We start from the raw sequence: 57,671 nt of genomic DNA on the forward strand, positions 1-57,671 counted from the left end.
ACGCGCACCTGCACTACCGGATGATCGACGTGTCCTCGATCAAGGAGCTGTGCCGGCGCTGGTACCCGCGGGTGTACTTCGGGCAGCCGCAGAAGGGCCTGGCCCACCGGGCCCTCGCGGACATCCGGGAGAGCATCCGCGAGCTGGAGTACTACCGGCGGACCGTGTTCGTGCCGCTGCCGGGGCCGGACGTCGAGGCCGCGAAGGCGATCGCCGCCCAGCTCTGAGGGCCCCGCCCAACCCGGTGGACGGGGTCGGCGGGAGTGTGGCTATGATTAGTCCGCGCACCGCCCCGGGCGACCGGAGCGGCGGGCATGGTGGCTGTAGCTCAGTTGGCAGAGCACCGGGTTGTGGTCCCGGTTGTCGTGGGTTCAATTCCCATCAGTCACCCCAACGACGAAGCCCCCTCCTCCGGGAGGGGGCTTCGTCGTGTGCGTGGGTCAGGGGGTGGGCTCGACGCTGGGCGTACCGGCGTCCGGCGTGGTGTCGGCCGACGGCGGCTCGTACGGCAGGGCGCTGCCCTTGACGTACTCGTCCCAGCTCATGTTCCAGTCGGTCCAGCCGTTGCCGTTCTGGAGCTTGCGCTCGGTGCCCTTCACGGTGATCGGGTCACCGATGCGGGTGTTGGCGAACAGCCAGTTGCCTTCCTTCATCGAGACGTTGACGCAGCCGTGCGACACGTTCGTGCGGCCCTGCACGCCCTCGGACCACGGCGCGGCGTGGATGAACTCGCCGCCCCAGGTGAGCCGCTGGGCGTAGTCGATCTCGGTGCGGTAGCCCTCCTCCGGGCCCAGCTCCTCCAGGGTGTCGAAGACCGTGTGCCGGAGCTTCTCGATCACCACCATGGTGCCGCTGGAGGAGGGGGTGCTCTTCTTGCCCAGGCTGACCGGGATGGTCTTGACCACCTTGCCGTCGCGGGTGACGGTCATCCGCTTGGTGCGGTTGTCGACAGTCATCACGAACGACGGACCGATCTTGACGTCGACGCTGAGGTCGGCCCGGCCGTACCAGCCGCCGCCCAGCGGCAGCCCGCCCGCCTGCACCTTGTAGCTGACGGTGCTGTTGGCCTTCCAGAACGTCTTCGGCCGGTAGCGCACCTCGGTCGGGCTCACCCAGTGCCAGATGCCCTCCTGGGCCGGCTTCGAGGTGACTGTCATCCGGCGCTGGATGTCGTCGCGGTAGTCCTCCGGGATGGCCCGGCCGAACTTCACGATCAGCGGCATGCCGACACCCACGACCTGGTTGTCGCCGAGGAAGCTGGTGACCCGGATCTGCTTGGCCGGCTTCGCCATCGTGGTGAACGTGCTGGTGGCGGTGGCGGGCTTGCCGTCGTCGCCGGTGGCGGTGACGGTCGCCGTGTACGTCTGCCCGTACTCCAGGGCCGCTGACGGCAGCCAGCTGGTGCCGTCCGCCGCGAGCGTGCCGTCGACGACCTTGCCGGCGGCGTCCTTCAGCTCGACTGTGGTCTCCTGCGCCTCCTTCGTGGTGAAGGTGACGGCGGTGGACGCCGGTACGTCCTTGGCGTCGGCGGCGGGCTCGCTGATGGTGGCCGCCGCCTTCGGGGCCTTCTCGCCGCCGTCGCCGCCGCCCTGCCAGCTCGACGGCTTGTCGCCGCCGCCGCTGGTGCAGGCGGTCAGGGCCATCGCGGCGGCGAGCAGCCCGGCTGCCAGCGCACGGCGGCGGCCGACGCGTCGGGCGCTCGCGCCCCGGATCGGTTCGTCCTGGCCAGCTCGCATGACTCCCTCACAAGGTGATGCCGTTCCCCGTCGTCTCAGGTCAGACGCGCCGGAGCGGGTACGCGTTGCCGGACGTGAAACGGAACACCCCGCGCGGGTGTAACGATTCCACTGGCGTCCGGCGCTTCGTCGGAGGTGGCGTGTCCGACCACGTTACGCCGGTCAGAACGGCGCCGGCTGCCCGCCCTGCGGAACCGGCAGCGCGCTGCCGGCGACGAACTGCGACCAGCTCATGCTCCACGCCGTCCAGCCGTTGCCGGGGGCCAGGCGGCGCTCGGTGCCCTTCACCGTGATCGGGTCGCCCACCATCGTCTTGCCGAACAGCCACCGGCCGTTGGCCATCGACACGTTGACGCAGCCGTGCGAGACGTTGCGGCGCCCCTGCACGCCCTCGGACCAGGGCGCGGCGTGGATGTACTCGCCGCCCCAGGTGATCCGCTGGGCGAAGTCGATCTCGGTGACGTAGCGGTTGGCCGGGTCCGGCTCGCTGCGGGTGTCGAAGACGGTGGACTCCTTCTTCTCCATCACCACCATCGTGCCGCTGGAGGAGGGGGTGCTCTTCTTGCCCAGGCTCACCGGCAGGGTACGGATCACCGTGCCGTTCTCGGAGACCGTCATCTGCTTGGTGGCGTTGTCCACTGTCATCTCGAACGCGCGGCCGATCTTGGCGGTGGCGCTGCGGTCGATGTTGCCGTAGCGGCCGTTGCTCAGCGGGATCCCGGCCAGCGCCAGCCGGACCGTGATCGTGGTGCCGGTCTTCCAGTACTCCGGGGCCCGGTAGTACGCCTGCGTACCGTTGTCGACCCAGTGCCAGGCGCCGGGCTGCGGCGGGTCGGTCTGCACGAACATCCGCTTCTGCACCGCGGCGCGGTCCTTCTTCGGGATGCCCGGGGAGAACTCGGCGACCACCGGCATGGCCACGCCGTACGTCTTGCCGCTGAACATGTAGAGGCCGGAGCCGATCATCGACTTGGGCTTGGCCATCGTGGTGAACGTGCTGGTGCCCTGGTAGGTCCGACCGTCCTTGCCGGCGCCGGTGACCGTGGCGGTGTACTTGGTGCCGTACTTCAGCGCTGCCGACGGCACCCAGCTGGAGCCGTCGCGCCGCATCCGCCCGGCGACGTTCGTCCCGTCGGCGGTGGCGAGCATCACCTTCGACACGGTGCCGCCACCGGGGATGCGGGCGCTGATCTCGGTGCTGACCGGCCGGGCGTTCGCGCCGTCGGCGGGGCTCACCGTCAGCGGCGGGGCGGCGGCGTTGTCGCTGGGTGCGACGCTCGGGTCGGGCGCGGAGGACGAGACGCCGCCCACCTGCTGCTGGCCGGGCACGAACTCCGGCTTCTTCCCCTCGTCATCGCCGCCGCCGCACCCGGTCAGCGCCAGCGACGCCGTCAGGACCAGGACGCCCACCGTCGCCCCGGCCCGCGCGAACCTGCCCATGCCCACCCCTGTCATCGCGTGCCTGGCGGACATCGTGCCGTATCGACGCTCACACACCCGCCCCCGCGCCGGATCGGATGACCGTTTTGACCGCTTTCGCCGGTTAAGCTCGTCCGAAGGGTGGACCCCGGTATCGGATTGGAACCCGCCTCGGCGGGCGTGCTAATCTTCTTCCCGTTGTCAGCGAGCGCCGCTAGCTCAACTGGCAGAGCAGCGGACTCTTAATCCGCGGGTTCGGGGTTCGAGTCCCTGGCGGCGCACCAACGATCAAGGCCTTGACCGGGCGCTCCACGCCGGTCGGGGCCTTCTTCGCGTACGGCGCCGGGAGCGACCGTCCGTGGGTGGAACGCCACGGGTGTCAAACCGGCCGGAAGGCACCCATGACGTTCCACCGAGGCGCGGTTCGTGTGGTCGCCCTGAGCTGATCATGGTCGCGGCTGCCACGATGGACGCTGTGCTCGGCCCGGGTGCGCCCGCTGACCCCAGGGGAGGGATCGTGTCCGCTGAGTCCACCGGCAGCCCGGACACGATCCTCGTCTGCATCCGGGGCAACTCCGGCTCGGGCAAGAGCAGCATCGCCCGCGAGCTGCGACGCCGGCACGGCCGGGGGTGCGCCCTCGTCGAACAGGACTACCTGCGCCGCATCGTCCTGCGCGAACGGGACAAGCCCGGCGGCGTCGCCCCCGCGTTGATCGAGCAGACCGTCCGGTTCGCCCTCGACCACGGCTACCACGTGATCCTGGAAGGCATCCTGTACACCGGCCGCTACCGCGACGTGCTGACCTCGCTGCGCGACGGCCACCGGGGGCGGTCGCTGTTCTGCTACCTCGACGTGTCGCTGGCCGAGACGCTGCGCCGGCACCTGACGCGCCCGCAGGCCGGTGACTTCACCGCCGAGCAGATGAGCGGCTGGTACGCCGCGCACGACGTCCTGGGCTGGCCCGGCGAACTCGTCCTCCCGGAGACCACCGGCCTGGACGAGGCGGTCGAGGCGATCGCGGCCGTCTCCGGGCTGCCCCAGGACGGGCGCGACGACGACAGACGCTAGCCGGCGTCACTTGCCCTTCCGGTTACCGCAAGGGGCAGTCTGGGGTCATGTTGTCGATCAGCGAGTTCAGCCAGATGTGTCACCTGTCGCCGCAGGCGCTGCGCTTCTACCACGCCGAAGGGCTGCTCGTGCCCGCCGAGGTCGACGACCGGACCGGCCACCGCTCGTACGCCTTCGAGCAGGTGGAACGGGCCATGCTGATCACCCTGCTGCGGGACGCCGGGATGAGCGTCAAGCTGGTCCGGCGTGCCCTCGACGAGCCGGACCAGGCGATCGCCCTGCTCGACCGGCACAGCGACGAGGTCAGCCGGCAACGGCAGACTCAGGCAGACGCCATCGCGGCGGCCCGCGCCGTCTTCGAGGCGCAGCCCGAACCGCGGTTGCGGCACGTACCGGCCACGACGGTGGTGGCGCGGCTCGTACCCGGCACACCGCTGGGCCGGGACGCGCAGGAGTGGGACCGGGCCGAGGAGATCATCACTGCGGCGGCGGCCGACCTGGTCACCACCGTGCGGCAGGCCGGCGTCACCTGCCTCGGTGAGCCGTGGCGGACGCCGGCGCTGGAGACACCGGAACAGGACCGGCGGGTACTCGACGGCGCCGGGCCGTTCTGGACGGTCAAGGTCGCGGTGGACGGCATCCCGGAGACGCTGCCGTCCCTGCCCGCCGACCTGATCGTGCAGACGCCCGACGCCCACGACGAGCTGTCCGTCTTCATGCCGGGCCGCAACACGATGGCCAAGTACTGCACAGTGGTCCTGCGCCTGCTCGACGCCGTCCCGCCCGACGGCGACCGGTTCGTCGACCTCGCGCGTCTGCGTCAGGAGGTGCGGCCCGACGGCGTACTGAGCAGCGCGCCCGTCGAACGCCGACCGGAGTGACCCACGGAGGACTTGAGCGCTGAACCGGCCCGCAGCCCGGATATCCGAAGGTCGGCCAGACCCCGACGATCGGCGCCGCAGTGCTTTCGACAGGCAATCGTCTTCGCCGATTACCTCGCGCGCGTTGCGCATGATGATCACCAACGCGTCACTCCGCGGACGAGGGCGATCCCGACGCCCGAATGCGGCGAATATCGCTCGATGTTCTGACGATTCGAATCGTCTTTCCGCGGTCACTGTTCGGCGCTCCGCGCTGGACCGATGACCTGCCCGAGCGGTTGGCGGGACGCCCTCCGCCGCCATTTCGGTGTGTCCATGAGTCTGATTGGTCCGGCACTGCCTCCCGATGGGCGAGTACCGCATCGGCTGATTGCTCGATCAATGACGACTACGCCGTGTCATATTCGAAGATGGCGATGCGTGAAAATAGTTCGCAATGGTGAAGCGGTCCGCTCGGGGTCAGTTGACCGCGGCAACCATCTACTGATCTGCGGTTTTGAAGATCGACCCGACCGCCCAATGCCGCCACTCGTGGATGCGGCAGTCGTCACAAGCTCCAATGTGGAAGGCGAGTTTGGTTACCGAGAGTGCTGACCTGTTGATCGGATGTCCAGTTCGGCGTGATCCGTCCTGACGGAACGTGTCCGGCCTTGTGCGCTGAGGCAGGGCGCCCTTAGAGTCCCGCTCGCACAACTGGAAAGCACACGGGGGAGGGTTTGTGGCACGTCGAGTGACGGCCACTGTCCGTTCGTGCCTGGCTGCGGGTGTCGCCGTACTGACGGCGGCCGCGTTGGCGGGTGTACCGGGAGAGCCGGCGGAGTATCTCGCCGCTGGCCCGGACGGCGTGACAGGCGGCGTGGAGAGCCGGACCGATGAGGCGGTGTCCCTTCGGGCCGCCCGCGAGTCCGGCAAGCCGGTGCAGGTCAAGAGCCTCACGTCGGAGACGACAGAGGTCTTCGCACTGCCGGACGGTCAGTTCCGGGCCGAGCTGTCGATCGGCGCGAGCCGGATCCGGCGCGGTGACCAGTGGGTTCCGGTCGATCTGACCCTGCGCAAGGGCGCGGACGGGCGGATCGCCGCCGTCGCCCACCCCTTCGATCTCGTCGTCTCCGGCGCGCAGCCGAGCGGTACGCCGGAGCTGGCCGTCCTCGGCCACGGAGCGGATCGGCTCGCGGTCGGCTGGGCCGGCCGGCTGCCCGAGCCGAAGCTGGACGGCGGACGAGCCACCTACGTCGACACGCTGCCCGGGGTGGACCTGGTCGTCGAGGCGACCCGCGCCGGCATGGAGGCGTTCTTCGTCGTCAAGGACCGCAGCGCCGTGAAGCATGTCGCCCGCCTCACACTGCCGATCACCGGGGCGAACGCCGCCCGGGCGGTCCGCGACGCCAGCGGCAACACCGCCATCGAGGACGCCGCCGGCCGGGTGGTCGCGCACACCCCCGCGCTGCGGATGTGGGACGCGCGGGTCGACACGCTCGGCAACCCCATCGCCGAGACGGCTGTCGCATCCACGATCGCCCCCGCCGCCGAGGCCCGTGGAACCGGCGGGCTCGACCTGACGCTGACCCCGGACCTGCGCTGGCTGAACGACTCCAAGCGGGAGTACCCGATCGTCATCGACCCGACGATCAACCCGCTGTACACCACCTTCGACACGTACATCCAGGCCGGCGACGCGGTCAACCGGGGCGGCACCGACGACCTCCGGCTCGGCCGGCTCGGTCCGACCGGACCCGTCACCCGGTCCTTGCTGCGCTGGGACACCGAGGCCCTCGTCGGCAAGCAGATCACCTCCGCCACCGTCTCGTTCTGGAACTGGTGGTCGCCCCTGTGTGAGGGCCGGTCGTGGGAGCTCTGGACCGTGGGTGCGGTGGCCGACGACATGATCTGGGACACCCAGCCGACGTGGAACAACCAGGAGGCGACCACCCTCGCCACCGCCGGCTACGACGCCAGCTGCAACGACGCCTGGATCGGGATCAGCGGGACCGCGTTCTTCCAGCGCGCGGCGAACGCCGGTGACACCCGCGCCGACATGGGTCTTCGGGCCACCGACGAAACCGATTCGAAGTCCTTCAAGCAGTTCCGCTCCCGCAACGCCGCAGCCAGTACCGAGGTGCCCAAGGCCAGCGTCACCTACAACTCGCGGCCGACCGTGACGGCCCGGTCGACAGTCCCTGCCACCACCTGCGTGACCGGCTCGGGCCGTCCCCTCGTCAACACGCTGACGCCGCAGCTCAAGGCCACCGTCGCCGACGGCGACGGCACCGCGATGACAGTCACCTTCGAGTGGTGGGCGATGAACGCGGAGAAGGCGATCGGTTCCGCGTCGTCCAGCAACGTCGCCTCCGGCGCCACGGTGGCGGCGACCGTTCCCGCCGGTGCCTTCGTCGACGGCGGTATCTACCGCTGGCGGGTGAAGGCCGCCGACGGCGTCTCCGGCAGCGACGTCTGGTCGTCGTTCTGCGAGATGCAGGTGTATACCACTGCCACTCCGGTCACCGGCTGCACCGGCGGAACGGACAGCGACTTCAACGGCGACGGTGTCGCCGACATCGCGATCGCCGACCCGGAGGCCACTGTCAACGGCCAGATCCGGGCCGGCCGGATCAACGTCACGTACGGCGGCAGCACCACCGTGCACACCCTGCACGAGGGTGGCGCGAACATGCCCGGTGCAGCCGAGGCGGGTGACCGCTTCGGCACGTCGATCGCCGCGTACGACGCCAACAACGACGGGTGCACCGACCTGGCGGTCGGCGTGCCGAACCAGGCCGTCAGCGGCCAGGCCCAGGCCGGTGTCGTGTACGTGCTGTTCGGCTCACCCGCCGGCCTTGCGCAGGGCCCGCCCGCCGTCACGTACCACCAGGACAGCGCCAACGTCCCCGACGCGGCCGAGGCGTACGACTGGTTCGGCTTCGCCGTCGCCGGCAGCCGGACGGCCGGCGGTGAGCCGTACCTCGTCATCGGCGCGCCCGGTGAAGGGCTGACCGGCGGTGCGCTGGCGGGCATCGTCCACTACCTCCGAGGCAACGTCAACGTGGCGATGTCCCAGGGCAGCGGCATCCCGGGCGCGGCCGAGATCGACGACCGGACGGGCTATGCGGTGGCCGCCTCCACGTACCACTGGGCGGTCGGTTCCCCGGGCGAGGCGATCGGCACCGAGGCCTTCGCCGGATCGGTGAACGTCTTCAGTCACACGCTGAGCAACGGGCTGCCGACCCTCGCCGCCGGCCTGGAGCAGAACGTCGCCAACGTCTCGAACGACGCCGAGGCCAACGACAACTTCGGCAAGTCGATCTCGATCGCGCCGTACCGGCCCGTCGGTGCTCCCGCCGGCCAGGCCGACTCGCTGGTCGTCGTCGGCGTGCCGGGTGAGGACCTGGTCGTCGCGGCCACAAACACCCCGGCGCCGGACGCCGGGCTGGTGCACCGGTTCCACGTCACTGCCGCGAACACCTTCACCGAACTGCCCGCGATCACGTACGCCTCGGAGGACGGTGACTACCTCGGCGAGAAGGTCGTGGTGGTGAACACCGCGCCGGGCAGTGAGGGCACCAACGCGACGATGTTCGTCGCGATCGGCGTGCCGGGTGAGGACGCGGGCACGTCGGTGGCCGACTCCGGACGGGTACGTATCTTCCCGGCGCTGGCGAATCCGATCGGCACCCCGACCACGCTGCACCGGGAATCGGGCGGCATGCCGGGGACGGCCGGCGCCCAGGAACTGGTCGGTGCCTCGCTCTCGGCCACCTCGCAGCGGCTCTACGTCGGCACTCCCTACGGCACCGACGCCGTCTACGGGTTCACCTGGTCCGATCTGAAGGCGGGCAACACGGTCCCGAGCCTCACCTGGCAGCCGGGACAGGGCGGTCTCCCCACCGGGCACAGCGCGTTCGGGGCGGCGATCAGCTGATGAAGACCATCGACATGAGCAGTTATCCAGCGGGGGAGGACCAGAGGGTGGCCCGTCGTACGAGAAAACGGGGCCGGGCGTTCACGCTCGGGCTCACGCTCGGCCTCGCCGGCCTGATGTCCACAGCGGTGTTCGTCCAGCCCCCGGAGCCGGCGCCGCGTACCGCCGCGGCCTCCGAGGACCTCGTCCGGGACACCGAGGCCGAGGCGCTGGTGGCCGCCAGGGCGCTCAACCAGCCGGTCGAGGTGCTGGCGCACCGCACGGAGTACCGCGACGTCTTCGCGCAGCCGGATGGCACGCTCATCGCCAACGGCCACACCCAGCCGGTGCGGGTCACCCAGGGAGACGCCTGGGTGCCCGCCGACTCCACCCTGGTGGTTCAGCCCGACGGCTCCTACGGCCCGGCCGCCGCCCTGCTCGGCATGCAGCTCTCCCAGGGCGGCACCGCGCCGCTGATAGTGGTCACCCGGGACCAGAAGAGCATGACTCTGACCTGGCCGCACGGGCCGCTTCCCGCTCCCGTGGTCGAGGAGAGCAAGGCGACCTACCCGAACGTGTTCCAGGATGTCGACCTGGTCGCGAACGTCACCGTCGAGGGCTTCTCGCACGTACTGGTGGTCAAGACGCCGGAGGCGGCCGATCTGCCGGAACTTCAGAACCTCCGGCTCGGCGTCGCCGCGGTGGGCCTGACCATCGAGGAGACGGCCGAGGGTGGTGTGGTCGCCCTGGACCCGGTCACCGGCAACCCGGTCCTGGAGGCGGATGCGCCGACCATGTGGGACAGCGGAAGCCAGGAGGGGGGCGATGCGGCCGCGGCGCGGTCGCTGGACACCTCGTCCACCGACCCGGGCGCGGCCTCGGCCGAGGGGCCGGGCGACACGTCGGAGGTGGCTCCGGTCGGCCTCGACTACTCGGACAACACCCTCACCCTCACCCCGGACCGGTCCATGCTCACCGATCCGGAGGCCTCGTTCCCGCTGTACATCGACCCGGTCTGGCAGAGCAGCACCAACAGCGCCTGGGCGATGGTGGACAGCGGCTACCCCAACGAGGAGTACTGGAAGTTCGACGGCAAGCGGCACGAACGCATCGGCCTCTGCCCCAGCTCCTGCAACAACTCGAAGGTCAAGCGCCTGTTCTACCGGCTCGCCACGCCGTACTCGGGCAAGACGATCCTGGAGGCCACCTTCCGGGTCACCCTGCAACACGTCTACAACTCGACCGCCCGGGCGGCGGCGCTCTACCTGATGCCGGCCGGGATCACCTCCTCCACCAACTGGAGCAACCAGCCCGGCGGCTCGGGCTGGTCCGGAGCGACGCACCTCGCCACCAGCTCACCGACCAAGACGCAGGCCACCTGTACCTCCACCAACCAGAACACGGAGTGGAACGCGAAGGCCGCGGTGCAGCAGGCGGTGACCAAGGGCTGGAGCAACGTGACCCTCGGCCTGCGGTCGGTCAGCGAGAGCGACTCGACGCACACCAAGCGGTTCTGCGACAACGGCGTCCTCTCGGTCCGCTACAACCGTGCGCCGGTGATCGCCAACCTCAACGAACTCACCATGTCTCCCGGCGGGCAGTGTGTGTACGGTTCCGGCGCCCCCTACGTGGACGTGCCGCCGCGGCTGAACGCGGTGCTGCGGGACCCGGACCACTCCTCGGCCCACACCGAGCAGATCAAGGCCGAGTTCAAGGTGACCTGGACGCCGGCCGGCGGGGCGTTGCAGACGCGCTCGTACACCACTCCGCTGAAGGCCAGCGGATCGGTCTTCTCGTACACGGTCCCGAGTGACATCGCGCAGAACGTCCCCATCTCCTGGGAGGTACGGGCCAGCGACAACACCAGCTGGGGTCCGTGGAGCAGTGAGGGCTCGCGCAACGTCTGTCAGTTCCTCTACGACAAGACCAGCCCCAGCGCGCCCGACGTCGACTCCGCGGTGTACCTGCCGCAGGACGCGGCCGACAACGGGACGGCGAGCGCGTCGAACTGCATCGAGAGCGACGAGTGGCTGGGTTCGATCGGTGTGCCAGGCAACTTCGTCTTCGACTCCGCCGCCACGGACGTGGTGGAGTACCGGTACGGCTTCAACACCAACCCGGCGCCGGGCGTGAACGTGCTTCGGCCCACGACCGACGGCGGACCGGTCACCCTGCCGAACTGGTACCCGGACAAGGAGGGCCCGCGGACGATCAACGTCCAGGCCGTCGACCGGGCCGGTCGGTCGAGCAGCATCGCCTCGTGCACGTTCCGGGTGGGCAAGCGACCGCCGACCGCCCAGTGGTCGCTCGGCGAGGTCGCGGGCGAGGACGGCGCCGGCGACGGGCTCGGTGACAACGACGCGACGGCGGGAAGTGGCGTCACGTTCGGGGTCGAGGGTCCGGGCGGGACGTCCGACACGGCGGCCCGGTTCGACGGGACGGCCGACGCCCACCTCACGACCAGCAAGCCGGTCCTGACCGACACGTCGGCGAGCTTCGCCGTCACCGGCTGGTTCAAGGTCGACGATGCCGGCCGGCGGCAGGTCGCGGTCAGCCAGGACGGTACCGGTGAGCCCGGGTTCGCGCTGGGCGTCGAGGGCGGATCCTGGTTCTTCCGGATGCCGGTCAACGACGTCAACTCACTGGGCCGCTGGCAGGTCGACGGTGCGGCGGCCACGACGGGTTGGACGTACGTGACGGCCATCTTCGACGGGCCGAAGAAGGAGATGTCGCTCCAGGTCGGGAACAACGCCCCGCGCATCGCCCAGCGCAGATCGCTGACCAAGGCGCGCGGTCCGCTCCAGATCGGCCGTGTGCTGACCAAGAGCGGTTACGCCGACAACTGGGAAGGGGCGATGGCGGACGTCTCCGTCTTCGACCGGCTGATCATCGCCGACGAGGTCACCGGCCTGCAGAAGACGGCGCCGAGCCGCAAGGCGTACTGGCGGTTGAACGCGGAGACCAACAAGGTCAGTCCCGAGGAGCGCGGTGGCGCGGGACTCACTCTGGGCAGCGGTGCGACGGTCTTCAAGCACCCGGTCCTGTCCCTGCTCGGCGGTGGTCACCTCGCGCTGACCGGCAACGCGGACAGCTACGCCAGCACGTCGACCAACGCGGACATGGCGGGCAGTTTCTCGATCAGCGCCCGGGTCAAGCTGACCAGCAACTGTGCCGGTACCCCGATGACCGTCTTCTCGCAGAAGGGCACCAACGGCAGTTCGGTCGTGGTGCGCTGCAACAACGCCGGGCAGTGGGAACTGGCGATGGCGAGCACCGACACGGTGGCGCCGGAGTGGACCACGAAGGCCACGGATGAGGCGCCGAAGCTCGTCGGCAAGGGTGACCACCTGACCCTCGTCTACAACGGCTACGCCCGCGAAATGGCCCTGTACGTCAACGGGTCCTTCACCGAGGCGATCCAGCTGGTGTCGCCGTTCGTCGCCACCGGTGGGGTGCAGCTGGGCCGCGCCTGGCTCGACGGCGCCTTCAAGGAGCACCTGTCCGGCGCCGTCGACGACGTCCGGGTCTACGACGGCGTGGCCGACAAGGTCCTGATCGAGAAGCTCAACGTCCAGGTCCGCGAACAACTCTCGCCCTGACGTGACAGGCGGTGGGTCCGCCCGCTCCCGGGCGGGCCCACCGGCACGCGAGACCTTTCCCCGTTATTCTCCCCCAACCCCTGGAGGGGTGATGTTCTCCCGACTCCTGGTCCGGTCCGGCGGGTTCGTCCGCCACACCGTACGACCGGTTTCCTGGGCGATGGCCGGTGTCATGGCCGCCGGCTTCATCCAGATCGCGACCCCACCCGCCTCGGCCGAGGCGAAGCCGAACCGTCCGTCGACCTCGGACGCGTCGAAGGTCCTGCCCAAGCGCGACCCGCTGCCGGCCAAACCGAAGGCGGCCAACCCGGCGGTGGCTGCCGCCTCCACCGCCCCGGCGAAGGTCACCTGGCCCGCCGCCGGCGCCGCGGACATCACCGTGCCGGCGCCCGCGTCGGCCCGGTCCACCGCCGGGAAGGCCCCGGCGGCCAGCGCCAAGATCGGCGGCCTGCCGGTCGCGGTGTCGGCCGCGCCCGCCGCCGCGGCCGCCGCGGCGGACTCGGCCGGTCCGGCCTCCGCTCCCGGCAAGGTACGCATCGAGGTGCTCGACCGGAAGGCCTCGGAGAAGGCCAAGGTCGACGGCCCGATCGTCCGGCTCAACCGGGCCGACGGTCAGGCCGCTGCCGGGAACGTCCGTCTCGACCTCGGCTACGGCGGGGTCGCCGGTGCGTTCGGTGGCGACTTCGGCGCCCGGCTGCGGCTGGTCCGCCTGCCCGAGTGCGCGCTGACCACGCCGGAGAAGGCCCAGTGTGCCCCGGTTCCGCTGCCGACGACGAACGACAGCGCCGCCGAGACGCTCTCCGCCGAGGCGGGCACCGGGGCGCTCTTCGCCATGACCGCCACCGACTCCTCCTCGCAGGGCGACTACGGCGCGACGAAGCTGTCGCCGTCGTCGAAGTGGTCGGTGGCCCCCTCCACGGGTGGCTTCTCCTGGAGCTACCCGCTGCGGAGCCCGCCGGTGCCGGGCGGCGGCGCGCCGCCGATCGCGCTTGCCTACTCGTCGCAGTCGGTCGACGGCCGGACCGCGACGACAAACAACCAGGGTTCGTGGATCGGTGAGGGCTTCAACTACGAGCCCGGGCACATCGAGCGCCGGTACAAGCCCTGCTCGGACGACGGGCACGACCAGTACGCCGACCAGTGCTGGGCGTACGACAACGCGACCATCCTGCTCAACGGCAAGTCGACGGAACTGGTCAAGACCGGTGACACCTGGCGGTTCGGGACCGACGACGGCTCGAAGGTCGAGCGGCTCACCGGCGCGGTGAACGGTGACAACGACGGCGAGTACTGGCGGGTCACCACCACCGACGGCACCCAGTACCACTTCGGCCTGAACCGGCTTCCCGGCTGGACCTCCGGCAAGGAGGAGACCGGCTCGGCCTGGACCGTGCCGATCTACGGCGACGACTCGGGCGAGCCCTGCTACAACGCGACGTTCACGTCGGCGTACTGCGACCAGGCGTGGCGTTGGAGCCTCGACTACGTCAAGGACCGCTACGGCAACGTCACCTCGTACTTCTACGAGAAGGAGATCAACTACTACGCCCGGGGCAAGAAGACCGACGTCAACGGTGTTCCGTACGTCCGGGGCGGCTGGCTCAAGCGGGTCGACTACGGCCAGCGGCACGAGGCCGTCTACACGACCAACGCCCCCGCCCGGGTGCGCTTCGAGACCAAGGAACGGTGCCTGCCGTCCGGCAACGTCGACTGCGACCCGCAGGATCTGAACAACACCACCGCGCCCTACTGGCCGGATGTGCCGTTCGACCGGAACTGCGCCAAGGACACCAAGTGCAAGCTCGACCAGATCACCCCGACGTTCTGGACCCGGGCCCGGCTGACCGGCATCACCACCGAGATCCGCGAGGGCACCGGCTGGACGCCGGTGGACAACTGGAAGCTCGACCACCTGCTCACCGACAACGGTGACGGCTCGCGGACCCTCTGGCTCCACAAGATCACCCACACCGGCCTCTACGGGCCGGGTGCCGACATCGCCATGCCGTCGGTCGAACTGGGCGGTCTGCAACTGCCCAACCGGATCGACCGCGACGGCGACAACATCGCCCCGCTGGTCCGTTTCCGGCTGGCGACCGTGTGGACCGACGCCGGTGGTCAGATCGACGTCAACTACGCCAGCCCGGACTGCACCAAGAGCACGCTGCCCACACCGGGCAACAGCACCAGGCGCTGCTATCCGGTGAAGTGGAACCCGCTCGGCAGCGGCGACCCGATCACCGACTGGTTCCACAAGTACGTGGTCGAGCAGGTCGTCGAGACCGACCGCACCGGCGGGGCGCCGGACATGGTGACCCGCTACCAGTACCTGGACGGCGCGGCCTGGCGGCACGCCGACCCGGACGGCATCTCCGACCCGAAGGACCTGACCTGGAGCGACTGGCGCGGTTACGGCCGCGTGATCGTCACGGCCGGCGACGGCCAGGTCCAGACGACCAAGACGGAGTACCGCTACCTGCGAGGGATGCACGGCGACAAGGATCCGGACGGCGGCACTCGTACCGTCAGCGTCGCCGACTCCACCGGCGGGAGCCACACCGACCACAACGAGTTCTCCGGCCACCAGCTGGAGAGCGTGGTCTACGACGGCGCCGACGCGGTCAGCAAGAGCATCGCCGTCCCGTGGCGGCACAACACCGCGACGGAGACCCACAGCTGGGGCAGCAAGAAGGCCTGGTTCATCAACACCACCACCGCCCGGAGCCTGGTCGCCCTGGCCGCCGGAGGGTGGCGGGAGACGAAGCAGACCTCGTCCTTCGAGACCAGCTTCGGACGGGTGACCGAGACCGAGAACGAGGGTGACGTGGCGGTCACCGGCGACGAGGCCTGCAGCCGGACCACGTACGCCGACAACGCGGCCGCCCACCTGTACAGCCTGGTGTCGCGGGTCGAGTCGGTGTCGGTGGCGTGCTCGGCCACCCCCGATCGCAGCAAGCAGGTCATCTCCGACACCCGGACGCTCTACGACGGCAAGGCGTTCGGCGTCGCGCCGACGCTGGGCAACCCGACCCGGACCGAGCGGCTGAAGAGCCACAACGGCACGACGGCCACCTACATCCGCGCGTCGGAGGGCACGTTCGACGCGTACGGCCGGCCCTTGACCGCCGTCGACGCGCTGGGCCGGGTCACGAAGACCGTGTACACGGACACCAACGGCCTGACCACCAAGGTCAAGGAGACCAACCCGCTGCAGTTCGTCACCACCACCGACTACGCCCCGGCGTGGGGTGTGCCGATCGGCCAGGTGGACCAGAACGGCCTCAAGAGCGTCCTGGAGTACGACGCCCTGGGCCGGTTGGCGAAGGTCTGGATGCCGGACCGGACGGGCGCCAGCGGGCTGGAGCCGAGCATCCGCTACAGCTACCTGGTCCGCACCGACAAGCCGGTCGCCATCAAGACCGAGCGGCGGCAGAACGACGGCTCCTACAGCGTCGAGTACAAGCTGCACGACGGTCTGCTGCGGCCCCGCCAGGTGCAGTCGGAGGGCCCGGACGGCACCCGTACGGTCGCCGACACCTTCTACACCGGCACCGGCCAGATGGCGAAGACGTACGCGACGTACACGGTCGCGGGCACGCCCACCGACGTGATCTACCCGGCCGTCAACGGTGACGTCAACGGCCAGACGCTGTACGTCTACGACGGCGCGGACCGGGTCACGGCGGAGATCTTCGCGGTCGCGGGCAACGAGAAGTGGCGCACCACGACCACCTACGGCGGCGACCGGGTTTCGGTCGATCCGCCGGCCGGCGGCACCCCGACGACCTCGATCACGAACGCCCTCGGGAAGACCACCGAACTGCGGCAGTACAAGGGCAGCGGGCCGACGGGCGACTTCGACAAGACCGAGTACACCTACACGCACGCCGGCCAGTTGAAGACGGTCAAGGACCCGGCGGGCAACGTCTGGACCCACGAGTACGACCAGCTGGGCCGCAAGACGAAGTCGACCGACCCGGACTCCGGCGCGTCGACGTTCGGCTACGACGACCTGGACCGGCTCACCAGCACCACGAACGTTCTCCAGCAGACGATCAGCACCAAGTACGACGAGATCGGCCGCAAGATCGCCGTCTACAAGGGGGCCGCCGACACCGGCGAGCTGCTGAGCAGCTGGACGTACGACCTGGAGATGCTGGGCGAACTCTCCTCGACGAGCCGCTGGATCGACGGGCACGAGTACGCCACGTACTTCTCGATCTACGACGAGTTCTACCGGCCGCACGCCACCTACTACTCCGTGCCCGAGCACGCCGGTGCCGAACTGGCCGGCTTCTACACCTTCGGCACGGAGTACAACCGGGACGGCAGCGTCCAGTCGGTGAGCATGTCGGACGGCGGTGGGCTGCCGTTCGAGACTGTCGCCTACACCTACGACGATCTTGAGCGACTGACCGCGGCGACCGGTGACGCCCCTTACCTGACCGACGTCGAGTACGCCGGCACCGGCGAGGTCCTGCAGACCGAGGCCCGGGTGGGCACCCGGAAGGTCTGGTCGACCTACGAGTACGAGCAGGGCTCCAAGCGGCTCACCCGGCAACGGCTGGACCGCGAGTCGGCCCCGGTCGTGGACATCGACGCCCGCTACACCTACGACCAGTCCGGCAACATCCTGCGGATCGCCAACAACCCGTCCGGGACGCAGGACACGCAGTGCTTCACGTACGACTACCTGCGCCGGATGGAGCGGGCCTGGACGTCGGCGAGCACCGCGACCGACCCGTGCGCCGGCGGGCCCTCGGTCACCGGGGTGGGCGGCGTGGCCCCCTACCACCACGCCTACACCTTCGACGTCACGGGCAACCGCAAGACCGAGGTCCAGTACGGGACCAACGGCACTCCGCTCATCGAGCGCAGCTACACCTATCCCGCCGCGGGCCAGGCGCAGCCGCACACGCTGAGCCAGATGACGGAGAAGACTCCGCAGGGCGACCGGCTGTACTCGTACGAGTACGACGCGGCCGGCAACACGAAGAAGCGGACGAGGACCGGCGAGGACCAGACCCTGGTCTGGGACGCCGAGGGCAACCTCGAGTCGGTCACCGAAGCCGGCAAGAAGACCAGCTTCCTCTATGACGTCGACGGCTCCCGGATGCTCCGCAAGGAGCCGGCCTCGACCACGCTCTACCTGCCGGGCATGGAGATCCGGCTGAACCACCAGACCCGGTCCACCGACGCCACCCGGTACTACTCGCTTCCGGGCGGGGCGAGCCTGGTCCGCAAGGTGGACGGCCTCCGGTACGTCGCGAACGACCACCACGGCACCGGCCAGGCAGTGGTGGACCAGAGTGGCGCTGTCACGCACCGGCGGATGACCCCGTACGGCGAGAACCGGGGTGCCTCGCCCGGTCAGTGGCCGACGGAGAAGGGCTTCGTCAACGGGAACATCGATTCCACGACAGGCCTGGTCAACATCGGCGCGCGGGAGTACGACACGATCACCGGCCGGTTCATCTCGGTCGACCCGATCATCGACGTCAACGACCCGCAGCAGATGAACGGGTACGCGTACGCCAACAACAACCCGATCTCGTTCTCCGACCCGGACGGCCTCAAGGCCTGTTCCGACGACGCCTGCGGTCCGGGCGCCGACTACGAGGACATGTACGGCAACTACCACAAGGTCAAGGGCCACAACGACGGGTGCGGTGGTTGCTCGGGGGCGTACGACCCGGACGAGCCCACGATCAACGTCCACAACAACCCGCGGGCATCAGCGGAGGAGCGGGCCGCGGCCGCGCGGGCGGCGGCGGAGAAGGAAAGGCAGCGGCGGATCGCCGCGGCCAAGGCGAAGATGCTCAACGCCGCCAAGGCCCTGGCGAAGATCCTGATGGACGAGTTGGGCATCACCGATGCCCTGGACTGCTTCCTCAAGGGCGACATGGGCGGCTGCCTGGCCACGGCAGTCAACGTCGCGGGCGCGGCGATCGGCGGTGCCCTGGGCAAGCTGGCCGTCAGATACGGCGCTCCATGGAAGTGGAAGAAACTCGCCAACCTGACCAGCCGGGTCAAGGGCCTGCTCATCGACCTGGTCGACAACGCCAAGGCATTCATCAACTGCAAGAACAGCTTCGTGCCCGGCACGTTGGTGGTGATGGCCGACGGGTCGCGCAAGCCGATCGAGGACGTCAAGACCGGCGACATGGTGTTGGTGACCGATCCGGTGACCGGCAAGACGACGATCAAGCCGGTGGTGGCGACCATCATCGGTCAGGGCAGCAAGAACCTGGTCGAGGTCACCATCGATCCCGACGGTGACAGCGGCGATGCCACGGCGCGCGTGGTTGCCACCGACAACCACCCATTCTGGGTACCCGGCTTGGACGAGTGGGTCGACGCCGCCGATCTGCGGGCCGGTCAGTGGCTACATACCTCGGCCGGTACCCATGTGCAGATCAGCGCGACCCGGCAGTGGACGGAACCGGCGCAGGTCCACAACCTCACGATCGACGACATCCACACGTATTACGTGGTAGCCGGCGTCACGCCGGTCCTTGTTCACAACGTTAACAATGCCGCGTGTGCGGTCGCTGGTGGTCCATATCGGGGCGGACCGCATGGGGACCTGAATGCGCCGCGAGGGTCTGGCATCGAACGTAATCACATGCCTGCAAATAGCATCAGCCCGCTATCCACGGCCAGAGGTCCCGCGATTCAGATGGACACTGCGGACCACTATCGGACTGCAAGCTGGGGATCGGGTACTGCAGCGAAGCATTACCGGGCACGACAGAAAGCGTTGGTTGACGCTGGGGATTGGGCCGGGGCGATAAAGATGGACGTCGACGATATTCAGAGCAAGTTTGGCTCCAAGTATGATGACGCCATACATGAGATGATTAGCAACTTGCCGATATGTCTCAGTCCGTGTTAATGCCTTCAGTGTGGTGTGGTCGCGGGTAATATGCTGATCGCAGCGCAGGAGAACGAAGGGGGGTTCGACCATGCCGGAGGGTTCAAGAGTGTTGGAAGTCCTGCCTGGGATCGGCCTTGATCGTGCCCGGTTCGGGGAGAGTCGTTCCAGTCACCGCGAGCGGCTCGGAAGCTACAAGGCTTTCGAGCGAGTGCCGGGCTCGGGGGTGACCGACATCTATGAAGATGGAATGGTCATGCTGTCCTACGACGAGTCGGACCGCCTCGTCTTCATAGAGATTGGAGGCGAAACGGCGGTGTTGCTTGGTGGAATCCAATTAACCGGAAGGCCCCTCGGGGCTGTGCTTGATGAGCTGGCTCAGGGTGATATCCCGGTTGAGTTCGACGGCGACTCGTCGTACGCAATCTCGTCTACCGGAGTTGAACTATTTACCAGCTCTCCGGATGACATCAATGAGCCAGTTGGAGGGGTTTCGGTAATCCTGGCCGGGCGGCAGTGATGTTGCGACTCAGCGCGTAGTCGGACAGTTTTCGGGGCGTGCCGGCTCCGTACTTCGTGCAGAAGTGCGGAGTCGCGCGCCCCGGTTGCTGTCGGACGCTCAGCGGCGTGCAGATGAATACGGTGCTCCCCGAATGGGCAGTCGGCCCGGCGGTGGCGCAGCAGCACGGTCAGACGCGGGCACACTACTAGTGCCCCGTCATGCAGCCTTGAACGGGTAATCCGGGTGGCGGATCTTGGAGCCGGCGGCGAATGCGGATTTCGGTCTGGCGCGTTGGTTGCGCCATCGGATGTAGTCGCCGATGGCGGCGTCCTGCTCGGCGTGGCTGCGGTGGTCTGTGCCGTTGAGGGCGAAGTAGCGCACGGCGGCGAACTCGTCTTCGATCCAGTTCAGCCAGGAGGCGTAGGTCGGTAGGAATACCAGGTCGACCTGGTTGGCGGCGCACCAGGCGCGGACCTCGGGGTGCTTGTGCGGGGAGAAGTTATCGCAGATCAGATACAGCTTTTGGTCGGGCCAGCGGCGGCGCAGGGTCTTGAGGAAGCTCAGGAACTCGCGCCACCGTTTCCGGTCACGGATGCGGTAGTGCAGCCTCCCGGTGGCCAGGTCCAAGGCGGCGATCATGTGCCGCACACCCTGGTCGCGGGTGTAGGTGGCCCGCAGCCGAACGGGCTGACCCTGAGGGCGCCAGGCCCGGCCGGGACGGGGTTGCAGGCTCAGCGGCCCGAACTCGTCCACACACAACACCCGACCGTCGGCCGGTGGATGGTCGTAGAGGTCCAGGATCCGGCGCATCTTCGACGTGAAGTCGGGGTCGTTGCTGGCCTTCCACGTCTTGGTTGCCTGCCACGACACGCCACGCTCGTGCAGGATCCGCCGAATGGTCTCGGCGCTGATCGTCGCCACGTAGCCGGCGTCGATCAGGTAGTCGCGCAGCTTGGCCAGGGACCAGCACGAGAACGGTCGGCCGAGGAACCGGGGGTCGCACCGGGCGATGACGCAGATCCAGTCACGGGTCTGCTCATCGATCCGTCTCGGTGCGCCCCCGTTCCATTTTGGGTCCAGCGCGTCGAACCCCCGCTCGTTGAACGCGTGGATCACGTCCCGCACGTAGTCCTCGCTGGCTTTGAGCAGGTGGGCGATGTCCGGGGCCGGCTGGCCCTGGGCGGACATCAGCACCACGATCGCCCTACGCAGCTTCACCGGGTCCTTCGCCGTGCGGGTGATCCGCTGCAACCGTTGACCCTCGGCCATCGACACCTGCCGGACGAACACCTCCGGCCGTCTACCCACCGGCCACCACCTCCCCTGACGAGTGCTGGGAGACAGCCTGCCCGATCCGTCCTCAGAACCGATGGATTACACGATCAACGTTCAAAGACGGGGCACTAGCTGGCAGTCAGGGCAACTGGCTGGCTGAAGGCCATGCCAGGGCAGGCGACCGACGCCGCCTTGAAGCCCTAGCCCAGATCGACATTACCGTCATATGCCGCATCCGCCGCATCGCCAGCCGTAGATCGCCTCATCGGGCCGCCGGCCGCACAGATCCATCCACCAGCACACCAGGCGGCGACCGAGTAGACGTCCTCGGTCGCCGCCGTGCCCGCGTAATCAGCGCGGCTAACCGCGCCCGCGTCGCCGTCGCGGCTACGGACGAAACCGCAGCCAATCAATGAGCTCTATCGCGTGGCTGAGCGAAAGCCCATCGACGATGCGACACTGCCGCGGCCAACACCACCCCGGCCATCGGCGTAACGTAGGTGGGAACCCTTGCCGGTCGTCAACGGATTCAAAGGCTAGCCACGACGGTCAGCGAGCCGACCCGTCGCCGGACTCGGCGAGCCGCTTGAGGTTCAGCAACTGCCGGCGGGCCATCACCAGGTCGCCGAGGCATCCGCCGAGGGCGATCACCGGGTTCGTCCGCATCACCACCTTGAGCAGCAGGCGGGTGGTGTTCCCAGCGTCGGGCACCAGGACGTACGACAGAACCGCGCCCATGATCTCGCCGGTGAGGTGGTGTCCCGGCTCGACCGCGAGGATCCGGCCCCGACGCCGTCCGCCGGCAGTCGTGAACGCCTCGCCCACCACCGGCTCGGGAAGGTCCACCAACCGTTGCGGTGAGCGGCGGCCGAGGTTGTCGATCCAGTCGTACGAGTACGGCGCGAGCCGGATCTGGGCGACCCACCGCCACACGGCGGAAGGTGGCGCGTCCACGCTCACCCCGCGCCAGGCCCGCAGGTTGGGCGCGGGAACGACGTCGTCGCACGGATACCGGCGACGTGTCTCGTCGTCGGAGACACCCCACCGGTCACCCAGCATCGGCCCGCCCCAGCACCAGCGTGGTCCGCAGGTCGAGCACGACCGTGCCGCCGAAGTCGTCGACCAGCCGGTCGAGGGCGGCGATCCCACGTCGTTGCTGCTCCGGTGTGCGGGACAGGTACGGCCCGAACGTGCGCATCAGCGCCAGGTACCGCTCCTTGTCCAGCGGCAGCTCCCGCCGGAACACCTCGCGGCGTACGTCGTCGAACTGCCCGCTGTCGAGGATGTCCCGATGGAACCAGTCGACGGGCCGCTTCCGGACGGTGGGGTCGACGGATCGCAGTGCGGCCCGGACGGCGGCCTGCTGGTCGGCGTCGGCGTAGTCGTAGCGGTGCCCGAAGACGGCGAGCGTGCCGCCGGGTGCCAGGGCGCGCCGGGCCAGGGCGTTGCGGGTGGCCGGGTCCAGCCAGTGCCAGGCCATCGCGCAGGCGAGCACGTCCACCCCGCCGGTGGGCGGCGACCACCGCTCGAACGTCGTGGCCTCGATGCGCGCTTCCGGGAACCGCTCGGCCAGCCGGGCCGCCATCAGTGCGTCGGGCTCCACGCAGGTCAGTGGCGCGCCGAGGCGGGCCAGCACCTCGGTGCCCTTGCCGGTGCCCGCGCCGACCTCGACGACTGAGGCCGGTGCGCCGCCGTGGTAGGCGACTATCGACTCGGCGATCTCCGGGGGATATCCGGGCCGGGCGCGCTCGTACAGGTCGGCGACCGTACCGAAGACATTCATCACCAGCAGGATACGGCTCCGACCGGTCCCCGACAGACCGCGCGGAATCCGGCCCACCCGCTTCTACAGTCCGCACCATGAGGTGGACCCTGCGGCTGGTGGCGGCGCTCGGCGTACTCGTGACCGCTCTGGCGACCGGGGCGGCGAGCGGCGCCGCGGCGCCCGCCGACGGCGGCCTCGGCCTGGCCCTGCGGCCCGGCCAGGCCGACTACCGCGCCGGGGACCAGGTCCGCCTCGATCTCACCGTCACGAACACCACCGGGTCGGCGTGCGCGCTCGCCACCGGGCCCGTCGGCACCGTGCAGATCACGGGGGTACGCCGGGACGGGCGCGACGTCGAGCCGACGCTGGCCCGCAGCTTCTTCGAGGACGGGATCGGCGCCGCCACCACCGCCGGGCTCACCACTGTGGAGCCGGGAGCGACCGCTGCCGTGGGATTGACCGGGGTACGGCTGCGCGACGGCGAGGTCGTGCTCCGCTCGGTGGCCGCCACCCCGGACGGCGGTGGGCTGGACACGCTCTGGCCGGTCGGCGCACCCGGCCGGTACGAGGTGACCGCCGGCTACGTGACGCTGCCGGTCACCGGCGCGACGAACCCGTGCGCGGGCGCGACTGCGCTGCGGACCGCCACGTTCACCGTGTCCGACGACGGCGGGACCGGACGGCGCTGGCTCTGGCTCGTCGGCGGGGGAGCACTAGCGCCGCTCGTCGTCGCGCTGGTCGTGCTGCTGCTGGTACGCCGACGACGCCGGCCGACAGCCGCCGCCGTGGCCCTGGTGCTGCTGGTGGCCGTCGGCGCGTACGTCGGCGGTGGTGCCCGGCCGGCGCGGGCCGACTACGGCGTCGACCCGACCGCCGGGGTGCCGGTCAGCGGCGTCGACTTCCAGGCGGCTGTCGACGGCTGCCTGGCCGGGTTCGCGCTACCCGGCGGCGACCCGTCCGGCCTGCTGCCCCGGCTGCGCGACAAGAAGAGTCCCCGGGTGCGGATCATCCCGACCACTGGTGGCTCCGGCGCGTTCGAGACGCCGGACAGCGCCGACGGCAAGGGCTCCTCGACCGTCACGTGGAACCCGACCTCCACCGACCCGTACGGCGACGGGGTGGCCCGCGACCCCTGCGCCGCGCTGTACCACGAGCTGAACCACGCCGACGACATCTCCCGCAACGCGGTGCCGCAGGGCGAGTGCGGCGGCACCGGCATCCGTACCGCCGAGGTGAAGGCGACGCTCGCGGAGAACCGCTACCGGGCGGCGAAGGGGCTGCCGCCGCGCACCGAGTACGACGGGAAGACGCTGCCGAAGAACCTCGACGAGTGCAAGAAGCCGGCCAAGAAGACACCGCCGCCGAAGGGACCGGTGAAGCTCTGCGAGGACGGCGCCGACTGCGGCGGCAGCAACGGCGACCCGCACCTGGTCACGTTCGACCGGGTCGCCTACGACTTCCAGGCCGTCGGCGAGTTCACGCTGGTCGCGTCCACCGGCGGCGACCCGCTGGAGGTGCAGGTCCGGCAGACCCCGATGTCCGGCACGCGTACCGCCTCGGTCAACTCGGCCGTCGCGTTCCGGATCGGCGCGCACCGCGTCGCGCTCGCCCTCACCGACGGCGGCACCCAGGTGCGCGTCGACGGCGCACCGCCGGCCGCGCTGCCGGACCGCACCGACCTGGCCGGCGGCGGCACCCTCACCCGCCGCCCGTCGGACACCGGCCCCGCCGACGGGTACGACGTGACGTGGCCGGACGGGTCCGCGGCGGCGGTGGACCAGATCGGCCGCTACGGCTACCGCGTGCTGGTCCGGCTCGCCGAGACCAGGGCCGGAAAGGTACGCGGACTGCTCGGCGACTTCGACGGCGACCCGGCCGACGACATCGCGCCCGCCTCCGGGGCGGCGCTGGCCCAGCCGGTGCCGTTCGCGAAGCTCTATCCCGCGTACGCGGACAGCTGGCGGATCACCAGGGACCGCTCGCTGCTGCACTACGACGACGGGCAGGACACCGGTACCTTCACCGACCGCGCGTTCCCGGAACGGGAGATCACCGTCGGCGACCTCGACCCGGCCCGGCGCGCGACGGCCGAACAGGTCTGCCGCTGGGCCGGCGTGACCGCGCCCGCCCAGCTCGCGGAATGCGTCTTCGACGTCGCGGTCAGCGGCCGACCCGAGTTCGCCGTGGCCGGCGCGAGCACCGAACGGATCGCCCCGCCGGCCGCCACCCCGATCACCGCCGTACCCGTCGCCACCGCCACGCTCACCCCCGGCGGGGAGCCGCTGACGTTCGCCGCCCGCGCCGGGGACGCCGTCTTCGTCGACGCCACCGCGCCGGGAATCGGCGACCGCTGCTCGCCGTACGTGCTCACCGAACCGGGCGGACGGGAGATCGCCAGCGGCTGCAACATCAAGGGCGCCGGGTACGTCGACCGCGTCGACCTCACCGCCACCGGCACGTACGCGCTGCGGGTCACCGCCGCGCCAGACGACACCGGCCGCGCCGCCGTGCGGGTGTACGCGGCCCAGGACAGCGACGGGACGCTGCAACCGGACGGCCCGGCGGTCACCGCGACAGTCGCACAACCCGGCGCGCGGGCGCGTTACCGGTTCAGCGGGCGCGCGGGGGAACGTGTCTACGTGGAGGCGCCCGCGAGCAGCCTCACCGACCAGTGCTCCCCGCTGGAGCTACGGGACGCCGAGGGGCGGCTACTGCGCAGCGGCTGCGTGATCAACGGCGCCGGTGAGATCGACGGCACGCTGCTGCCCGCCGACGGGACGTACACCGTGGTGGTCGACCCCACCGAACGCGGCACCGGCACGGCCACGCTGCGGCTGGTCACCAGCCGGGACCGGGAGGCGATGATCGCGCTCGGCGGGCCACCTGTCGTCGCCGTCGTGGACCGGCCCGGCACGATCATCGGCTACCGGTTCACCGCTGCGGCCGGCACGTCCGTGACGGTGAGTGCGACCGCCTCCGACCTGCCGGACCAGTGCGGCGTGCTGGCGCTGCGCGCGCCCGACGGCAGCACCGTCGGCAGCGGCTGCGTGATCAACGGGGCCGGTGAACTCGGGCCGACCGTGTTGTCGGCGTCCGGGGCGTACACCCTGGTGGTGGACCCGTCGGGGGCCGCGACCGGGCAGGTCACGCTGGCGGTGCGGTGAGGCCGACCCTGGATTTCGGGGGTGGCCGGCGGGCGTGCTAACGTCTCGTCCCGTTGTCAGCGAGCGCCGCTAGCTCAACTGGCAGAGCAGCGGACTCTTAATCCGCGGGTTCGGGGTTCGAGTCCCTGGCGGCGCACCAACGATCAAGGCTCTGACCTGGTGTTTCACACCGGGTCGGGGCCTTTTTCATGTCCGGGCGTGGGTGGTGGTGGCTCGGTGGGTGCTCGGGTGCCGGTGGACCGGGGTGGCGTCGGTGGGACGCGGCGGGGTGCTCCGGGACGCCGGTCGGTGGCTGCGGCGCGGGATGGTCGGGCGGCGGGGGTTGCGGCTGTCGGTGGTTCCGGATCGGTTCGGTGGGCGGTTCCCGGATGGGATCGGAGCCGGGGTCCGGCGATCTTGGCGGAACGCGGTATGCCGGTTCTGCGGCTTCCGTCGTCAACTCTTCGGCTGATTTGGTGAACAGTGATCATGGAAAACGTCTCACAAACCCCGTTTTGAGGGTGCGGGAGTTCCCTCGGGGCGTCACCGCAGTGCTGGATCGCCGGGATGGTGGGACGTCGACGGGGTGGGGGATCATCGATGGGTGGCCGGTGATCGTGAGCTGTCGCCTCGGCGGTGGCGGATCCTGTCGTTCCTGGCATTGCACGGCTGGGCCACCACGAGCGACATCGCGGTGGTAGCGGGGGTGCCGCGTTTGACCGCGCACCGGGACCTCACCTGGTTGCACACCATGGGCTTGGTGGGCCGGGAACGGTCGGCGGAGGACCGGGCGCACGCCTGGTGGTACAGGATCACCGGGGAGGGGACCGAGCTGCTGGATCGTGATCTCGTCTTGTCGGGGCGGCCGGTGCCGTTGCGTCTGGGTCAGCGGGACTGGGGTACGGCGCACTACCTGCTGTTCCTGCCGCTGCTCGCGGTGTCACGCCAGGATCCCGCCCGGTGTCGGCTGTTCCAGTGGCTGACGACTTTGGACACGTCGGTGTGGCTGCGGGAGCGGGGCCTGGCGTATCTGCGTGCTGACGGGTACGGCGTGTGGCTACAGGACGGCCGGTGTCTGCGGTTCCTGGTGCACGTAGATCCCGGCCCGGTTGGTGAGGTCATCGCCGAACGAGAGCGGTCAACTGCCGGACTCGGTGCTGTTCTGGCTGGCTATCGGCGCATCGACCCGGTCTTGCCGGTCGGCGTAGTGCTGGTCATCGCTCGGGATGCGACCCGGGAGGCCAACCTGGTCGCTGATCTGGTGAGCCGGCCGTTGCGGGCGCCGATCGCGATCGCCACCGTCGACCTGCTGCACCACCATCGGCCGCACGAGCAGGTGTGGAGGGTCCCGGCGGTGGGCAACGCACGTCACCGGCTGATCGACCTGCCTCCTCCAGCCGGAGCGACTCCCGACGATTCGAAGGTAACCGGACCGCAGTAAGCGAATAGGTAGGAGCTGCCATGGGTCTGGCTCGCTGAGGAGCGAGCGACCGCATAGAGTATCCGCTTCTGCCGAGAAGAGTGCTCCAAAGGTCAAACCTTAAGTGAGGCATTTGATCACTGAGTGTTGATGCAGATTAGGTCTATAATCAGCGAGTGAATCTGCCCAGTGAGCGTATGAAATATACGGCCCTGTCAACCGTCTATCCTCCCATCTCCAGCCAGGAGGCCAGCTGGCTTCAAAGGGACCCAGAAGTTGAGGCCCTTCTAAGGACAAGCAACTTCTACATGATCGGAGCCCGCAAAGAGGCAAAATTCCGCAATCTAGTTCCGAACGAGGACGACTGGACGCTCCGCTTCGATCTGGTGATCGGCGACTTCGAAGATGGCGTGACCATTAGGATTCGGGACTTGCCAGGCCTTGAGGGTGTCAATCTCGACAGCGTCTACCTGGACGCCGGAGAGAAGCATGTCCGCTTTTGGGATGGTGAACCTCATGGGCCGGACTCGGAGGTCCTTGAGTGGTTCACCACGGAGAAGTTGGTTTGGGATCGCTCGCATGCTCGTCCGGGGATAACTGGGCTCGATAGGTTCGCTGATGCCGCGGCGTACGATCTTCTCTATGTCGGAATTGCCAAGGATGGAGACACCTTCGACCGGCTCATTGCCAAAGGGCACAAGAAACGCATGGAGATTCTTTCAAACGAGCCGCAGCGCTTGCCGGGTGCGCGGGTTGCAGACGAAATTTATCTATTCATGTTCAAGATTAACGTTCTACATATTCGGTTCCTAGGCGAGGATGATCTAATACTTGCGAGCGCGCCTCCCGTCGACGAACGAGCGGTACTTGCGGACGCAGAGAAAGCTTTCATTAAAATGCTTGATCCCAGCTACAACGAGGTCAAATATGTTGGATATCCGCGCGGTCGCGATGGAGTATACGGAGCCAATATAGCTAGGTACGGGTATGTGATCGCTGAAAACGCTAGTTTCCGCACAGTCAATGGGAATTTCCGCGGGGGGCTCAACGCTGACACGGGCACCCCTTCGAATATGGCAGATATGATCTTCGTGGAGGGAAATTCCGTCACAGTGGTACGGGGCAGGCCAGCCTAGAGCGTCGGATGCAAGCGTGGCAGCACCTTGGGGCTCCAGCTTCGGGTTCCCTCAGCGCCGCTGGCCCCACGCCCTGCTTGCGCGGCGTCGTGCTCTCTAGGCAGGGTTCGACAGTGCGGCCAACTATCGAGTGCATGGCAGCGGCGGGCTGACCGGGATGCCTCACCTCGGTGATACACCTGTCCTATGTCCAATCCGGTCGGACGTCCCCGCAGGAACCCAGGGCATGGAACGCCCGAGCGATCCGGACGTGGCCGATGAGGGGAGACAGGCCAGGTAGGTTGCGTGCGAGCCCCTGAGAGGCCATTCTTACCAGCTTCCTGCCCTCTACACAGACGCCGCCAACTGGCGCATCCCGGGCTTTCCGGGTCCGCTTCACGTGGACAAGGTTCAGACCCCTGCCCTATCTGCTCAATAGGATGCCGTGCTGGGCGCCCGCCGCTCCGATGCCCAACCGGCATCCCCCGAGGCGGTGACGAGATCGAGAAGCGATGCGATAATTTGACCATGGGTACTCCGATCACGCTATCGCTGAATGGCATCACTATTGACTGGGGTCAGAACCGATATTGGAATAACCACCACTGGCTCTTCCCTCCAGGGAGTCTTACCGACGTCGAGTACCTATACGCTGACGATGTCGTCGAGACGAAACCGGGGTTCCAGACAACCCTGGACGAGGCCTACTTCCGACTTTGCCACCTCGGCTATTCGCAGCAAGAAGCCAAGACGAAGTTCAACATGGCCGTGGCGCGCTGGAACCGGACTGCGGACTTGCGCCTCTCCTTCGAGGACTTTCAAGTCGCTCTTACTGGTGTGGACTTTGCATCGCTCACGCCGGCAGATCTTGCACCCTATGTTTGGGACTTCCGGGCATTCGTGGCGAATCTGCTCGCTGCGTGGGATTCGAGCGAGGCGATGCTTGAAGACTTCATTCTGGGCCTCGACTTCGCGCTCACCCTTCGAGTGCTCGCCAATCGTGTTGACAATCGCCCACTTCCGCTAAGGTGGCACCATCAAGACTTTATCGACAGTGGATGGGTATCTCTCGACGACCTAACTGATATTGATCGACAGACTCTCATCATCAACCACACGATGATGGTTGGGCGCCTGCAGGATTACGCCGGCCAGACGTCCGTGAAGGGGTTCGATAACTGGCTCGTCGAGCGAGGGATCCCTCGATCGACGCCCTACTCGCGGATGAATCAGGACGGCACGGTGACCCACCAGATGATGACACTGCCCAGTGCCGTCCGTAACATGATTCATCACCCAGAGAACCCGCACAATGCTCTGTCCGACCACAGCCTTCGGGACAGCATAGAGGTCCTTCTAAGAATATCGAAGCTTCTCCCGACCCCGATTCCCGGCCTAACCTGAGTCAATGGTAGCCCACCGCCCGCAAGTCCTCGATCAGCATTCTGATTTGCCGAAGATTCCGGCTCGGTGCGGCCGTCCGCGAGGCCGGCGAGATGGCGTTGTGGTACAGGTACGCGAGCTGGCGCCGACGTAGGGAGCGGCTGCTGATGGCGCTGATGGTGTCGGCCCTGCTTGGATGTCCTGCGGTGGACAGAGGAGCTGTAGCTGATCTGGATCGGCCCCGGCCTGCCCTACGCTGACGCCATGAGGAATCGGGGCTTGAACCAAACTTCAACGCTGGCCCTACCCGGCGGATGCTGATGGACCGGCAGGCGGCGGTGCCGGCTCGCGTGCTCCCGGACGAGGTCCGGGCTGACGTCGAGACATTATGGCGCTACCACGACATGCGTCACGAGCTGCGTCCTTGCGACGTGGGCATCGGGTTGGGGAGCCATGACCTCGGCGTTGCGGTGATCGCAACGCGGCTGTTTCAAGCGGGCCTGTTCCCATGGATCGTTTTTACCGGTGCGAACGCCCCGACCACTGTCGAAAGGTTCCCGCGTGGAGAGGCGGTGCACTACCGCGAGTACGCCATCGAGCAGGGCGTACCCCGGGAAGCGATTCTCGTGGAGCCGCGTGCCACGAACACCGCTCACAACCTGGAGTACTCGCGTCAGCTCCTGGCCGAACACCAGATTCCGGTGAAGTCGGTGCTGATCATGTCGCGGCCGTACCAGCAGCGTCGGGCCTACGCCACCTGCAGGTTGATGTGGCCGGAGGTCGATGTGGTGTGCGCGTCGAACCCACTCGACCTGGACGACTATGTGCGCAGCATCGGCGACCCGCGGCGGGTGGTGGACATGCTGGTCGGCGACACGCAGCGGATCGAGGTGTACGCCGAGCGCGGGTTCGCGATCCCACAGGAGATGCCGGACGAGGTGCGGGCGGCCTTCGAGCGCCTGGTAGCGGCTGGCTACACGAGCCGGCTGATTTGAGCCCAGTCACCAGCGTGGCCCGCCCGACCGGACGCCCATCCGGTCGCTGAGTTCGACGGCCAGTCGAGGTGGCCGGGGGCGGGTGAGGATGTCCCGGACGAGGTCGCGGGAGAGCCGGTGGTAGCGCACCTGGTCGGGGCCGATGACCTCGGCGTCCAGGAGTGCGGCGAGCGCGTCGTCGATGCGGTTCCACCGGGCAAGGGCTCGGGCGGTTTCGATGGCGTGGCGAACCTGCCGTTCGACGGGCACGGTGCTGGTGTCGAGTGGGGTGCCGATGGCGATGGCGCGTTGCACGTCGCCGAGTTCCATCGCCACGGTCGTCTTGTGGATCGACACGTTGGTCGGCCCGAACGCGGTCCACACGTGGTTGCCGTCGGCGCCGAGCCGCTGTGCGGCGGCATCGGCTTCGGCGATGTGGGTGTCGGCCGAGGCGCGGTCGTCGTCTCGGGCGGCGGCCAGGGCGCAGACGAGGTGCAGGCTGCCGTAGACCGACAGCAGCTGCGGAGTCGGCCTGACGAGCCGGGGTTCCAGGAACCGCGCCGCCGTGGCGGCGAGGCCGCGGGCTTGGGCGTACTCACCGATGGACGCCAGCGAGTGCGCGGCGGAGCGGCTAAGTGAGCCGATGACGACGTGATCGTGGCTGGCGTTAGCGGCCGCCAGCCCTCGGCTGGCGGCGGTCCACGCGAGGTCACCTTCGCCGAGTTTGGTGAGGAACAACGCGGCGAGCTGGTGCGCGTAGGCGGTCATCGCGTGCGCGCGCTGGCCGTCGTCTCCGTCGTACGCCTCAGTGGCGGTGAGACAGTCGTGGATGAGGTAGGGCAGCCGGCGGGCAAGGGTGCCATAACGGGAGTGCTGGTAGGCGGTCCAGATCTCGGCTACGTCGTTCTCGATCTCGCGGAGGGCAGGTGCCTCGACGTCTCCCGTGCTGGCAAGCGCCGGCGCGAGGTGACGATAGTCGTGAAGCGCGGCCCGCAAGGCGGGGATGGTCTCGCGTCCGGAGTCGTCCGACCACTCGAACAGGCTCGGGGCGCCGATCAGGTCGCCGAGGGACACGTCGAGGGCCTTGGCGATCGCGCGTATGACCGACAGCCGGTCCAGGTCGGCCCGGTTCGTCTCGACCTTGCGTAACCACTCCTGCGTCTTGCCGACCAGACCGGCCAGCACCTCCTGGGAGAGCCCTCGCCGACGCCGGTAGAAGGCGACGCGCTGGCCGATCGTCATGTCGTCCGTCATCCCTCGCACACCATCACCCTGCCCGCTGAAGGCCGCCGGACCCGGTACGGATTTTCCCGGTCCTCCGTACCGGCCGCCCCTACGTTCAGTTCACCCCGGATCACCGGCGCGTGTCGATGCCGGTGTCAGGGATGACTGACAGGGAGCTGCAGATGGAGGGATCGATGAGCGGCGCACCACACCACGGCTTGGGCCGCTGGCTCGGCCTGTCCAGGAGCGAACTGTCTCGGCGCTTTCCCCGCCTGCGTACCGCCATGAGGGCTGCGCGGGTGGGTGATCGGCGGTCTGCTCCCAGCCGCCGTGGTGCGGCGGCGGGCTCGCCATTCCCCCGGCGAGCCCGCCGCTCATCGGCGCTGGTGGGGGTGGCGGCATGACGGTGTACGTCTCGCGTAACGCCATGTCCGGCCAGTCCCGGCGCCCCGAGCCGAGGTGGATGGCCTCGGCGGGGCAGGTGTGGCCCGCTGACCCGCCGCTGCTCACCTTCGTGTGGCGTCGGCTGTTCGAGCAGCAGGCCCGCGAGGGCGGTCGCCGGTGACCGGGCCGCAACGCCGTCTCGCAGCGAACCGGCTCGCGCCAGCCGAGGTGGAACACTTGCCGATGCGCCCGCTGTGGTTGTGCCGCCGGTGCGGGCAGCCGTGGCCCTGCGGCGCGGCGAAGCTCGCGCTCCTGGCCGAGTACCGAGGAGTGCCGGTGAGCCTGTTCCTCTACCTGGCCGGCTGCCTGCACGACGCGATCGACGACCTGCACCGGCTCAGCCCGAGCGTGACGGGCAGCGCCGCCGACATGTTCGACCGGTTCCTCGGCTGGCCCGCCCGCCACACCCACGCCTACCGCGTCAGCACCACCACGGCCGGCAGCACCGAACAGGGCTCCTCGTGAACGGCATCGGCCTCATCAACGCCACCGACCAGCCGGCGATCGCCGGCAGCTTCCACACCCTGGTCGTGCAGCCAACGACCTTCTGCAACCTCGACTGCACCTACTGCTACTTGCCCGACCGGAGATCCCTCCGCCTGATGAGCGCCGCGGTCGCGCGGGCCTGTGCCGAGTCGATCGCCCAGCAGAACAGCGGTCATCCCGTGAGCGTCGTGTGGCACGGGGGTGAACCCACAGCCACACCCATCGGGCTGTTCCGGGGCCTGCTGGCCCCGTTCGAGGAGCTGCGGCGCGCGGGGATGGTGCGTCACGAGATCCAGACGAACGCGACGCTGATCAATCGACAGTGGTGCGAGCTGTTCACCGATTATGGGTTCGAGGTCGGGGTCAGCATCGACGGACCGGGCGCGTTGAACCGGAACCGCCTCGACCGGGCCGGCAACCGAACGGACGCCCGAACCCTGCGCGGCATGCAGACCCTGGCCGAAGCGGGGCTGAGGTACTCGGTTATCTGTGTGGTCACCCCGGAAACCATCGACCACGCGGACGCCCTCGTCGACTTCTTCACCGGCCTGCCCGGCTGCGAGTCGGTGGGCTTCAACATCGAGGAGCAGGAGGGCGCCGACCGGGCGCCGGTGGCGGAGGATGCCGCGTACCGGTTCTGGCAGCACCTCATCGCACGTCGCGTCGGCGGCAGCCCGCTGCGGATCCGCGACGTGGACCGGCTGGCCGACTACCTCGCCGCCACCCGCGCTGGCCGCGTCGACCACGCGCCGTATGAGCCGATCCCGACCGTCTCCTGGGATGGGCAGGTCGTGCTGCTGTCACCGGAGCTCCTCGGCATCACCGAGCCGCGATACGGCGACTTCATCGCCGGCAACGTCCTCCACCAGCCGATCACCGCCATGCTCGCCCGCGCCGGCGACCTGGACTATGTCGCCGAGTTCGTCGTGGCCCTCAACGACTGCGCCGACCACTGCGCCTTCTACGACTTCTGCCGGGGCGCCCAGGCCGGCAACCGCTACTTCGAGCACGCGACGTTCACCGCCCGCGAGACCACCTACTGCCGAACCACCCGACAGGCCCTCGTCCGCGCCGCCGCGGATCACCTCACCCCGCAAGGAGAAGCCCCATGACCAACGCTCTCGCGGTCCTCGTCAACGCCGCACCTGAGCAACTCGCCCGCCTCGGCGTCGACCCGGAGCGGTCGGTAGCGTCGATCGACGCGGCGAAGTTCGACAACCGCCCCACCTGGGACAACAAGGGTAAGTTCGACAGCCGACCCGGCTGGGACAACTGGAACAAGAAGAAGTAGCCCTCCGCGACGGGACGCGCGGGGTGGCGTGCCCACCCCGCGCCCACACAGGTTGAGGACACATGCGCACCACCACGATCGGCGACCTGAAGATCCTGCTCCCGGACCTCGAACCGGACGACCTCGACACCACGACGGACCTCGGCGACCGGCTCACCGAGGCACTCGTCAACGGCGCGGCGTGGCGCGGCTCGCACCTTGAGGACGTCAGCGTTCGCAGCAGCATGATCACCGGCGTGGACCTGAGTGAGAGCACCTGGGAGGCGGGCAGCCTCTTCGGCTGCGAGATCATCCGCACCGACTTCTCCGGCGCGACCCTAACCGGCATCACCATCGAACGGTGCGCGATCACCGGCTCCCGGTTCACCGGCACCAGACTCACCGACGTACGCCTCAAGGACGTCCTTTTTGACGGCTGCCGCTTTGACTACGCCACCTTCCACCGCGTCGCCGCCGCCGGCTCGGTCGCCTTCTCCGAGTGCACTCTCACGAACGGCGCGTGGTCTTCCTGTCGGCTACCCCGCATCGCGCTGCGGTCATGTGACCTCGCCGGTCTGGAACTGGACTCCTGTCAGCTCGACGGGACCGACCTTCGGGGCAGCCGCCTCCACGAACTCAAGACGCCGCTGGACAACCTGCGCGGCGTCACTGTCGACGAAGACCAACTTCCTGACCTCACCCGGCTGACCGTCGCCGCCCTCGACCTCACCGTGCGCAACGAGTGAATCCGAGGAGGGATCGTGCTCGCTGAACCCACCGGCAACCCGGGCACGATCCTCGTCTGTATCCGGGGCAACTCCGGCTCGGGCAAGAGCAGCATCGCCCGAGAGCTACGACGCCGGCACGGCCGGGGCTGCGCCCTGGTCGAGCAGGACTACCTGCGCCGGATCGTGCTGCGCGAGCGGGACAAGCCCGGCGGCGCGGCACCGGCGTTGATCGGGCAGACCGTCCGGTTCGCCCTCGACCACGGCTACCATGTGGTCTTGGAGGGCATCATGCACAGCAGCCGCTACCGCAGCATGCTGACCGCCCTGCGGGACGGCCACCGCGGCCGGTCGCTGTTCTGCTACCTCGATGTGTCCCTGGCCGAGACCCTGCGCCGGCACCTCACCCGCCCGCAGGTCAGTGAGTTCACCGCCGAGCACATGAGCGGCTGGTACGCCGCCCACGACGTCCTGGACTGGCCCGACGAGCTCGTCCTACCCGAGACCACCGGACTGAACGAGGCCGTCCAGGCCATCGCCGCTGTGGCTGGGCTACCCCAGACCGGACGCGACGACGACCTGCTACCGAACGTTCCGTCCCTTTAGAGCAGCTCAGCCGGCTACTGGTATCGCCGTTCCGGCGTACCGTTCGCCAACATCAGTCCCGCGTGGCCAGCCCGTCAAACACGGCGACTGCGACGGCGTGCAGCTCGCCCTACCGTGCCCGCCTGAGCCAGCTCTCGATGACGGTGAAGTCGTGCTCGGTCAGCCCGCGACGTGGGTCGACCCGATGCAGCAGGGCCGGACCTGGGTGATGAGTCGACACCCACTGCTGATCGGCGTGGGAGATCTCGTCGTCGACCCAGACGAAGGGGCGTCCCTGCGCCCATTCGACCAGCCCACGGGTCTTCCAGTGCAGGGGTCCCACCTCGTCGGAGTCGGGCCAGTCCACGACGGGCAGCGGCGGCAGCCCGAGCAGGGGTGCGAGCACGTCGTTCGCGTCGCTCATCCAGGTCGTCGCCCACACCAGATCGCACGGCAGGGTCTCCAGTCGGCGGCCGTGTTCCGGATCGACCTTGTGCAGCAAGGGATGGGCGTCGGCCGGTAGGGCCCGTGCTACGGGGCGGCCATACGACTTGCCCGGCCCGGCCGCCGCGGGTGTGCCGAACGGGATGAGGGTGCCGTCCACGTCAAGGAACAGCAACGGACGCGGTGCAGGGGCGGACATGACCCAGAGGCTAGCCCCCACCCCGCCAACAGCTACCTCCGCGCACTTGCCCCAAGGCCATTCTTTTCGCTGCTGCTCCCGGCGGCGGCGGTCCGGCGCCGCTGACCCCGACCGCGGCAGGGGCGGTGCCGGGATGCCTCTCACCGGCCCTTTCCGCTTCGGCGGCGCTGCGGTGCCCCCCTACGCCATCAGGACCACATCCACACCTCAACCAAGGAGTTCTCATGCTTTCGTCGACACCTTCAACGACTGCCGTAGGCATTGGCAGTGATGAGTTCCGGCTTGATCCCCGTTCGGGGGGCGGGCTTGGCGTCAGCGTTGACGTCAGTCTTCAGCCGGACCCCCGAACCGACCTCCTGTTTCCTCTCACACCGCAGGTCAGCGCGTCTGTCAGCGCCGTCGGCTTGTCCTGCGACAGACCCTGCCTGCTCTCGGGTCTCTCCCCCTGGGGCTGGCATTCCCTACCCGGAAAGGCAGGTGGTAGCCGGTGGATGATCCGGTCCTTCGGGTTCAGTCCCAGCTGACCGGCCGTGACCGTGTGCTGCTGGGCTGGTTGTACGACCACGGCGTGTTGACGTCGTTCCAGATCGCGACCGCCCTGTTCCCGTCCCTCGATTTCTGTCAGCGGCGGCTGCGGACCCTGTACCGGCTGCGCCTCGTCGCTCGGTTCCGGCCGCAGCGGGCCGACGGCGGCTCATACCCGTACCACTACGTCATCGACCAGCTCGGCGCCGAGGTAGTCGCCGCCAGCCGGGACGAACGTCCACCGCGGCGGGACCACGCCCGGGTGGAGCGGCGGCGCTGGACCTCGACCCGCAGCCTCGCCCACCGGCTCGGGGTGAACGGCTTCTTCACCGACCTGGCCGGGCACGCCCGTACCCATCCGGGCACCGGCCTGGTGGAGTGGTTGCCGGAGGCGGTGTGCCAGCGCGCCGGGACGTTCACCAGCCTGCAGGATCCGGGGCTGGTGCGGGCGTACCAGCCACGGGTACGCCCGGACGGCTACGGCCGGTGGGTCGAGAACGGTGTCGAGGTGCCGTTCTTCGTCGAGTACGACACCGGCGCCGAGCAGCTCTCGATCCTGGCCGGCAAGGTCGACGGCTACCGGGAGCTGTTCGCGAAGATCGGGCGGGCGTGGCCGGTGCTGTTCTGGCTGCACTCGGCCGCCCGGGAACGCAACCTGCGCCGCGTCCTGGGCGAGGTGCCGCTATCAGTGCCGGTCGCCACCGGCGCCGGCGACCACGCCGCGACGGCGGGACTGAGCCCGGCGGAGGCGGTGTGGGCCGTGGCCGGCGGGGAAGGGCAGCGACTGCGCTTGGCCGACCTTGCCGGGTACGTAGTGGACGCCTCCCGTCGGGCGGGTGAGGCGGCGTGATCGGCGACGGCACGGCGGCGGCGGACGTTACCACTACCGTCGAGCGGACGGCAGTGGTCGGCGTCTGTCACGGATCTGTCGGGACCGGCTCGGCCGGTGCTGACAGACCCGTGAGAGAACCGGACGTCCGCCCCCACCGCGGCGGGACCGCGTCCGAGTGCCACGTCCGCTGCGGGCGGTCCCCGACCGTGTCCGGTCCCTGTCCCGACGGTGGTCCGACGCGGGATCGGTCTGCCATCCGGTCCCGCCTCCTGCGACTGACAGGCGGACCGGAACCCCGGTCCGGGGCGAGGAGGTGATGGGCCACGACAGCCTCGGTCCCTGACCCGGACGCCAGTCCGCGCGATCGCCGCGCCGAGGGTGGCGTCCAAGTCGTCATCATGCTGGCCATCGGCGGCGCAGCCGGGGCGGCCAGCTTCACCCACGTACACAACGTGGCCGCCGCGCACGGCCAACCCGGCTGGCTGGCCTGGGCCGACGCGATCGTCCTGGAACTGATGTCCATCGCCTCCGGCCTGGAACTACGCCGCCGCAAACGCGCCCACACCTCCTCCGTCTTTCCCGCCACCGTGCTGGCCTGCGCGGTCACCCTGTCCCTGGCAGCGCAGGTCGTCGAGGCCGAACCCTCGGTTATCGGCTGGGTCGCCGCCGCCGTACCCGCGCTCGGGTTCCTCGTCATGGTCAAGATTGCCCTCGGTCGGACGGGCACCGCCACGCCCGCCGCTGCTCGAACGGCAGCGGACTGGCGGCCGGACGAAGCCGGACGGACCGCTGCGGACAGCGGAGCGGACGAGGCGACCCGGTCCGCTGTCATGGCGGGGGAGCGGCGGTCCATGAACCGGACCGTCCGCTCACCGGAGGCTCGTCGCCGGCATGGCGGACGGGACCGGCAGCGGCGAGCGGACCGGGGACGGTCCGCGCAGCCGTCCGGTGACGTGGCCGAGCTGCTGCCGGCGGCGCGAACTGTTCGGGACCGGCTCGCCGCGGACGGGCAGGCACTGACCCGGGCGGCACTCGCGGAAGCCCTCCGCGCAGCCGGGCACACCGTGTCCAACACCCGACTATCCGAACTCCTCAAGACCCTCAAGACCGAGTCGTCGGCCCCACCCGAAACGACCGTCGATTCGATCACGCCGACCAACCCGACGTCACCGCCTTCGTCACCGGAGCGGCGCAACGGTGGCGAAGCAGCCACCCCTGTCCCGGTCGACCCCGACGGGGCTACCCCGCTCCTACCGCACAGCCATCCCTCTCACAACCAGGAGAAGCCCGATCATGAACAGCCCAGCGAACCACGATGACGAGACCACCCGCACCGCGACCGACAACACCACTGCGCCCGGTGTCGGGGAGGTGTGGACGATCGAGCGCATTGGTGCCCTCGGCGTGACCACCACCCTCGCCACCACCGCCTCGGTGCTCGGGATCAGCCGATCCCAGGCGTACCGGCTCGCCGCCACAGACCAGTTCCCCATACCGCTGATCCGGGCCGGCAGCCGCATCATCGTCCCGGTCGCCGCCCTGCTCCACCTCCTCCAACCCGAACCCAACGGGACCGGCGACGGCCGACTTGCACCCGATGCGAAGGTGAGCGTGGATGCGATGACCCCGCCACCAGCGGATTCCACCCGACACCACTGGCGGCACCATACGAAGCATCCAGGAGACGACGAGTGAAGGGATCCACCTTCAAACGCTGCAGCTGCCACGACAGCGTCACGGGCCGGCGACTGGGACGCTCCTGTCCCCAGCTTCGCCGGCCCGGCGGCGGCTGGTCCCGCACCCACGGCCACTGGCACTGGCAAATCGAAATCCCCGCCCGCGCCGACGGCACCCGCCGCCCACTCCGCCACGGCCCCTACGCCACCCAGGCCGACGCCGACACCGTCCTCGACCGCATCCGGGCCACGCTCGCCGTCCCCGACCCCACCGACCCGCACGCCACCGTCAAGACCGGCGACCTGATCGAAACCGCCGTCAAAACCGGCGCACCCGTTCCCAGCCCGGACCAGGTTCGCCGGGCGCTGCACCTGGACATCACCCCGACCGAGCTGCCCACGATGGCGGCGTACCTGACCGACTGGCTGGCCGGACGCAAGAACATCAAGACCGGCACCCTGCGCTCCTACGAAGGGCACATCCGGCTGTACCTGATCCCGCACCTCGGCCACCTGCGCATCGACCGGCTCCGCCCCGGACACATCGACGCCATGTACAACGCCATCGCCGAACGCAACACCACCATCGCCACCCGCCGCGCCAGCCGCGACCCCGCCAAACGCGACCAGGTCAAGAACCTGCGGATTGTCGGCAACCGGACCCTGCACGTCATCCACGCCACCCTGCGCAAAGCCCTCAACGACGCGATGCGCCGCCACCGCTACATCGACACCAACCCCGCCCTCATGGTCGAACTACCGACCGCCCGACCACCCAAGCCCACCGTCTGGACCGACCAACGCATCCGCACCTGGCGCGACACCGGCAAGAGCCCCAGCCCCGTCATGATCTGGACCCCCGAACACACCGGCAGATTCCTCGACCACACCCACAACGCGAACGACCGGCTCTACGCCCTCTACCACCTCATCACCTTCACCGGCCTGCGCCGAGGGGAAGCCTGCGGCCTGCACTGGGACGACCTCGACCTCGACGCCCACACCCTCACCGTCCGCTGGCAACTCGTCCAACACGGCTGGGCCACCACCATCGACACCCCCAAAACCACCGACAGCGAAGCCGCGGTCGCCCTCGACACCGAAACCATCGCGGTGCTGCGCGCTCACCGCGCCCGGCAACACCGCGAACGCCTCGCCGCGGGCGCTGCCTGGACCACCACCGGGCTCGTGTTCACCACGCCCACTGGCGGGCGGCTGCATCCCGCCGACGTCACCGACCACTTCCACCACCTCGCCACCCAAGCCGGACTACCACCCATCCGACTCCACGACCTCCGCCACGGCGCCGCCACCATGGGCCTGGCTGCCGGTGTACAGATGAAGGTCATCTCCGACCGGCTCCGCCACTCCAGCCCACACTTCACCGCCAAGTTCTACGGCTCCGTCCTACCCGAACTCTCACACGCCGCCGCCGAAGCAACCGCATCCGTCGTGCCCCGTCGGCGCGGCACCGGCATGTAGTCGGTATAGGTAACCGAACGGGGGCAGTAGATCCTCCGCATAAGACATGTGCAATACAAGGACGCACTTGCACATGACATGCGCAGATGTAAGACTCGTGGCGTGACGACCCGACTCGAACTTGACATCCTCCGGATGCTGCGGCGATCAGCCGAACCGCTGAGCGGCCGGCAGGTGGCTGAGATTGCCGGTGTCGCGCCCAACACCGCGAACAGGTTGCTCAAAGCGCTACAGAGCCGCAATCTTGTTCAGTCGACCAAGGCAGGGCGGGCGACCCGGTGGACCACAACCGCAGACGTCGCTGAGCTCAAAGAGATGGAAGGCTCGCCGCAGGAGCGGGTAGCGTTCGTGGTCACCGCGGTCGAGCTGGAGCACACCGAGGTCCTCAACCGGCTCGTGAACGTCGAACGGGTCCGGACGAGCGACATCTGGATGGTGCGCGGCGAGGTCCCCGGTGACCATATCAACTGGACGATCTACCTGGCTCGCGCCGGGATGGGAAACGCGACGTCGGCAGCACTCGTCGGGCTCGCCGCACGCGACCTGCATGCGAACCTCGTCGCGTTCGTCGGCACAGCCGCCGGTTTGAGGCCAGCAGAGCACAGCCACCTTGACGTCGTGGTCGGGAGTAGGATTCACAATCCTTACGTCGGCAAACAGGTGCCGACCGAGTCCGGCCCTAAGCTCCTGGGCCGCGACAAGACGTACGTTGTGCCTGCGCCGCTGGTCGCTCTCGTCAACGCGTGCATCGCCGACAGCAAGTGGACACCATCTGCTCGCAGCCAGCACTACAACGTCAACCAGGCGCACGCCTACGTCGCGCCTATCGTGTCCGTCGAGGCCGTACAGGCTGACCCCGACGGCCCCATCATGCGGGAGATCCGTTCCCGGTTTCAGGACGCAGCCGCACTGGACATGGAATCGTTTGGCCTCGCTGCCGGTTCCGATATTCACGACCTTCCAGTCCTCGCCGTCCGCGGCCTTTCTGACTTCGTCGGTGACAAGGCCGAGGCGGGGAATGACGACCTACAGCCGCAGGCTGCCGGGAACGCCGCTAGCTTGCTGCGTGACGTCCTTGTCTTCGCTCACCCAGACGACTTCAAGCGCGGCGGGCCAACACCGCCCGCTGAGCTGCCTGGGCCCCACGGGGGGTCTGTCGCGGTCGCACTGCCTGGCGCCGTCCAAATGTGGATGGACCGCCTCGAGCGTCGATCTCCAGCCCGAGCGCAGCGGGCGAAAGACGCCCTCGCCGAAATGCGGCGCGACGGCGTAACGGCAGCGACGTGGCTGAGTCGGGCGCTGCATCGGCCGCCGGCCTGGCTGCGTGAGGACGATACCGGTGACGGGTGGGCACTCGTCTCCTCACTTGCGTCGATCGCCGGCTCGAAGGTCGCATGGCGCGGGTTCGAGCAGGCAGCGGCGGCCGCGAAACTTACCGGCAACATCGACGCGAGCGCCTACTTCACCGTCACCGCGCGACTCGAACGCATCGGGAAGGACCCCGACGAGGACGACCTCGACAACGACAACGACAAGCCTGGCCCCGAAGCTATGGACGACTTCGACGACGATGTCGTCGCCCGGTTCGGCGGCGTCATTGCTTTTTACCGCGCGGTCATTGATGGCGACCTCGCCAAGACCAAGGCGCGTGCGGAGGCAGCCATCGCCTCACTCGGTCTCACCGATCCCTCCGGCGTCCTGGGGGCGCCTGAGGAACCTGTCCCGGAGGTCGACCTCGACCCGGCGGTGCGAGACGTCATGGCGGCCGCGATGCTGCGGCAACTCGCGCAGATGATGCTGGCGCCCGGCGCGGCAGACCAGCTTGGCGTCCAGTCTGGTCTCGCCGCGCGCAGACCGCGCGGCAACCCGGTAACCCGGGACCTGGCCGACGACGGCCTGCGGCTCGCGCAGTGGGCGGTAGCCCTGCGCCCGAACGCCGAAGGGACACGGCTAATCCAGGCACAGACGATGCTGGGCGTGCTCGTCTCGATGTCCGGCCGGACCTCAGCCGACGTCGAGGACGAGATCTCCAAGCGGGCCAGGGTCGTGGAGACTGACGCGCTGCAGGTCCGAGATGTCCTACGGGAATGGGACGGCTCGTCGGGGAGCGCGTTGGCGGTCGCAGCCCGTGCCCGGTCTATCCAGGGCGACTTCGCCGGTGCCCTACGGCTGCTCCTTCCCGCACCCGACGGGGTCGCATTGCAGCGCGAAGCCAAGCACCCGGAGGTCGTACGCCTTGGTGCCTTCGTCGCGCGGGCCATGGGGAACGACGAGCTTGCGCTCGAGCTCGCCGCGAAAAATCCCGATCGTGTCGAGGGTCAGCTGCTGCGCGCTGCGGTGCTCAGCGGCCGCCCGCAGATGGCGAATGAGGCCAAGGACGCGCTGTTCGCTGCACTGGAGCAGTCCGCGGGCAAACACCACAGCGGCTTCCAGGCTCTGATGGCGCTCTCCCGCAGGTTCAACTCGCTCAAGGAGGCTGAGCAGGCCACGGTCATGCGTCACATCGACAGCCTCGGGCAGCTCGACCGTGACCTCGCGGACGTGATGCGCGCCCGGGTTCAACTCAGCCAAGGCGACCCGGAAGCGGCTCTGCGATACGTCCGAGGGCTGGAGCGCAACGAGCTCGCGCTGGAGGCCCACGCCGATGCGCTCATCGCCAGCGGCCGTCCCGAAGAGGCAGCCCAGCTGGTGTTCGATGAAGGCATGCGCCGCGGAGACATCCCTCTCGCGACCGAGGCCCTAGAGATCGCCATGGGCAACGGGCTCACGGAAACCGGCCGCGACATCGCGCTCAACCTCCTCGGCCGCGACGACGCCAAGCCCGTGCGCCTAAAGGCGCTGCGTGCTCTCCAGCAGATTGCCCGCAGCGAGAACGAGTGGCACGACGTCACGACCCGCACCCAGCAGGTCATCCAGGAATCCGCTGCCATCAGCCTCCCGGTTCCCGAGGTCGAGTATTGGCGGCTGGCTGAGGCTCTGTTCTTCCTGCAGAGATTCGACAAGGCACTGACCGTGCTCCTCGGTGCACCAGCCGTGAGCTTCAACGAGCGCGAGAAGGCTCAACTATTCCTCGCGACCCTCCGCTCGGCCCTCGACGAGCAGCGCTCACGCAGCGATGCAGACACCGGACCGACGGTCGCTGACCTCGGTGATTCCAAGGTCTACGCGATGTTCATGCGCGCCGCCGCCGATTGGGCCGACGACGAGCAAATCGCCGCTGCTGCGATGTCGGTCGTCCTCATGGCACCGAACGCCGCCCTCACCGACGTACAAATCGCCGACTTCCGCGACTACGCCGAGAAGTACTTCGAGCGGCATGGAGAGAACGCCTCCATCACCCAGATTAAGGTTGAAGACGACAACCTCGACCCCCTCATCGAGTTCCTCCGCAGCGGCGACGCCCGCCAACAGGCCCTCGAGGAGCTCTCACGCGAAGTACGTGCCGGCCGGTTCCCCCTCGCCGCCCTCACCGAAGCCGCAGGACGAACCTGCACCGAAAGCCTCATCCGACGCGACCTCGGTTACATCATGGCGGTCGATGACGACGACCGAGGCGAACAAGCAGCACGGGAGGCCCTGGGACGCCGCGTCGTCGTCGACACCACCGCCCTCGTCGTCGCACCGTGGACCGGACACCCGTTCAAGAAGCTCGCCGCCCACCTGGACTCCGTCATCGTCCCAGCCCCCGTTCGCGAGGACATCGCCCGCGCCCGTAGCAGCCTCGCCATGAGGTCCACCGCCACCCTTGGTTGGGACACCCGTCAACAGCGCCCCGTCATCAGCAAAACCACGGCCGGAGAAGCACAAGCGCACGCCGACGCAGCCGAACAGGTCTGGGTCGACGTCCAAGGCCTCCAAGTCGCACCCGTCGCCGATACCACCCGCCGCGACCGCTGGCTCAGCGCCATCACCGTCGCCCAAGAACTCGGCGTCCCCATTTGGGTCGACGACGTCGTAATACGACGCTTCGCCCGCGCGATGGGCGTCCCCGCATTCGGGACACTCGACCTCGTCCGAGCGTTCGCCGACGAGGACGGCTTTACTGCTGTGGTCGCGTCATTCCGTGAGAACAGGGTCGTCGACATGCCCATCGACGAGCCCTGGCACGGCCTTGCGAAGAACGCCGAGTGGAACGTCGACAGCTCATTCGCTCTTGCCATCTCCCGACCCGCCGCATGGCGCGACATCCCCAAGGCCTTCAACGAGTTCCGCTCGCTCATCCGCCGCCGCCCCCACGACATGGACCCCCAACAGACCGCGAACTGGGCTCACCTGGCAGCCAATGGACTCGCGATGGCCACCATCCCGCCGGCACGACCGAAGGCCGTCTCAGCGCTTCTGGCCTGGGTCATTTTCTTCACCGACCCGTTCTTCACCGCAGCCCGCGGCGGCGCCGTCGCCGGTCCTGACCTGCCTGAGGAAGCAGGGTGCGTTACCGAATTGATCATCACGGTCGCCGAAAACCTCCGCGATCACCACTACCCGGACGCAGATGCCCTCGAGCTGCTCGTCGACATCTTGAGTCGGGGCCTCCTTGACTCGATTGGGCCAGAAGGCACGAGCCGTATAGTCGCCGCCCTCGTGGGCCGACTCAACAATGAGGTGGGCAGTCGGGTGTTCGCGGCCTATATCCAATCGGTGGGTAAGTAGTTGCAGGACGGAAAGAGCAGGTGCGACGTATGTAGTGATGAATCGTGGTACGCGACGCCATGGGTCTGCCTGACCCGCTGTGGGCACGAGGCGAGCCGCTCATCGACGTCGCCGTGGCTGGCTGCGGGGATCGTCGATGATGCGGGGGATGGCATCCGGCGTGGCCGGGAGATGGCATTTGGGCGCGTTTCCCAGCCAGCTGAGAGCATGCTGCTCAAGCGTGCGTAGCTAATATTTGGATGCCTCTATGGCTGTCGCTAGTGCTGGTGGGCTGGGTGGTTGGTCATGTTCCTGAAGAGCTACCGGCAGGTGCAGCCTTGAGGTTGCGCATTTCCTCGCGCTTCGTGCGGCCTTCGGCCGCGCGGCGGGTGACGTAGGCGCAGGTGCGGGGGCCGGGGCCATGCAGGTTAGCGTGAGGGTGTAGAGGACTCCGTTGAGAAGTCGGTTGCACTGCGGCTGGGCCCGTGCTGGGTGGGGTTGTCTGACCGGCTGTAGTGAGGGGACGCCAGTCAGGGTGGCGAACGCGAACTTGGATTGCCGCACCCGTCCCGGCCTACAAGATCATCTTGGCGCGGCTAAGTGGGCAGGGCTGGACCTGACACGCCACAATCGACGAGTGACCGACGCATCAGTGACGACCGGGAAGCTGCTCCTTGTCGAGTACGAACGGTTGAAGGACGAGCAGAAGACGCGCATCGGTTTCCGGGACAACCTGGTCTACGCGACGCTCGGCGCGATGGCTGGCGTCGTCGGCGCAACGTTGACTCCCAAGGGAAATCTTGGCCTGCTTCTCCTGCTCCCGCCGGTGTGCCTGGTGCTCGGTTGGACGTACCTGGTAAACGACGAAAAGGTTTCAGCGATCGGGCGTTATCTGCGGCTCACGGTGGCGCCGAAGCTGTCCGAGTTGTCTGGGGCGACCGGCGACGAGGCGGCTGCGGTCTTCGGGTGGGAGGTGGCACATCGCTCCGATCCTGACCGGCTCATCCGGAAGCATCTTCAGCTTGCCGTCGATCTAGGCACGTTCTGTGTGCCGGCGCTGGCAGCCCTGGTGATTTACTGGGTCGCCGGGCCGCGCCGCGGCGATCTCATGACCGTGTCAGTGGTGGAGGCGCTGGCGATAGCCGCCCTCGCCGTCCAGATGATTCGCTACGCCGATCTAGCCAGCGAGAAATGAGCGAGGGGGGACGCCCAGGCAGCACTGTGCCGGCTTCTTTCCGGCGTCCTCGACGCCAGGCATGCCATTGATGGGCAGGCCGCGCGGGCCGCGTTGGTCCGGCCGACGACCGAACTTGAGCTTCAACCCGCTTGGGGATCCGATGATCAGCAACAGCTCCGGCGTACAGGTCGGCGACGGCAACACTCAGCACAACCACTACTACGGGCTCCCCACGCCCGGCGTGCCGCTGACGGAGTGGTGGAACGACACATGGTTGCCGTTCACCGACCCGCCCCTCGGCTTGGAGATCGTGCTGGCCGGGCGCCAGGAGCAGGCCGCCGCCCTGTGCGCCGCGCTCGACACCGGCCCGCCCGTCGTCGAGGTCGGGGGGGATCTAGGCGCGCTGGAGCTGAAGGCGTTCATCGCGGCGGCCCTGAACGGCACGCCGTTGGGCAATCGCACGCTGCTGATCGACGACCAGGCGGCCCTCCGCGCCAACCTGGCGGCGCAGGAGCCGCGGATCCTGGCCGTGCCGACCAGCCTGCCGCTGAACGAGATCCCGCTTCGGCGCCCGCACACCATCCTGGTGTACGGCAAGCTCGTGCCGAACCCGGCCGTGAGGGTGCCCGCGCTCGACGAGGAGGAGGTCGAGAGGCAACTGTCCGCCCCGATCGAGCCGGACCGGGCCCGGTCCCTCGGCGTCCTGGCCCGGCGTGGGCTGGGTCAGCTGTGGCGGGCCCTGGCCAAACACCACTCGCTCGCGATCCCGCCCTGGGCCCGGTCGGCCGATGCCCGCCTCCGGCGGCTGGCGCTGCTGGGCGGCTGGCACGGCGATCACGACGGCGATCGGGCGATCGTCAGTGAGTTCACCGGGGTGGATAACGCCGGGATGGCCGAAATCTCCGCTCAGGCGGCTGCGGACCCGGACACGGCGATGCTCGGGCACCTGGGTCAGCGGTGGTACGTGCAGGCGCCCGAGGACACCATCGTCCTGCTGGCGCCCAGCTTCACCGAGGAGGACCGGGCGGCATTCGCCGGCTTGGCGGTCCGCGTCCTCACCACGCACGGCGGGTCGGTGGCGATCCGGCGCGGCATCGCGGAGTCGCTGGCCGTCCTCGCGGTCCGCGGTGGTTCGGCCGACCTCGTGCACCGGGTGGTGCGCGAGGTTATGAGCCAGGCGAACGTCTCCCTCGCGGACGTGCTGACGTATCTTGCCGAGGCATCCCCAACCGCGTTCCTCGACGCCGTGCGGACCGGCCGCCCCTCCTCCCGGGCGGCCCTGGAGCTCCTCGCCTGGCCGACCGAGCATTTCGGCGGTGCGGTCGAGGCTCTGGCCCGGATAGCCGCGGCCGATCCGGCCAGCGATCAGCCGGGCCGGCCGGGCGCCTCGCTTGCCGAGATCTTCGAGGTCACACGGCCCCAGACCAACGCACCCCGACCGGTCCGGCTGCGCGCCCTGAAGCGGATGCTCCGCGACCAGCCCGAGGTCGCCCGGACGCTGCTGCTCGACCTGCTCCGGTCGGCCCGGCACGGAACCATCGGTACGTTCCACCCGACGCCGCTCCTGCGGGACTGGCCGATACCGGGGGCACCACCGCCGGCCGAGACCTACGCCGCCTTCCGGGACGTCGCCGGCCTGGCCTTGGACGACCTTGGCGACGACCCCGAGCGCTTCCTCGCCCTCATCCCGCTGTCCGACAACCTGCCCGACGACCAGCGCTCCGGCTTCGTGGAGCGGCTGATGTCCCTGTCCGGTTCGGTCGACGACCAGGACATGCGGCGGCGTCTGTCCGAGGCGCTCCGCGAACTGATCGCCCTGCACACCGACGTCGGCGACGCGCCGTGGGCTATGTCGGCCGACCAACTCGCGCCGTTCCGGCGGGCCGCCGACGCCCTCGCGCCGTCGCAACCGGCCGACCAGACGTTCTGGCTGTTCGGCAACCGGTGGCCCCAGCCGGAGGGCGTCACGAGGAGACGGTCCAGCGCGGAGTACTTCACCGAGCTGTCCCGGCTACGAGCCGAGGCGGTGGCGCGGGTCCTGGCCTCTGGCGGTCTCGACGCGCTGGTAGCGCTGGCCGACCGGACCGGGAACGGCGACCTGATTGGGTCCGCCCTCGCCCAGTCGCCGTCCACCGAGCACGATGACGTGCTGATGACCTGGCTGTCCGAGGACCGCCCGGCGAGCCGGCCGGACATCGCGTTCGAGTACTTCGCGCTGCGGATCCGGCGCGGCGCCGACTACCTCGACCGCACCTCGGATCCGACTGCGCGGGCGAGGCTGCTGCTGGCGCGGCGCGATCCGGAGAACACCGATCCCGGTCCCGAGGCGGCCGCCGTCTACTGGCGCGAGTTCGGCGTCAACGGACTCGGCCCGGAGTTCACCGGTGTCGCGAAGGCGGCGGCTGGCCTGATCAGCGTGGGCCGGTTCTCGGCGGCCCTGGATCTGATCGCGATGTACGCCGAACAGGTCGACACGCCCGAGGTCGCCGTCGAGGCGGCCACCGCCTGCGAGGGATTCGTCCGGTCGGCCGAGGAGGACCGCCGGCTTTCCGGATACGACCTGCAGATCGTCGTCGAACTGCTCGAACGTCACCGGGATGCGCTCGGACCGCATCGGGTGACCGAGATCGAGCTGAACCTCATCCCGCTCCTGCGCTACGACGCCCGTACGCCGACGATCCACGCCCGCCTCGCCGAGGACCCGGCCTTCTTCGCCGAGCTCGTCGAGACCGCCTTCCGGCCCGAGGGCTCCGACGAGACCGTCGACGACCCAGACCAAATCGCCCGGATCCGTGCCATTCGCCAGGTCCTGCGCTCCTGGCGCCGCTGCCCGGGCACCGGCCCGGACGGAACCATCGACGCCAAGGCCCTCGCCGCCTGGGTCGAGGAGGCAAGACGACGGTTGTCCGCCTCCGGCCGGCTGCGCCTCGCCGACGGGAAGATCGGCGCCGTCCTAGCTTTCGCCCAGCCGAACGAGGACGGCTCGGTGCCACCGCTGGCCGTGCGCGAGGTGCTGGAGGACGCCGACAGCGACGCGATGGACAGTGGTCTCTGGGGCGGCCTCTACAACCGGCGCGGGGTGACGTGGCGAGGCGCCCGGGACGGCGGCGCTCAGGAACGGACGCTGGTCAAGCGTTATCGGGAGTACGAACGTCAGGCCGAGGAGTGGCCTCGATCGCAGCGGATCCTCCGGCAGCTGGCCGACACATACGAGCGGGAGAGCCGCGAGCATGACCACGACGCCGAGGTCTGGCGACGCGGAATCGAGTGGTGACGATGGAGATGACATGGACCCGATCGACGTTCTGGTCGTCGCAGCGATCCCGCTGGAGCACGAGGCCGCCAAGGCCGGCATAGAGGACTGGACACTCTGCGACGAGGACGACCCGCATCCCTACCTCCGGGGCGAGTACCGATGTTCCGACGGCCGGCGGTTGTCGGTGGCGCTCGCCCGGCCGGTCCGGATGAGCGGCCGCTCGACCGGGGTCGCGGCCACCGCGCTGGTCGACCGGCTGCGTCCGGGCTGCCTGGCCATGCCCGGCGTGTGCGCGGGCAATTCGAGCCAGGTCGCGCTGGGCGATGTGGTGGTGGCCGAGATGACGTACGAGTACGACGAGGGCAAGCAGACCGGGGACGGCTTCGTCGGCGACCACCGGCAGTACCAGCTCGACCAGAAGTGGATACGCGCCGCGCAGGAGCTGAATCCTCCGAGCGGGCTGCCCAGCTACGGCCCCGCAACCGAGGAGGAGGCCGCCCTCTGGCTGCTGGAGCGGCTGCTCCTCGATCAGGACCCGGTGAAGCACCCGGCGTTCGAACGCTACTTCCCACCGGGCACGTGGCCGCAACGGCTGGAGGCGATCGAGGCCCGGGGGCACATCGTCCGGCCCGGGGTGGAGTGGGTGCTGACCGAGGAGGGCCGCACGTTCATCGAGCGCGCCCGCTACGACGATGTGCACGGGCCGGCGAAGCTGCCGTTCGCGGTGGCGGTGGCGCCCATGGCCAGTGGGAGCTACGTGGCCAAGGACGGCGAAGCCTGGGCGCGGCTGTCGGCGATGGGCGTACGCACCGTCACCGGCCTGGACATGGAGGCCGCGACCATCGCCACCGTGGCCGAGACCCAGGGCGTACCGGATTGGCTGGTGGTCAAGGGCGTCATGGACCACGCCGACCCGGCCAAGGACGACCGCTACAAGCGGTTCGCGGCCCGTGCCTCGGCCGAGGTCCTGTACGCCCTGCTGGACCGGCGGGCCGGCCGATCACCGAACCTGGCCGCACGCAACGTCTGGCTGGAGAATGTCCGGGGTCTGCAAGTCGGCGACCACAACGTCCAGCACAACACCTTCAACGGGCTGTAGCAGAGCCCCGGCAAAGCCGTCAGGTGATGCCGAGTAGGGGTCGGCCGGTCGTCACGCTGACCGCGGTCGGCCTCGTCCTGGCGGATCCAATTGCGCAACGCCTCGTGATGCAACCCAAGCTGGCGAGCCAGCTAGCGGATCTCGGGCTTCGGGTCTGACTCCCGATACAAGCGCACCGCACGTTCACACAGCTCATCGGGGTACCTCTTCGGTGCTGCCACGGAGGACTCCCTTCAGCTCCATCAGAGCATGATCGAAAGCCTCCTAGCTGCCGGGGGAACCTCACTCCAGACTCCGGCGAATCGCCGTTACTGCTGCTGAGCTGGGGACCGTCCGGCGGTAGTTTTTCTCAGCGCCGAACAACTGCTGAGGCCATCCTGGTTTCGACCGTCGATTGCCAGTAACGATGCGGAGGGGATTGTTGACACAGGGTGTGGCTGAACGTCATGTCCAGGGCACGGACGAGGAACACACGCCGCTGGATGACGATGGCTTTCTCGACATCGGGGCAGCCATCGGCATCACGCCGGCCGGTGAGCTCGCCGGCCGGCCGGGTAGCTTTGTCCTGCTTGGGCCAGGCGGCGTCGGGAAGTCAGTCGCCCTCGACGATCTTCGGCGGCGAGAGGACGGTGTCCAGGTAGATCTTGTAGGGCTTCGAGGCGCCGATGTTGGCCAGGCGATCCGTGAGGTGATCTCCCTCGGAAGGCCGATTTACTTAGATTCTTTGGATGAAGCCCTGCCTACCGAGCCGGCTCTTGCCCGGCTGTTGAACCGGGCGATCTCCGGACCCGGGACTGACGGGGTCAGATGGCGGCTCGCGTGCCGCCCGTCGGCTTGGACCAGGGCATTTGTCGACGGCGCCAACGTGGAGAAGTTGCGCCTGCTACCAATGACGCGCTACGCGGCCCGTCGCCTGCTCGCCTCGCTCGACGTCGATGAGGGTTTCCTGGATGCCTTGGCGGCTGCGGGCCAGAGCCGGTTAAGTGCCTCGCTGCTGCATTTCATCGCGGCGGCTCGGCAGTGGCAGGAGACAGGTCGCCTTCCCGGTAGGCGCGTGGACGTTCTGGAGTCAGAAGTCCAGCGGCTGCTGACCGAGCAGGAGGACCTTCGCCAGCCGCTGCGGACGGGCGCGGATGTGCGGCGCCGAACTGCCGGCCGGCTGGCAGTCTTCGCTGCGTTCGGCGGGGGCGGTCGGTTCGCCTTTCGTACCGGCACTAGTCAGGCTGCCGTCGCGATCACCGAGTTGCCGACCGATCCAGAGCCGGACCGCCCTGACGTCACGGTCGGGGGCGAGGTTTACGCGGAGGTGCTGGGCAGCGCGTTGTTCGACACCGCGCCCCGGGAAACGGTCGCATTCCGACACCAGGAGTATGTCGACTATCTCGCCGCGAAGTACGTGGTGGATCGGGCGCCCACGCGGTCCCAGGTAGCTGCACTTCTGGGCCTTACTGATGGAGTGCTACCGCGCTCGATGGTCGCGGTCGCGGCATGGATTGTGGCGCTGCGCCCGGAACTCGCCCACGTCGTGGCGCCCGCTAACGCAGTGGCGCTGGTCGAGTCCGAGGTCGACCTGCCCCCAGCGGCACGGGCAGTGGTCGTGGACGTGCTGCTTGCCGACGCGCGGGAGAACGACGCAGAGCCGCGGTGGTCCCTGGACCTGTCGGTCGTCGTACATGCCGACATTGAGCAGCAGCTCGTCGACCGGCTGGCAGTCGGGGTCGAACAACCTTTCGAGACATGGTGGATCTGCCAGCTAGCCCTGGCCGGGCGCGTTTCGGCGGTCGCTCCTGCGGCACTGACGATCGCGCTCGACGACCAGCTCCCGTCCTGGACCCGCAGGCCGGCAATCGCCGTGGTGACCAACCTTGGCTCACCGTCCGAGCGGTCGGCCCTGACCGAGGGGCTGAGGCTCGACCCGGATGCGGACCCAGACGACGAGTTGCGGGCAGGACTACTTGACGGGCTCTACCCGCGGCACATGACGACTACCGAGCTACTGCCCCTCGTCACCCGGCCGCGTCGTCACAATTTCATCGGCGCCTACCGGAAGTTTCTCTGGGAGTTTCCCGCCAGGATCCCAGACGCTGACCTGCCCGAGGCCCTCGCCTGGGCGCGTGGAAACCCTCAAGACCAGGTCTCCTTCAAGCACCGCCGATGGTGGAACGACGTGTCGGTCGGCATCGTGACGCGGGCCGTAGCCGTTTCCAGTGACCCGGCAGTGCTGGAACCGTTGGCCGCGCTCGTCGTCAATCTGGCCGGACACGCCCGGGTCGGCGCTCCCTGGACTCTGGACATCGCCCAGCGCCGGCAACTCGCCCTCGCAGTCGCGAAGCGAGTCGACCAACGTCGATGGTCTATTCTCTTTCAACTCGGTCTCGTCACCGCTGATGACATTGACTGGCTGACGACCGCCGTCGACGATGAACGAGCTACTGGCCGCGACGCCCTGGCTCGATGTCTTCAACGGCTGACTGCCCAGCCTGCGCCTGCCGACGAACAGGAGACCGAGGAGCAGGAGACCGAGGAGGAACCCGATCCTGCCGCATTGCGAGCAGCTCTAGCGGCGGCCCGACTCGACCTTGCCGCATGGGCCGCCATTCCGATCGAACTTGTGGCGGGCAGCAAGCTGGAAGCGCTTTTCTTCTGTGACATCGCTGCCCGGCCAGGCTGGTCACTGCTGACCGCAGACGAGCAGAAGGAGGTTCTCGACCGGGGCCTCAAATATGTGAATGAACATACCCCCGACCCTGGCCTATGGTTGGGTAAAACCTCGATCACTCGCGGTGACATCCGCGACTGGTCTGGCGTCTATCTGCTGACCACACTGGCCCGCCACGCGCCAGAACGCCTCAGCGAACTTCCGCTGACGACGTGGGAGCAGTGGGCGCCCGCCATCGCGAACGCCTGGGCCTACGGCGACAAAAATCTACTCGGGAAGCTCGTCGACCTCGCTCCCGCCGATGCGAAGGCCAAGATCCGCAACGCGGTCCGGAGCGCGCTCGACAGCCGCTCCGAATGGCAGCGCACACCAATGTACGAGTACTTTGCCCAAGACCTAGCGCATGACCTGGCTGTCGCCCTGACGCGGCACCGCTATCCCGACCACCAGAACGCCGACGTCCTCGCCTTCCTCATCGAGCATGCCCCAGACACTGCCGGTGCTGTGGCCAGGTCGGTGGCGAACGACGGGGACTCGCAGCTTTCCCGCGCTGCGAGCCGACACCTAGCTGGCATCGACGCCCCTGACTCGATCAACCGCCTGCTGACCGAGGCGAGCTCACCCGGAGTGTTCCTCGCATCTCTTGAGGGTCTGCCGCTGGACACCCTCGGCGACGGCAGCCTGATCGACCTGACCCGCCTTCTGCTCGGTAGACTCCCATCCGCCGAGGCGTCGGAGGGAATTGAGGACTCGTTCGACAGTCCGTCGCAGCGAGAAGGCCGCATGTGCGGCTACACCGTCGCGCGGATGGCCGATCGTGGCCTCGTCAGAGAGCTCCAAATGCTGGTCGACGGACAGTCACCACAAGCGCAGGCGCTCATCCGCCACCACCTGCGCCATGCCCGCCAGGTCGCGGCCGACAACGCCCAAGCCCGGCTCAACCCGACCAGTCTGCTCAACCTGCTCGGCCGCTCGGATCTGCGGCTCATCCGCAACTCCGGCGACCTGATTCGTGTCCTGTTGGACCACTTTGACGAGCTACAGCACGAAATCTCACGCAACAACGGCTTCCGGGACTTGTGGTCACCGGATGGCCGGAGCCTCGGAAGTGAGGACGACATCACCGACTGGGTGCGTCGCCGCCTGGCCGAACGGCTCGGCTCAGACCGGATCATTCTCACCCGGGAGCCCCAGGTCGAACGCATGGCGGTCAGGGGCTCCGGCACGCGCATTGACCTGAGCGCGGGCGCGCCGACCAACACCGCGCCCATGGAAGTTGCCGAAGCGATCATCGAGGCGAAGCTCGCCAGCAACAACGAGCTGCCCACCGCACTGCGAACTCAGCTCGTACAGCGATACCTCGCGGCAGCCAGGCAGCGGCACGGCATCTACCTCGTGTACTGGGTTCCGCCCAGACAACGTACCTCCGGCCCGCGCAAGTACGCCGACAAGCAGGAACTCCTCGACGACATGCGGCGCTGGGCCTCAGAAGTCACACCGCAGTTCGACGTAAGCGTCTACGTGCTCGATGTCAGCTGGCCGATGCGTCAAAGATGAAAGACGATCGATCACCGACGCCGTCGTCAGAGCCCTTCCTACCCGAGGTTCTTGAGAGGGCTGAAGGAGTGCCGGTCAAGCTGCGGCTGGAGCCAGGACAGTACCGGGCTGCCCAGGGATCGGTGTGCCGACAGCTTCACCGCTCGTCTGCTAACGGTGGCCGGCGGCTGTGGTAGTGATCTTGGGTAGGGCGATGTCAGAGGGTCGGCTTAGCCTCTGGACGGAACCTTCGGCGGTACACACTGGACGGGCGGGCGCATGACCAGGAATGATCTTATAGGCGGGGGCTTGTCTGACCGCGGCGTAAAAGCGCAGCAAATTGTCCGATCTGCTAAAGCTGCCTATCGCCTCTATTCTGAGCTTGGGGCTGCATTGGATAATGCCCCCCGGTCCGAGGAGAGAGTCTCTGGTTCCCGTGCTTGGGCGGGCGCGCCTCGCGGGCAGATCGTAGACGCAAGAAAGGCGATCAAAGAAAGTGTTTGCTCGGTGGCGCAGGCCATAATCGAAGCCCAAAAAATCGCCCTAGAAGAAAATTCCATGGAAAATTTGCTGAGTGTGATTCAAGACAACGCGAACTGGCTGGTAGAAAACTCTGAAATCCATGACTTATCTGATGGATTGCGCCACATTGCTGAAGCGCCAGAGTTGTGGTACCTGGCCTATCGAGAGGCATCGGATTGGGTCAAGGCGGGCGCCTGCACGTTGGCAACGGAGGGCGCGCGATGCGGAGGCGACCTCTACCAGAATCGCGACGACCGAAGTGTCATGTGCGTCTTGTGCGGTGCTGTCGGTTCAGTCGAATGGTGGGTCGCGTCTAGCACAAGAAAGCAGATTCCGCTGGACGCACCTGCCGTTGCCGCATACTTGACCGTTAGCTGGCAGCGTCCGGTCGCTGCTGCGCTGATTCGGTCCTGGGCGCGTTCGCCGCAGTCCACGGGCATCTCGGCTATGCTCGCAGATGGCCAAGTCGAGTCTAAAAAAGTTGGGCAACTGCGTGGTAGGTGCCGAGTTTTGTATGATCTAAAGGCGGTGCTGGCGCATGCAGAGCGAATCTGGGGTCCGGCGAGTGTGTCCTTTAGGAGTGCAGCCAACTCTCGCGAGGATGCTTTCCGGCAATGAGGCGTCCGATACCCCCGCTGTGGGGTGACGCAGAAGTTGGATTCACGGTTTTGATGGCTTCAGCTACGCGCTGACTCGCTGGGCTCTACCTAATGACGTGCGGGTCTGCAATTAGCGCAATCGGTTCCCATCTCGGCCCGGAAGGCCCGTCGATTCTCTTCGTCTCTAGTAAGAAAATCATATGTCCGTACTTCTACCTGGTACCGGAACGCCACTTGGCGGAGGAGTTCCCGATCGCGAGGAGTGCGGGTGTCGGCGCGACCGATGATGACGATGCCGGGCAAGAAAGCTCCACTAATGTCAAGGAGGCCGAGGCCATCTTGATACTGTGGACGCCGGGCCAAAGCTTGATTATCTATGAGCCACCGGCGCCACTCCCCAATCTGGGATATTCCTTTTCGGAGACTTCGGCTTGGGGTGCCGTCCTTGTTGAACAACGACGCAGTCGGGCTCTCGAGCTCGATCGCAGTCCACTTCACGCCACCGCTGTCCAGGCGGGCGGTGAGAAAATCAGGTACATACCGACCGCCTAGTCGGACCTGCGGCAGTACCCAACGGCAGTACATGCCCAACTCACCGGTTAGTGCGGCCGGGTAGCGTTCAAGGAACCGTTGGAGCGGCCGTTCGTCCTCCGCCGAGTCGAGAATGCGGCGGTATTCACTAAGGATGTCTTCGTTCACGTCTGCGACTGGATCGTGACCGCAGATCGGCAGGTGGCCCGCCCGCTGGAACTCGGCGGTGACTTCGGCGATGTAGTGTTGATAGCTCACCACAACAGAATGCATGACGCCGTATACGCGTGGGCAGGGTGGAGGGCGGAAGGCGCCCTGACCGGCTGGTCATTCAGTCCCTGACGTTCTCCTTCCGGGCTGGTCGTAGGTTGAGCATCTCGGGTGCGCTGGCCCCATCTGTGGCATGTCGTCGCAGTAGGTTGAGGAGGTCTTCTGCCAGGGCTGGCCGAACGCGAGCCGGTACATCACCAGGTCCGACTTGAGCCGGCCGAGCTTCGCTTGGTCGCGGCTGAGCGGGTACGGCAGGACATGCCGTTCGATCTTCGCCGACCCGGGGAACACCCAGTACGGCGCGAAGTCGCCAAGCTCTTCAGAAACCGCTCGTGCCGCGTCATACAGAGCCTTCCACACGTCCGGCTCCGGGGAGCGTAAGGCCTCAGCACGGTGCGCGGCGGCGACGTTTCGGCGTACGGCGTGTCCGCCGAAGCGGTGGACCCGGCCC

The 57,671-nt window shown here is 68.3% G+C and carries 37 protein-coding genes and 3 tRNA genes (2 of these 40 running past the window's edge); 31 read left to right on the top strand and 9 right to left on the bottom strand.

Annotated features, from left to right (window positions below):
- On the top strand, nt 1–227 hold the 3' portion of the coding sequence (orn, locus tag O7546_RS04405; RefSeq protein WP_281601140.1) for an oligoribonuclease. The gene continues 331 nt to the left of window position 1, outside the view; 227 of the gene's 558 nt are visible here — the last part of the coding sequence; its start codon lies off the left edge, out of view; the stop codon is at nt 225–227.
- Between the two features lie 90 nt (nt 228–317).
- Nucleotides 318–393 (top strand) — tRNA-His (locus O7546_RS04410).
- 47 nt (nt 394–440) lie between these two features.
- Here O7546_RS04410 and O7546_RS04415 read toward each other — a convergent pair.
- Both O7546_RS04415 and O7546_RS04420 read right to left on the bottom strand, forming a co-directional pair.
- Nucleotides 441–1,736: an Ig-like domain-containing protein gene (locus O7546_RS04415; RefSeq protein ID WP_194799577.1), complete on the bottom strand. Its 1,296-nt coding sequence runs from the start codon at nt 1,734–1,736 to the stop codon at nt 441–443.
- A gap of 162 nt (nt 1,737–1,898) precedes the next feature.
- Nucleotides 1,899–3,176, bottom strand: a complete 1,278-nt coding sequence (locus O7546_RS04420) for an Ig-like domain-containing protein (RefSeq protein WP_194799578.1) — start codon at nt 3,174–3,176, stop codon at nt 1,899–1,901.
- 187 nt (nt 3,177–3,363) lie between these two features.
- Here O7546_RS04420 and O7546_RS04425 point away from each other — a divergent pair.
- The 7 genes from O7546_RS04425 (at nt 3,364) to O7546_RS04455 (ending at nt 19,993) form a co-directional block, all read left to right on the top strand.
- Nucleotides 3,364–3,439: transfer RNA gene (locus O7546_RS04425), tRNA-Lys, on the top strand.
- A 233-nt stretch (nt 3,440–3,672) separates the two neighbouring features.
- The gene (locus tag O7546_RS04430; protein ID WP_194799579.1) at nt 3,673–4,224 is read left to right on the top strand and encodes a kinase; all 552 of its coding nucleotides are present in this window, start codon (nt 3,673–3,675) and stop codon (nt 4,222–4,224) included.
- Between the two features lie 47 nt (nt 4,225–4,271).
- Nucleotides 4,272–5,105, top strand: a complete 834-nt coding sequence (locus tag O7546_RS04435; RefSeq protein WP_194799580.1) for a MerR family transcriptional regulator — start codon at nt 4,272–4,274, stop codon at nt 5,103–5,105.
- 718 nt (nt 5,106–5,823) lie between these two features.
- Entirely contained in the window at nt 5,824–9,021 is a 3,198-nt protein-coding gene (locus O7546_RS04440; protein ID WP_281600508.1) for a DNRLRE domain-containing protein, read from the top strand.
- A 116-nt stretch (nt 9,022–9,137) separates the two neighbouring features.
- Nucleotides 9,138–12,599 (top strand): LamG-like jellyroll fold domain-containing protein, encoded by a 3,462-nt coding sequence (locus tag O7546_RS04445; RefSeq protein WP_281601141.1) that lies wholly within the window; start codon nt 9,138–9,140, stop codon nt 12,597–12,599.
- Between the two features lie 91 nt (nt 12,600–12,690).
- Nucleotides 12,691–19,494: a polymorphic toxin-type HINT domain-containing protein gene (locus O7546_RS04450; RefSeq protein ID WP_228531616.1), complete on the top strand. Its 6,804-nt coding sequence runs from the start codon at nt 12,691–12,693 to the stop codon at nt 19,492–19,494.
- 88 nt (nt 19,495–19,582) lie between these two features.
- Nucleotides 19,583–19,993, top strand: a complete 411-nt coding sequence (locus tag O7546_RS04455; protein ID WP_194799581.1) for a hypothetical protein — start codon at nt 19,583–19,585, stop codon at nt 19,991–19,993.
- 198 nt (nt 19,994–20,191) lie between these two features.
- Here O7546_RS04455 and O7546_RS04460 read toward each other — a convergent pair whose 3' ends face one another.
- The 3 genes from O7546_RS04460 to O7546_RS04470 all read right to left on the bottom strand — a co-directional run bounded on the left by O7546_RS04460 (nt 20,192) and on the right by O7546_RS04470 (nt 23,033).
- Complete coding sequence (locus O7546_RS04460; RefSeq protein WP_281600396.1) at nt 20,192–21,283, bottom strand: IS630 family transposase; 1,092 nt, start codon at nt 21,281–21,283, stop codon at nt 20,192–20,194.
- Between the two features lie 516 nt (nt 21,284–21,799).
- Complete coding sequence (locus O7546_RS04465; protein WP_194799582.1) at nt 21,800–22,309, bottom strand: SRPBCC family protein; 510 nt, start codon at nt 22,307–22,309, stop codon at nt 21,800–21,802.
- Nucleotides 22,299–23,033: a class I SAM-dependent methyltransferase gene (locus O7546_RS04470; RefSeq protein ID WP_194799583.1), complete on the bottom strand. Its 735-nt coding sequence runs from the start codon at nt 23,031–23,033 to the stop codon at nt 22,299–22,301. Before O7546_RS04470 ends, O7546_RS04465 begins: the two co-directional genes overlap by 11 nt.
- Before the next feature lie 77 nt (nt 23,034–23,110).
- Here O7546_RS04470 and O7546_RS04475 point away from each other — a divergent pair, with 77 nt between their 5' ends.
- The 6 genes from O7546_RS04475 (at nt 23,111) to O7546_RS04500 (ending at nt 31,071) form a co-directional block, all read left to right on the top strand.
- A complete protein-coding gene (locus O7546_RS04475) occupies nt 23,111–26,179 on the top strand; it encodes a VWD domain-containing protein (protein ID WP_281600509.1) in 3,069 nt (1,022 codons plus the stop codon).
- A gap of 63 nt (nt 26,180–26,242) precedes the next feature.
- Nucleotides 26,243–26,318, top strand: a tRNA-Lys gene (locus O7546_RS04480).
- A 444-nt stretch (nt 26,319–26,762) separates the two neighbouring features.
- Nucleotides 26,763–27,599, top strand: coding sequence for a hypothetical protein (locus tag O7546_RS04485; protein WP_281600510.1), 837 nt, complete (start codon nt 26,763–26,765; stop codon nt 27,597–27,599).
- 155 nt (nt 27,600–27,754) lie between these two features.
- Nucleotides 27,755–28,714, top strand: coding sequence for a hypothetical protein (locus O7546_RS04490; RefSeq protein WP_281600511.1), 960 nt, complete (start codon nt 27,755–27,757; stop codon nt 28,712–28,714).
- Nucleotides 28,715–29,221: 507 nt separating this feature from the next.
- Nucleotides 29,222–30,097: a HEPN/Toprim-associated domain-containing protein gene (locus O7546_RS04495; RefSeq protein ID WP_281600512.1), complete on the top strand. Its 876-nt coding sequence runs from the start codon at nt 29,222–29,224 to the stop codon at nt 30,095–30,097.
- A 293-nt stretch (nt 30,098–30,390) separates the two neighbouring features.
- Nucleotides 30,391–31,071: a YdcF family protein gene (locus O7546_RS04500; RefSeq protein ID WP_281600513.1), complete on the top strand. Its 681-nt coding sequence runs from the start codon at nt 30,391–30,393 to the stop codon at nt 31,069–31,071.
- A 6-nt stretch (nt 31,072–31,077) separates the two neighbouring features.
- Here the strand turns inward: O7546_RS04500 and O7546_RS04505 are convergent, their stop codons facing one another.
- Nucleotides 31,078–32,304 (bottom strand): helix-turn-helix transcriptional regulator, encoded by a 1,227-nt coding sequence (locus tag O7546_RS04505; RefSeq protein ID WP_281600514.1) that lies wholly within the window; start codon nt 32,302–32,304, stop codon nt 31,078–31,080.
- Nucleotides 32,305–32,674: 370 nt separating this feature from the next.
- Between O7546_RS04505 and amcA (O7546_RS04510) the strand changes: the two genes are divergently transcribed.
- The 6 genes from amcA (O7546_RS04510) (at nt 32,675) to O7546_RS04535 (ending at nt 35,805) form a co-directional block, all read left to right on the top strand.
- Nucleotides 32,675–32,839 carry a multiple cyclophane-containing RiPP AmcA gene (gene amcA, locus O7546_RS04510; RefSeq protein WP_281600515.1) on the top strand — a complete coding sequence of 55 codons (165 nt, stop codon included), beginning with the start codon at nt 32,675–32,677 and terminating at the stop codon, nt 32,837–32,839.
- On the top strand, nt 32,836–33,183 hold the full coding sequence (locus O7546_RS04515) for a hypothetical protein (protein ID WP_281600516.1): 348 nt from the start codon (nt 32,836–32,838) through the stop codon (nt 33,181–33,183). Before amcA (O7546_RS04510) ends, O7546_RS04515 begins: the two co-directional genes overlap by 4 nt.
- Nucleotides 33,180–34,316: a cyclophane-forming radical SAM peptide maturase AmcB gene (gene amcB, locus O7546_RS04520; protein WP_281600517.1), complete on the top strand. Its 1,137-nt coding sequence runs from the start codon at nt 33,180–33,182 to the stop codon at nt 34,314–34,316. Before O7546_RS04515 ends, amcB begins: the two co-directional genes overlap by 4 nt.
- The gene (gene amcA / locus O7546_RS04525) at nt 34,313–34,495 is read left to right on the top strand and encodes a multiple cyclophane-containing RiPP AmcA (RefSeq protein ID WP_281600518.1); all 183 of its coding nucleotides are present in this window, start codon (nt 34,313–34,315) and stop codon (nt 34,493–34,495) included. The genes amcB and amcA (O7546_RS04525) overlap by 4 nt, the downstream gene beginning before the upstream one ends.
- 62 nt (nt 34,496–34,557) lie before the next feature.
- Nucleotides 34,558–35,220, top strand: coding sequence for a pentapeptide repeat-containing protein (locus O7546_RS04530; RefSeq protein ID WP_281600519.1), 663 nt, complete (start codon nt 34,558–34,560; stop codon nt 35,218–35,220).
- 15 nt (nt 35,221–35,235) lie between these two features.
- A complete protein-coding gene (locus O7546_RS04535) occupies nt 35,236–35,805 on the top strand; it encodes a kinase (RefSeq protein ID WP_281600520.1) in 570 nt (189 codons plus the stop codon).
- Between the two features lie 109 nt (nt 35,806–35,914).
- Here the strand turns inward: O7546_RS04535 and O7546_RS04540 are convergent, their stop codons facing one another.
- Nucleotides 35,915–36,427 carry an HAD domain-containing protein gene (locus O7546_RS04540; RefSeq protein WP_281600521.1) on the bottom strand — a complete coding sequence of 171 codons (513 nt, stop codon included), beginning with the start codon at nt 36,425–36,427 and terminating at the stop codon, nt 35,915–35,917.
- Between the two features lie 487 nt (nt 36,428–36,914).
- Between O7546_RS04540 and O7546_RS04545 the strand changes: the two genes are divergently transcribed.
- The 10 genes from O7546_RS04545 (at nt 36,915) to O7546_RS04590 (ending at nt 56,438) form a co-directional block, all read left to right on the top strand.
- Nucleotides 36,915–37,802, top strand: coding sequence for a replication-relaxation family protein (locus O7546_RS04545; protein ID WP_281600522.1), 888 nt, complete (start codon nt 36,915–36,917; stop codon nt 37,800–37,802).
- Between the two features lie 380 nt (nt 37,803–38,182).
- Nucleotides 38,183–39,103: a DUF2637 domain-containing protein gene (locus tag O7546_RS04550; protein ID WP_281600523.1), complete on the top strand. Its 921-nt coding sequence runs from the start codon at nt 38,183–38,185 to the stop codon at nt 39,101–39,103.
- Nucleotides 39,078–39,479 (top strand): hypothetical protein, encoded by a 402-nt coding sequence (locus O7546_RS04555; RefSeq protein WP_281600524.1) that lies wholly within the window; start codon nt 39,078–39,080, stop codon nt 39,477–39,479. Before O7546_RS04550 ends, O7546_RS04555 begins: the two co-directional genes overlap by 26 nt.
- Nucleotides 39,476–40,942 carry a site-specific integrase gene (locus O7546_RS04560; RefSeq protein ID WP_281600525.1) on the top strand — a complete coding sequence of 489 codons (1,467 nt, stop codon included), beginning with the start codon at nt 39,476–39,478 and terminating at the stop codon, nt 40,940–40,942. Before O7546_RS04555 ends, O7546_RS04560 begins: the two co-directional genes overlap by 4 nt.
- 102 nt (nt 40,943–41,044) lie before the next feature.
- Nucleotides 41,045–45,592, top strand: coding sequence for a helix-turn-helix domain-containing protein (locus tag O7546_RS04565; RefSeq protein ID WP_281600526.1), 4,548 nt, complete (start codon nt 41,045–41,047; stop codon nt 45,590–45,592).
- Nucleotides 45,593–46,208: 616 nt separating this feature from the next.
- Nucleotides 46,209–46,766, top strand: a complete 558-nt coding sequence (locus O7546_RS04570) for a hypothetical protein (RefSeq protein WP_281600527.1) — start codon at nt 46,209–46,211, stop codon at nt 46,764–46,766.
- 142 nt (nt 46,767–46,908) lie between these two features.
- Entirely contained in the window at nt 46,909–50,022 is a 3,114-nt protein-coding gene (locus tag O7546_RS04575; protein ID WP_281600528.1) for a hypothetical protein, read from the top strand.
- 13 nt (nt 50,023–50,035) lie between these two features.
- The gene (locus tag O7546_RS04580; RefSeq protein ID WP_281600529.1) at nt 50,036–51,103 is read left to right on the top strand and encodes a hypothetical protein; all 1,068 of its coding nucleotides are present in this window, start codon (nt 50,036–50,038) and stop codon (nt 51,101–51,103) included.
- A gap of 421 nt (nt 51,104–51,524) precedes the next feature.
- Nucleotides 51,525–55,319: a hypothetical protein gene (locus tag O7546_RS04585; protein ID WP_281600530.1), complete on the top strand. Its 3,795-nt coding sequence runs from the start codon at nt 51,525–51,527 to the stop codon at nt 55,317–55,319.
- 288 nt (nt 55,320–55,607) lie between these two features.
- Nucleotides 55,608–56,438, top strand: a complete 831-nt coding sequence (locus tag O7546_RS04590; RefSeq protein ID WP_281600531.1) for a hypothetical protein — start codon at nt 55,608–55,610, stop codon at nt 56,436–56,438.
- 89 nt (nt 56,439–56,527) lie between these two features.
- Here O7546_RS04590 and O7546_RS04595 read toward each other — a convergent pair whose 3' ends face one another.
- Nucleotides 56,528–57,208: a Shedu anti-phage system protein SduA domain-containing protein gene (locus tag O7546_RS04595; protein ID WP_281600532.1), complete on the bottom strand. Its 681-nt coding sequence runs from the start codon at nt 57,206–57,208 to the stop codon at nt 56,528–56,530.
- A 69-nt stretch (nt 57,209–57,277) separates the two neighbouring features.
- Nucleotides 57,278–57,671 carry the 3' portion of a hypothetical protein gene (locus O7546_RS04600; protein WP_281600533.1) on the bottom strand. Its footprint extends 62 nt past the window's final position, so only the last 394 of its 456 coding nucleotides appear in the window; its start codon lies beyond the right edge, outside the window — the gene reads right to left on this strand; the stop codon is at nt 57,278–57,280.

Origin of the sequence: Micromonospora sp. WMMA1976 (genome assembly GCF_027497335.1) — a bacterium.
Lineage (GTDB): Bacteria > Actinomycetota > Actinomycetes > Mycobacteriales > Micromonosporaceae > Micromonospora > Micromonospora aurantiaca.

Excerpts from the sequence above, each read along its gene's own strand:
- O7546_RS04415 (WP_194799577.1), bottom strand. The coding sequence starts at position 1,736 with ATGCGAGCTGGCCAGGACGAACCGATCCGGGGCGCGAGCGCCCGACGC.
- O7546_RS04420 (WP_194799578.1), bottom strand. The coding sequence starts at position 3,176 with ATGGGCAGGTTCGCGCGGGCCGGGGCGACGGTGGGCGTCCTGGTCCTG.
- O7546_RS04435 (WP_194799580.1), top strand. The coding sequence starts at position 4,272 with ATGTTGTCGATCAGCGAGTTCAGCCAGATGTGTCACCTGTCGCCGCAG.
- O7546_RS04445 (WP_281601141.1), top strand. The coding sequence starts at position 9,138 with ATGTCCACAGCGGTGTTCGTCCAGCCCCCGGAGCCGGCGCCGCGTACC.
- O7546_RS04450 (WP_228531616.1), top strand. The coding sequence starts at position 12,691 with ATGTTCTCCCGACTCCTGGTCCGGTCCGGCGGGTTCGTCCGCCACACC.
- O7546_RS04465 (WP_194799582.1), bottom strand. The coding sequence starts at position 22,309 with ATGCTGGGTGACCGGTGGGGTGTCTCCGACGACGAGACACGTCGCCGG.
- O7546_RS04470 (WP_194799583.1), bottom strand. The coding sequence starts at position 23,033 with ATGAATGTCTTCGGTACGGTCGCCGACCTGTACGAGCGCGCCCGGCCC.
- O7546_RS04475 (WP_281600509.1), top strand. The coding sequence starts at position 23,111 with ATGAGGTGGACCCTGCGGCTGGTGGCGGCGCTCGGCGTACTCGTGACC.
- O7546_RS04495 (WP_281600512.1), top strand. The coding sequence starts at position 29,222 with ATGGGTACTCCGATCACGCTATCGCTGAATGGCATCACTATTGACTGG.
- O7546_RS04500 (WP_281600513.1), top strand. The coding sequence starts at position 30,391 with ATGCTGATGGACCGGCAGGCGGCGGTGCCGGCTCGCGTGCTCCCGGAC.
- O7546_RS04505 (WP_281600514.1), bottom strand. The coding sequence starts at position 32,304 with ATGACGGACGACATGACGATCGGCCAGCGCGTCGCCTTCTACCGGCGT.
- amcA (WP_281600515.1), top strand. The coding sequence starts at position 32,675 with ATGACGGTGTACGTCTCGCGTAACGCCATGTCCGGCCAGTCCCGGCGC.
- amcA (WP_281600518.1), top strand. The coding sequence starts at position 34,313 with ATGACCAACGCTCTCGCGGTCCTCGTCAACGCCGCACCTGAGCAACTC.
- O7546_RS04530 (WP_281600519.1), top strand. The coding sequence starts at position 34,558 with ATGCGCACCACCACGATCGGCGACCTGAAGATCCTGCTCCCGGACCTC.
- O7546_RS04540 (WP_281600521.1), bottom strand. The coding sequence starts at position 36,427 with ATGTCCGCCCCTGCACCGCGTCCGTTGCTGTTCCTTGACGTGGACGGC.
- O7546_RS04550 (WP_281600523.1), top strand. The coding sequence starts at position 38,183 with ATGCTGGCCATCGGCGGCGCAGCCGGGGCGGCCAGCTTCACCCACGTA.
- O7546_RS04555 (WP_281600524.1), top strand. The coding sequence starts at position 39,078 with ATGAACAGCCCAGCGAACCACGATGACGAGACCACCCGCACCGCGACC.
- O7546_RS04575 (WP_281600528.1), top strand. The coding sequence starts at position 46,909 with ATGATCAGCAACAGCTCCGGCGTACAGGTCGGCGACGGCAACACTCAG.
- O7546_RS04580 (WP_281600529.1), top strand. The coding sequence starts at position 50,036 with ATGGACCCGATCGACGTTCTGGTCGTCGCAGCGATCCCGCTGGAGCAC.